Here is a 52,379-nt window from a genome sequence, read left to right on the forward strand (position 1 = left end):
CGAACTTGTCCTTCGCGCTGCCGAGGATGATGGGATTCAGGACAAGGATGTAGGCCATCGTGAAGAACGTGGCGAAGCCGCCGCGTATCTCACGGCCGAAGGTGGATCCCCGCGCGGAGATCTTGAAGAACCGGTCGACGCTGTTCGCCGCTGGTGGCGGGGCACTTGACCGGTCGGCCACCTTCTGCGATTCGGACATGACTGCTGCTCCTTGGTGCCTGAATGATCGGTGTGCGGATGCTGGCTGGATTGTTCCCTCGTTGAACCTGTTTCAGGTTTTCTCCGTGTTACGGAATCGGCGTCGGACCTCCAGACTGTGAGCGTCGGACCTCCAGACAGTGTTCGAAGACCCGTACGAACCAAGCAGTCCATCACTGCTACGCTTCCGGATCTCGTCCGGGCCACCCCCGGATGATCACATGTCAGACACATGACACACACAGGCGCCGGGGGCGCCCGAGTCGCCGTGAGGAGAGGTCGCCCGTGGGCACAGTCGTCGACGACGCCGCCTCCGTGGAGTTCCATGCCTTCTTCGAGCGCCACTACGCCGAACTGTCCCGCCTCGCCCATCTGCTGACGGGTGAGGCGGACGCCGCCGACGACCTGGCGGCGGACGCGTTACTGGCGCTGTGGCACCGCTGGGACCGGGTGCGCGCGGCCGACCATCCGGCGGCGTACGCGCGGGGGGTCGTGGCCAATCTGGCCCGTACCCGGATCCGCAGCGCGGTACGCGAACGGCGGCGCGTCGCGCTGTTCTGGTCGCAGCGCGAGGAGAAGGCCGAGAACCCGGACGTGGCAGGGGTGGTCGACGTCCAGGAGGCGTTGCGTAGACTTCCGTTCCGCAAACGCGCCTGCGTGGTGCTGCGGCACGCATTCGACCTCTCCGAGAAGGACACAGCGCTCGCCCTGGGTGTCTCGGTCGGTACGGTGAAGAGCCAGACCTCGAAGGGAATGGCCGAACTGCAGCGGTTGCTCGGAACACAGGCAGCTCCGCAGAGAGTGCACGCGGCGATGGCGCGCACCGGCGACGCCGGAAGGGACCGATGACCATGCGGCGGGACGTGCACGACGAGTTGCGCGCCCGGCTGCACGAGGCGGCCGGGGCGCACGAGCCCGACCGCGCGCGCATCCTGGCGCGGATCGAGCGCGGTATGACCGAACAGGCCCGCCCCGACCATCGGGCGACCCGTCCGCCGGTGTTCGGCTGGGTGCGGGTGGTGAGCGCCACCGCGGCGGTCGCGGGCGTGCTGGGGGTCGGCGGCTACGCGGTCGCCTCCGCGGTGAAGGACGAGGTTCCCCCGCAGAAGATCGCGGTCACGGCGACGCCCACGCCGTCGCCGGACGCGACGAGCCGCGCGCCCGAGCCGCCGGTGAACCCGAAGCCGAGCACCCAGGAGCCCGAGCCGAGCAAGTCGCCCGCGCGGACGCCGAGTACGTCGGTCACCGCGGCGCCGCCGGCCTCCGGCACCGAGGACGGTCCGCTGTGGTCGGACGGCTCGGTGGACCCGCACAGCAACGACTTCTGGGCGCAGAGCAACATCACCCTCAAGACCTCCGAGCAACTTGCCTCCCTCACGGTCGAGTTGAAGGTCGCGCAGACCGGCGGTGTCACCAACGCCGGTGCCTGGCGCTCGCTCCCCGAGGACGACTTCACACTGACGGTCGGCGAGCGGGACGGCTTCCTCGTCTACACCTGGGTGCTCAAGGAGGGCCGTACGGTCCCCAAGGGCGAGTGGGTGTTCGCCGGGCAGTACAACCACCAGCGCGGCGGCCGGGACGCGAAGGACGACGCCTACACGGCGACGGCGACCGCGGGGTCCGAACAGGCGGATGTGGAGGGCGACTTCGCGGCGCAGGACGACAACGACTCGTCCGACGGCGGAGATTCGTAAAGAAAGTCTGCAGACGCGGCAACCCGTTCCACACCAGTGGCGACCAGGAAACGCAAAGTTCCTCTCCCACGCAAGGAAATGGGCATGACTGCACGAGCTGAACAGCCCGTCCGCCACCGCCGCCGGGTCACCAAACGGCGCGCGGTGATCGCCGGAGCCTCCGCTCTCGGCATCACGGGGGCGGCGATCGTCACCACGACGATGCTGTCCTCCGCGGGCGCGGCCTCGTCGTGGCCGGCCGCCAAGGGCAGCAAGGCCGTCTCGTCGACGATCAAGGTGTCCGGCACGTACGACGGCAAGCTCAAGAAGTTCTACGGCGCCGGCGAGCTGGGCGGCAGTGGCCAGGAGGAGGGCCAGGATCCGGTCTTCGAGCTGGCCGACGGAGCGTTACTCAAGAACGTGATCATCGGCACCCCGGGCGCGGACGGCGTCCACTGCAAGGGCAGTTGCACGCTGCAGAACGTATGGTGGCTGGACGTCGGCGAGGACGCCGCCAGCTTCAAGGGCAAGTCGTCGTCGGCCGTGTACAAGGTCATCGGCGGCGGCGCGAAGAACGGCGCCGACAAGGTGCTCCAGTTCAACGGGGCCGGCAAGCTGACCGTGACCGGCTTCCAGGTCCACAACTCGGGCAAGCTGGTCCGCTCCTGCGGCAACTGCAAGACGCAGCACAAGCGGACGATCGTGCTGAGCGACATCGACGTGACGGCGCCGCTGAAGGCGATCGTCGGCGTCAACGCCAACTACGGGGACACCGCCACGCTGTCCAGGATCCGTATCCACGGCGACGCCAAGAAGAAGACCAAGACCTGCGTCCGTTTCAAGGGCAACAACTCCGGCAAGGAGCCCACAGAGCTGGGCACGGGCCCCGACGGCAAGACGTGCAAGTTCAAGAGCTCCGACATCAGCTACCGCTGATCCCCACAACTCCGGCCGGGCAAAGCCCCCCTTGGGCCCGCCGGACGCACCGGTCGAGCCCCCCCCTCGACCGGTCACGAGAACGCCCCCGCCGCTGACGACCGACGGGGGCGTTCGCGCCCTTCAGGGGCGCGGGGCTGTATCGATGTGCCGCGCGTTGTCCCAAGCCGCGTTGTTCTCCACCTTGTGCGCCACCGAAGCCCCTCCCCCGCCCAACTCGAACCCACTGCCGTCGCCCTCGAACGCCGCGTCCCCCCACCGGTTCCTGCCGTTGCCGAAGGCCCGCGAGTCCTTGATGGTGACGGGCGACGAGAACTGCCACAGATCGAGCCCGTCATCCGAGTTGTTGTACAGGCGCGCACCCTCCACGACGTTGCCGACACCCGAGCCGAACTTGATGGCGATCCCGTCGGCGTTCTGACCGTGCTCGGCCGGGTCGTAGTTGCCGTGACTGTCCAGGTTCCGCACGAGGTTGTCCGTCGTACCGTCACCGCGCAGGGTGAACCCGGAGTCGCCGTTGTTCGCCGTGACAAGGTTCTTGAAGACTCCGCCCACCGACGACGTGGCGACGAACCCCTGCGCCGGCGAGTTCTGGAAGGTGAGGTTCTGCACGGTCCAGTAGTCGCCGTGGATCTCGGCCAGCCAGGAGCCGTCGGGCAGCCTGGAGCCGTCGATCCTCACCTTCTCGCCGCCGTACGCCCGCAGCGTGACCCGCGCCGAACCGGTGCCGTTGGCCGTGGACTTCAGGGTCGCCGTCGGGTGGTACGTCCCGCCGCGGACCTGGATCGTGGTGCCGGCGGCCGCGTTCCTGACGGCCGACTCCAGCTGCGCGGTGGTGGACACGGTGACCGTCGTCGAGGCGGCCCGGGCGCCACCCTCGGTGAGGCCGAGGTAGACGCCGCTCGCCCCCGAGGCGACGGCCACCGCCGCGGCGATCGACAGGGTCCGCGTCCTGCGGTGGCGTCCGGTGCCTAGACGCACGGAACGTTCCTTTCGTCGACATCGGGAGGACGAAACGGGCCGGAGGGGCCGCCCCGGCCCGTTTCTGAGATCAGGTCGCCGCCGGTGGCCGAAAAGGTTGCCGCCCCGCGAAAACGATCGAAACTTTCGCTCCCCCTCGCCCCACGCACACCGATTGACCAGCTGACCTCCTGCGATGACACTCCCAAGGCGAACCCAACAGAAACCCCCACACTCCCACAGGATGTGTCATGCGAAGCCGTACCGCCCGCACGCTCCTGGCCCCCTTCCTGGCCCTCCTTCTCTCCCTGCTCGCCATACCCCCCAGCACCGCCCAATCAGCAGCACCACCCGTGAAGCAGCAGCCCAAGTACGCCGGTTATCTCTTCGCCTACTTCACCGGTGAGGGCACCGCCGACGGCGAGCAGATCCGGTACGCCCTCAGCCGGGGCAACGACCCGCTGCACTGGCGCGAGCTCAACGGGGGCAAGCCGGTCCTCACCTCCACCATCGGCGAGAAGGGGCTGCGTGATCCGTTCGTCATCCGCTCCCCGAAGGGCGACAAGTTCTACGCCATCGCCACCGACCTGCGGATGTACAAGAACTCCAGCGGCAGCTGGGACCAAGTCCAGCGGCACGGCAGCAAGTCGATCATGGTCTGGGAGTCCACCGACCTGGTCCACTGGACCGACCAGCGCCTGGTGAAGGTCTCCCCCGACAACGCGGGCAACACCTGGGCGCCGGAGGCCTATTGGGACGACTCGCTCGGTGAGTACGTCGTCTTCTGGGCGTCGAAGCTGTACGCCGACGACGACCCCGACCACACGGGATCGACGTACAACAAGATGATGTACGCCACCACGAAGGACTTCCGTACCTTCAGCGAGCCGAAGGTCTGGAACGACCCGGGCTACTCGGTCATCGACTCGACGGTGGTGAAGCACAAGGACACCTACTACCGCTACACCAAGGACGAGCGGGACCCGACCTCCAGCTCGCCCTGCGCCAAGTTCATCACCGGAGAGAAGTCGACGAGCCTGACGTCGGCCAAGTACGACTTCGTCGCGGACTGCATCGGCAGCGGTGCGATGGACCGCGGTGAGGGCCCGACGGTCTTCAAGTCCAACACCGAGAACAAGTGGTACCTGTTCATCGACGAGTACGGCGGCCGCGGCTACATCCCCTTCGAGACCACCGACCTCGACTCGGGCAAGTGGACCCCGTCCACGAACTACCAGCTGCCGGCCAGCCCCCGGCACGGCACCGTGCTCCCGGTGACGCAGGAGGAGTACGACCGCCTGCTCGCCGCCTACCCGTCGACTCCCGCCTCCGTCATGGACGCGACAGCGAAGGGCCAGAAGGGGTACGCGATCGTCACCGAGGCCGCGTCGAAGGTCGTGCTGCCGATGGAGCCGAACGCGGAACTGCGCGGCCTCGCCCCGAAGCTGTGGGTCGGTGAGGGGGCGACGCTGAGCCCGAGGTCCGGCACGCACCGCGACTTCCGCAAGCCGCAGACATACACCGTGAGAGCCGCCGACGGCACGACCCGCACCTGGACGGTCGAGGCGGTCTCGACCCGCAGTCCCGTCCTGCCCGGCCTCAACGCCGACCCGGACGTGCACTATCTGAACGGCGAATACTGGATCTACCCGACGACGGACGGCTTCCAGGGCTGGAGCGGGACGAAGTTCAAGGCGTACTCGTCGAAGGACCTGGTCCACTGGAAGGACCACGGGGTCATCCTGGACCTCGGGCCCGACGTGACCTGGGCGGACAAGAACGCGTGGGCGCCGGCGATCGCCGAACGGAACGGCAAGTACTACTTCTACTTCTGCGCCGAGCAGCAGATCGGCGTCGCGGTGGCCCACTCCCCGGCCGGCCCGTTCAAGGACGCGCTCGGCAAGCCCCTGGTGGCGAAGGGCGGTTCGCTGAAGGGCCAGATGATCGACCCCGCGGTCTACACGGACGACGACGGCACGTCGTATCTCTACTGGGGCAACGGCCGCGGATATGTCGTACCGCTGAACGACGACATGGTGTCCTTCGACGCCTCGCAGGTGAAGGACATCACCCCGGACAACTTCCGCGAGGGCTCCTTCGTGATCAAGCGGAAGGGCACCTACTACTTCATGTGGTCGGAGGACGACACCCGTAGCGAGAACTACCACGTGGCCTACGCGACCGGACCGTCCCCGCTCGGCCCGTGGACCAAGCGGGGCACGATCCTGTCCAAGCGCCCCGACTACGGCATCCTCGGCACCGGCCACCACTCGGTGGTGAACGCGCCCGGCACCGACGACTGGTACATCGTCTACCACCGGTTCGCCCTGAACGGCCCCGGGAAGCCGGGCGGCGACGGCATGCACCGCGAGACGACGATCGACCGCATGAAGTTCGCGGCCGACGGCACGATTGCGCCGGTGGTGCCGACGCTGGAGTCGATCAGGCCGGTACGGCACTGACGCGGTGGATCACAGGACGGCGTCGAGCCACGCGAAGACCTCGTCCTGCATATGGCGTGTGAAGACGTGGCCCAGGTCGGGCCACGTCTTCAGCCACAACCGCTCCTCGGCGCGGCACGAGCGCCAGACCGCACGCAGCTTGTCGTACGCGACCCGTACGCCGTCGGCGGGGAACAGCGGGTCGAGCCCGCCGTTGAAGAACAGCATCGGCCTGGGTGCGGCGATGGCCGCCACGTCGGGGAAGTCGAGGAACCGGGGCAGGCCCGGGTGGAGCATGTAGTACGACGACTGCCCGCGCAGCGTGTTGTTGCCGGGCACCATCATTTCCTTCAGCCCGGTCATCCAGCACACGCTCGCCGCGGCGGCGATGTGGTCGCTAAGTGCGGCGGTCTGCCAGGCGCGGTAGGCGCCCATGGAGAAGCCGACGGCCGCGACCCGGTGGGCGTCCACGCGGTCGAGGCCGGCCAGGAATCCGGCGGCGCGGGCGTCCTCGCGGGCCATGAGTCCGGCGAGCGAGGAGCCGAGGTGGTAGAGGTTGGAGGCCAGGGCCTGTTGTTGGTCGTAGGTGATGGGGCCGCGGTCGCCCCAGCCGAGCGCGTCCAGGCAGAGGACCACGTATCCGCGCCGGGCCAGCTCGTCGCCCAGGAACCGCCCGCTGAAGTGCTGGTCCGCCCAGTCCTGGGCGGAGGCGAGCCGGGTGTCGTCGTACCAGGGCCGGACCAGCTTCTCCTTCCCGATGTCGAACCTGGACCCGTGATCGTGGAGGAGGAGTACGGCGGGGAAGGGTCCGGTGCCGTGGGGGGTGAGCAGGGCACCGCGGACGCGTTCGTGACGGGTGAGGGAGAGGGTCACCAACTCCCTTGCGTATGCGCCTCCTTGGGAGCCGGGGGTGAATTCGGGTGCGTACGGTGTCCCGTCCTGCCGGTCGACGAGGAGGTGCTCCTCGACCTTGGAACGGGCGGCGCGGCGCCAGGCCTTGAAGTCGCGGACCGGTGAAGTACCCCAGGCGAGCGGGAAGTTCAGCTCGCCTTTCAGGGAACCCAACGGCTCACGCATCCGGCCTCCCGGCACCGGCATGACGCAGGACGTGGTGCTCGACCGCCGACCGGGAGGTGAGGGGCCGGTAGTCGTAGACGTCGGCGGGGTCCCAGCCGACGTCGTCGGTCAGGCCGAGGCCGCTCGCCACCGCGTTCAGGCGGGCGGGCCGGCCGTTGAACCAGGAGCCGGTGTCCCGGAAGTGCTCGCCGCCGTAGTCCGCGACAGCGAGCGACGACGCGCCCCGCCGGTAGCTGAAGACGTTCCGCTCGGAGAAGACCGACGACTCCACGCCGACGCCGAGCGCGTACAGGGTGCCGTCCGCCCGGCCCCGGTAGACATTGTTGACGACGTGCACCTGGCCGAAGCGGACGCGGGGGCCGCGCTGCACGATGTCGGTGAAGAGGTTCCGGACGAAGGTCACCTTGAGATGCCCGCGGTCCCGATCGCCGCGCCCGTCCCCCGACCCGATGAGGATCGCCTTGTCGTGGTCGGCGAATCGGCTGTCGGAGACCGTGATGAAGTCGGAGCCGTCCTCGATGTCGAGCAGCCCGTCGTGCCGTTGGACGCGCTCGCCGTGGAAGCCGAGGGGCGCCTCGCGGTCCGGGAAGCGGCCGTCGGTGAAGGTGCAGTGGTCGACCCAGATGTTCTCGCCCGTGATCACGGTCATCGCGTCGAAACGGGCGTTCCAGCTGCCGCGCGTACCGTCACCCGGCGACCAGGTGGTGAAGTGGTCGACGGGAGCTTCGAGGTGCAGATTGCGCACGATGATGTTCGTGCCGGTGTTGACGGTCAGGAAGACCCCGAGGAGCCGGGCGTCGCGGCCCACGCCGACCAAGGTGGTGTTGCTCGGCACGGTCAGCTGGATCTGCGCCTTCTCCTTGTTCGAACCGGTCTGGCGGAGCTGACGCTGCTGTTTGCAGTAGTCGTGACGGGTGTCGGACCAGACGGCCCCGTCCTCGCCGAAGCAGGACATGTACTTGCCCAGGTCGTACCCGGGCGCGTAGTCCTGCTCGCCGAGCAGTGAACCGTCGTCCGCCTCATGGCCGTCGATGTCGCCGACGACCCGGATCACCTTGGACGCGGTGGGGTCGCCGTGGTTGGCCAGGGCCTCCTTGAGCTCGGCACGGGTGTCCACGGTCCAGGTGGTCCCGTCGGCACCGCCGGTGGTACCGGGACCGGTCGAGGCCCAACCGACGGGGCCGCGCTCGGCGGCGGAGGCCTGGGTCGGCCAGAACAGGCACAGGCACACGCACGCCAGGAGGGCAGCGGCTCTACGCATACGGCCTCCAGTCGCCGAGGTAGGCCCGCTTGGTGTGGGACGCGGCTTCGCTGGCGGCGAGTTGGGGCCGGTTCTCCGGAACCGTGATCACGGCACCCGGCCCCGTGTTGCGGTACTCGGCGAACCGCATGGTCTGCCAGGGATGGGCCTCCCGCATGTTGGTGTAGGGCGCGACCGCGTCGATGCCGGGGCCCATGTGGGTCTCCCGGACGGTAAGCATCGGGCGGGCGGTGGTGTCGGAGCTGGGCACCCAGGGACGGGCCAGCTTGTAGTGGGCGTCGGGTGCCTCGCTGCTGATCCGGCCGCGGACGACCAGGTAGCCGCGTGGATTGGCGCCCGCCGTCGAGGGCGCGAAGACGAAGCCGTACGGGGCGCCGCCCAGGTCGGTGCGGTTCAGGGTGCGGAAGTGGCAGTTCTCGTAGACCGCGGTCGCCCGCCCGAAGACGAAGTCGACGTCACCCTCGACGTAGCAGTGGGAGTAGTACTGGCGGGCGAAGGCGGTCAGGGCCGTCGAGTCGGCGTACAGGGTGTCCTGGTGGCCGAGGAAGCGGCAGTGGTGGAAGGCCGAGCGGTCGCCCTGGACCTTGATGGCGACGGCCTGGGTGCCGGTGATCTCGGGGTGGTCGGCGCGCAGCCAGTCGTTGGCGAAGGTGATCCAGCGGGCGGTGAAACCGGCGGCCTGCACGGTGGTGGTGGCGGATCCCGTGGTGCCGTAGGTGCCGCCGCCGGGCTTGGGGGTGCCGGCCGCGTTGTCGTGGACGATGACGACGTCGCGGGGGTTCTCGCTCGCGCCGATCCAGGTCATGTCCGTACGGGTGGCGTCGACGGCGACCGTCTGCCGGTATGTGCCCGGGGCGATGACCAGCGTGTATCCGCTGCCGGTCGCGGCGGCCACGGCGTCCCGGACGGTGGTGAAGTCACCGGCGCCGCCCGGGTGGACGTACAGAGTCTGCGGGGTGAGGCGCGTGGCCGGTGATCCGTACCGACCGAACGGACGCCTTGCGCCGTCGGCCCGCGCGGGGGTCGGCGCCAGGCCGAGCGCGGCGCCCGCTCCGGCGCTCGCCATCATGAATCCCCTTCTGGAAAGGGGGAGTTGGAGGTGGGGCGAGGGCATGCGGGTGCTCCTTCGCAGTGCGGGGCTGTGCTGGGGTGTCGGCCGGAAGGCCGGGGATCCGAGGGCCGGGGATCCGAGGGCCGGGGATTCGAGGGCCGGGGATCCGAGGACCGGGGATCCGAGGGCCGGAGGCCGGGACGGCGGCGCGTCCCGGCCTGCCGGTCGGGTACGTCAGCGCAGGCGTCCGGCGCCCGCACGGTTGCCGACGATCCACGGGACCGCCTTGGGCGAGTCGACCTTGGTGCGCAGGGTCGGCTTCCAGCCGGCGCCCGACTGGAGCGTCTCGCCGGGGATCTCGGCGTTGTGCACGGCGATCAGGTCCGTCAGCTTCCCGTTGACGTAGTTGTTCTCGGCGGTCAGCGGGGACTCGTTCCACTTCTTCAGCGCCTTGCCGACGCTGGTGCCGGGCGGCAGCGAGATGGCGTTGTCGGTGGCGTGGAGCTGCGAGGAGATGCCGACACCGAAGATGTAGTAGTCGGACTTCTGTTCCTCGTTCACCACGTAGTGGTTGTTGTAGACGTCGACCTGTCCGAACCGCACCCGCGGGGAGCGCTGGAGGATCCCGTCGAAGCGGTTGTGGTGCATGGTGACCTTGAGCTTGCCGGCGTCGATGGCGGCGAGGCCGTCGCCGTTGCCGATCAGCATGTTCTTGTCGTGGTTCTCGTAGCGGTTCCAGGACACGGTCACGTAGTTGGAGCCGCGCACGATGTCCGTCAGGCCGTCGTGTTGCTGGAAGACCTTGCCGAAGTAGACCGGCCGCTCGCTGTCGGGGTAGCGCCCGTCGGTGAACGTGTTGTGGTCGAGCCACACGTGGTCGCTGCCGTAGACGACCACGGTGTCGTACTCGGAGTTCCAGTTGCCGGTCTTGTTGTCGTCGGTCGGGTCCCACTTGGGGAAGCAGTCGAGCGGGGCCTCGATGGTGAGGTTGCGCAGGATGACGTTCGAGACGCCGAAGATCTGGAGGCTGCCGCCGAGGATGCCGGAGTTCCTGCCGACGCCGACGATGGTGGTGTTGCTGGGGATGAAGGCCTTGATCTCCGAGTTCTGGTTGGCGGCGGACGCCACCCGCGCGTCCTCCTGCGGCCCCATGGCGACCTTGTCGTTGCCGTAGACGGCCGGGTCGTAGTCCTTGAGGTACTGCTGGAGGTCGTAGCCGCCGGCGACGAAGGCCTCGCAGCCCTCGGAGACGGCGTCGATCATGCCCTTGACCTTGATGATTTTGGGTGCAGAGCCGCCGGCGGCGAGCGCGGCCTTGAACTCCGCCCAGGTGGTGACGGTGTAGACGTGCTCGGCTTCGGCGGCCGAGCCACCGGTCGTGCCCGCGCCCTGCGAGCCCCAGCCGTCGTTCGCGCCGAGGACCTGACGACCGAGGTCGCGGGAGCCGGAGTCGGCGCCGGCCTGGGCGGCGGTGCCGGTCAGGGACAGCACGAGGGCGGTGCAGCCGGCCAGAACGGCCACCTTCTTTGTAATGACATGCTCATGCCATGTCTGTGCGCGCATTGTGCGGCTCTCCTTTTTGGGAACAGGGGTGCGGGGGTGTTACGCGGCGGCCTGCGGCCAGGTGATCCAGGACGCGGGAATCTCCTCGTCCAGCCGGCGCACATCGCGGGGCGCGAGCACCCGCGTACGCAGCAGTTCCTGGGCCACGAGCCGCGCCACGGCGATCGCGCCGGGCGGGTTGAAGTGCGTGTTGTCCTGCTCGGTCGCGGTCCAGTTGAAGTACGTCTTCGTCTCCTCGACGCCGAGCCGCTGCCACAGCGCGAGGGACAGGGCCTGGAGGTCGAGCAGGGCGACGCGCTCCTCCTTGGCGAGCGCACGCATCGCCGCCGGATAGTCGCCGTGACTCGACACGGCGTTGCCGCCCGCGTCGAACCTCCTGCGCTCGACGGGTGTGGCGAGCACGGGCCGGGCACCACGGGCCCGGGCATCGTCGACGTACTGGCGCAGATAGTCCTGGTACGTCGTCCAGGGCTCGGTGTGACGAGTAGGGTCGTCCGCCTTCTCGTCGTTGTGAGCGAACTGGATGATCAGAAAGTCGCCGGGCCGGATCGCCCCGAGGACGACATCGAGCCGCCCTTCGTCGACGAAGCTCTTCGAACTACGCCCGTTCACGGCGTGATTGGCGACGCCCAGATCCTTGTGCAGAAAGAACGGAAGCGCCATGCCCCACCCGGTCTCGGGGGCGGCGGGGGCGTACTTCTGGGCCGCGGTGGAATCACCGGCGACGAAGAGAGTCCGGGACCTTTCGTGCGAAACAGCGGTTCCATGGGCCGAAAAGCCAAGAGGAACAGCGGCAAAGGCCGCACTGGTGACCTGTCTGCGGGTAAGTGACACAGAGGTGCCTTTCTCAACAGGCGTACGAGAATTGTGCTAGGCAGTGCCTTTCAAGTGGGGGGTAACCCCCGCGCCCCTGCTTTCAGGGGCGCGGGGCCGTGCTCATATGCGGCTACCGCCGCGTGGGCGCGACCAGCCACAAACAACCCGCAGCCGGCCACGGACAAACAGGACCGAGCTCTTAGCCGTTCTGTTCTTTCCACTCAGCCTGAGCCGTGTTCAGCTGATCAGCCAACGTGTCCAGAAACTCCTTCGCGCTCATGTCCCCAAGCAACACCTTCTGGAAGTTCGGCTCATTGTCCGACTTGGAGACCGTGTTCCAGTCCGGCAGGTAGTACGGCAGCTGAACAATGGTCGTGGACCCGTCACTCAACGCCCCCGCGGCCAACTTCGTGGGCTCGGCCTCAGAGATCCACGCGTCCTTCGCCGCGTCGCTGTTCGCCGGAACCTGCCCGGCCGACTTGTTGAACTTCGAGTTCTCCTCGTGCGAGGTGGCGAACTCGATGAACTTCCAGGCGGCTTCCTTGTTCTTGGAGCTCTTGAAGAGCCCCAGCCCGTCAACGGGGTTGGACACCTGAACCCGCTTGCCCCCGGCCCCGATCGGCTGAGGAATGCCACGGAACTTCTCCACCCCGAGCGCCTTCACATGGTCCTGGTAGGACCCCAGGTTGTGGTTCAGCATCCCGATCGTGCCGGAATCCCACTGCGCGACCATCTTGGTGAAGTCGTTGTTCAGGTCGGCGGCCGGCGTGACCTTCTTGTACAGGGCCGCGTACTTCTCCAGGGCCTCGACGTTCTTCGGGTCGTTGACCGTGGTCTTCTCACCGCTCGCGTCCCAGAAGGACGTGATGCCGGACTGCCCGTACATCGCGTCCAGCGCCTGGGCGATGGAACCGGCGCCACCCCGGATGGTGTACCCGAACTCGTTCTTGCCCGTGTTCGTGAGCTTGTCCGCGGCCTCGTAGAACTTGTCCCAGGTCGTCGGCTCGTCCAGACCCGCCTTCTTGAACAGGTCGGTGCGGTAGTAGAGGACACCGTTGTTGGCGGAGGTCGGGATCGAGTACAGGGCGTCGCCGCCGCCGGCGGACTTCAGCGACTCGACCATGGACTCGTTGAGCTTGCCGTTGAGGGAGGACTTGGAGAGCCGGTCGTCCAGCGGCTCCAGCGCGTTCTGGGCGGCGAACCCCGCGGCCATCGCCGCGCCGACACCGCCGACGTCCGGCAGACCGCCGCCCTGGATGGCGGTGTCGACCTTGGACTGGTACTCGGTGGAGGCGATCCCGACGTACTCGACCTCGATGTCCGGGTTCGCCTTCTCGAAGTCGGCGATGACCTCCTTCCAAATGTCGGTGCGGACACCGCCGTTGTTGTCCCAGAAGACGATCTTGCCCTTGCCGCTGCCCTCTTCGCCCTTGTCACCGCCCGCGCCACTGCCGTCGTCACCGCAGGCGGTGGCGGTCAGGGCGAGTACGGAGCCCAGGGCGACGGCTACGGCAGCGCGCCTGCTTCTACGGATGCTGATCTTCATTGGTCGGCTCTCTCTTCTGGATCCAGCGAGATATGAAGTTGTGGGGGGTTCGGTTCGGGTCACCCACGGAACCTCAGCGGCGGACGTACGGCGCCCAGCCGTCCGTGCCCTTGAGGTAGTTCGCGACGGTGTGCGTCTTGGCGTCGGCGTCACTCATCTGCGGCCGGTCCGCGGAGAAGCCCGCCCCCGGCCCGAAGTTGCGGTACTCGGCGAAACGCGCGTCCTTCCACGAGAACCCACTCATGTCGGTCCACGGCGAGGACTTGATCGCGGCGGGCAGTTCGGTGTTCCGGATCAGCACCTGGGCGACCGCGGCGGGTTCACCACCCGGGTGCCAGGGCCGCCCCAGGTGGAAGGTCCCGGCGGGCGCGTCACTGACGATCCTCGATCCCGTGATCAGGAACCCGTAGGGATTGCCCGTCCACGTCGAAGCGGCCGTGATGTACCCGTTGTTGGTGGCCGAGCCACGGCTCAGCGCGCGGATCACGGACCGCTCGACGACGGTGGTCGCGCGTCCGTAGACGAAGTCGACATCGCCCTCGATGTACGAGTCGCGGATGTAGACCCGGCTGATCACGTCCAGCTTGGGGCTGTCGGTCATCAGGGTGTCCTGGTTGCCCAGGAAGGCGGTGTCCTCGAAGACGATCCGGTCGCCGGTCGTCTTCATGGCGAGGGCCTGCTCGCCGCTGAGCTCGTGCGCGGCCTCGTCGAAGTCGTTGCTGAAGGTGAGGTTGCGGGCCGTGACGTCGTTCGCGGCGATCCGTACGGTCGCGCTCCCGGTGGAGCCGCCGTTCGCGGCGGGCGTGTCGTAGACGATGACGGTGTCGGAGCGATCGTGTCCAGTCCCCTGCAGCAGGATGTTCGGCTTGCTCGCGGGGATGAGGACCTTGGCCCGGTACGTGCCCGGCGCGACCGCGATCGTCACCGGGAGGTCATTGCCCTCAGGCACGGCGTCCACGGCGGCCTGCACGGTCGGGTAGTCGGCGGGGACATGCAGCGTCACCGGGTCGCCGATCCGCTTCTGCGGCCCGGAGAAGCGCTCGACCAGTGCCGGGACGGCTGCCGCCGGGTCCAGCCGGTAGTCGTAGAACTCCCGCGGGTCGAAGGCGGCACCCCACTCGTCGTGCCGGCCCGTCGTGTTCTTCAGGATCGACCCGCGCTCCACCAGCTCGGCGGTGGTGTCGGCCTGGTAGGGGTGCTGGACGTTCCGGTAGTAGCTGTTCTCGATGACCATCTTGGTCTTGCCGCGCGACCAGTTCCCGTAGGTCCACACGGGGTCGCCGTCGGCCAGTTGGTCCGACAGGTAGTTGTTGTAGAGGTGCGCGTAGGCGCAGTTGTCGGCGGACGGGTTGCGCTGCTTGGTACCCGTGAACCAGTTGTGGTCGATGGTGATCTGCGTGGTGACGTTCGGGGTCCAGCCGATGCCGAACGTCTTGTTGTTGTTGGTGAACTGGTTGTAGGAGACGGTGACGTACTCGCTGTCCTTGCGGATGTCGAGCTGGCCGTCGCAGATCCGTGAGAAGCGGATGTGGTCGATCCACACGTGGTGGACGGTGTCCATCCGGATGCCGTCGAAGTCGGTGTCCTTGCAGTCCCAGTTGCCCTCGATCGCTGTGTCACGGATGGTGAGGTTGCGGATGATGACGTTGTGGGTGCCGGGGTCGAGGTTGAGTCCGCCGTGGACGATCTCGGCGCTGTCGCTCACGCCGATGATGGTCTTGTCGGAGGCGACGGCGATCTCCGTGCCGAAGGGATCCATCTCGAGGGCGCCCTTGACCCGGATGACGTACGGCTCCTCGGCCGCCGCGTACTTCGCCAGCGAGGCCTGGTCGGTGACGGTCACGACCTTGCCGCCCGCGCCGCCGGTGGTGCCGCCGGCGAGGGAGGCGAAACCGTGCGGACGGTCGGTCCAGCGGTCCGCCGCCGCCGATGGGCTCGGAGCGGCTGCCTTCGCCTCCCCGATGGTCCCGAGGCCCAGAGCGGCCGCTAAGCCCACGACGGCGGCCAGGGCTCTACCGGCTCCCGGCAAGCGCTTGCTACGGAAGTGCGTCATTGCGGCTCCCAACAGGCGTACAGGTGCGGTCACTTACAAGGCGGTGATCCGGAACTGCGTGAAACTCGCGGCGCCGGCGTGTCCCGGTCCGACGGGCGCGAGGGCGAACAGGCCGAGCAGGGCGCCGACCCAGCGCCAAGGGGTGGCGGCGAAGACCTGGCCCGAAGGGCACAGGCCGTCTCCGATGTCGTAGAAGAAGCGGCAGCGTGCTCCGGTGCCGATCTCGATCCGCAGCCTGGCCCGTCCCTCGGGCGCGAGCCGGGGATGGTCGGCGTCCCGCTCCTTCTCGGCGACGGCTTCGGCGAACCGGTGCACGAGGTGGACCGTCCCGTCGGCTCCCCGTTGCAGCCCGATCCAGCTGAAGGCGTCTCCGAGGACCGCGAGCCCGGCCCGCGCCCCCGGCTCCTCGCCGTGCAGCCTCAGCTCGACCTCGACGGCGGACGGGGTGCCCGGCAGCCGCTGGGTGAGGACATTCGGCAGTTTGCGCAGGTCGTGCGCGTCGGCCGAGCGGACGCAGGCGAGCCTCAGGCCGTCCCCGGAGTGCTGGGTGGCCCAGCCGTCCTGCGGGTTGGCCGTCCACTGCCACTGGCGGCCGAAGCGTCCGCCGGGGAAGTCGTCGTCGGTGGCGGGCGCGGCGGCCGGCTGCGGCGGCAGGTCGGGCAGCGGATGTACGGCGACGGGGGCGCCGTCGTCACCGAGCACCGGCCAGCCGTCCGCGCCCCAGCGCATCGGCTGGAGGTGGACGACCCTGCCGTACGCACCGCGCTGCTGGAAGTGCAGGAACCAGTCCTCCCCGGACGGGGTGCGCACCCAGCCGCCCTGGTGCGGCCCGTTGACGTCGGTGTCCTTCTGCTCCAGGACGACCTTCTCCTCGTACGGCCCGAAGAAGCCGCGTGAGCGGAAGGCGCCCTGCCAGCCGGTCTCCACGCTCCCGGCGGGGGCGAGGATCCAGAACCAGCCGTCGTGCTTGTACAGCTTGGGGCCTTCGAGGGTGAACCAGCCGGGGATGCGGTCTCCGTCGACGATCACCTTCCCCTCGTCGAGAAGTGACGTCCCGTCCGGGTGCATACGGTGGCCGGTGAGGCGGTTCTTGATGCCGGAGCGGGATTTGGCCCAGGCATGGACGAGATAGGCCTCGCCGGTCTCGTCGTCCCACAGGGGGCACGGGTCGATGAGTCCCTTGCCCTCCTTCACCAGATGAGGGCGGGTCCAAGGGCCGCGTACGCCGGGAGCGTTGACCTGGAAGATGCCCTGGTCGGGGTCGCCCCAGAAGATCCAGAAGCGGTCGTCGTGGTGGCGCAAGGACGGTGCCCAGACTCCGCAGTCGTGGCGCGGGGCCTTGAACTCGCTTCCTGGTTCCAGGCGTTCGACGGCGTGGCCGACCAGGGTCCAGTTGACCAGGTCACGGGAGTGCAGCAGCGGCAGGCCGGGGGCGCGGCCGAAGCTGGAGGCGGTGAGGTAGAAGTCGTCGCCGACGCGGACGACGTCGGGGTCGGACCAGTCGGCGTTCAGGACGGGGTTCGTGTACGTCCGCGCGGTCACGGGCTCACCGCCTTCCGTATGAGGGCCGCGGCTCCGTCCCGGTCGAGCCGGCCGTCGGCGACCACGGTGACGATCCGCCGTACGACGGTGTCACCGGGCGCGATCGGCAGCCGCTCCTCGAACGCCAGGGACGAGCCGACGCCCGGGTACTCGGCGGTGCGCACGAACCACGGGTCGCGCCGGGTCTGCTCGGTGGCCCCGGCGAAGACCAGGGTCCAGGTGGAGCCGGCCAGGGCGAGCCAGTCGGCGGGGGCGCCGTGGACCTCGGCCTCGCCCTCGGTGGCGGCGGTGAAGGCATGCGGGGCCTCGTGCTCCTTGCGGGCCCGCCAGAAGAAGCCGCCGTAGGCCGCGCCGGGCCGCCCGTTGGTGGCGGGGCTGCCGATCGACAGCGGGTCCGGGGTGACGTTGGTGAGCGAGAAGGTGAAGTCCAGCGCCCAGGCGGCGTCGGTGAGTTCGGTGGCCGCGACCGTACGGCGCTCGCGCAGCAGCTCGGCTCCGGCGGCCACCCAGCGCAGCTCCTCGACGAAGCCGTCGGGGTCGCGCAGCTGGAAGGTGGAGTGCCGCTGGGCGCCGTGGTTGTCCAGTTCGGTCGGGCCCTGGTCACGGACGTAGGTGCGTCCGCCCCAGAAGTTGGCCCCCTCGACGTCGGGTACGGCGACACCGACGCCGAGGTGGTGTGTGTGGTCGGCGGGGCTGAGCTCCGTGACGGCCGTGCCGGCCAGGGTGGTGACGGGGTGCAGGTACGGGCGCGGGGAGAGCCGGGCCGGCAGCTCGGGCCGGGTGACGTACCGGCCGACCGGGCGGCCCGCGACGCGCAGCACCGGCGTGTCGTTGGTCGTCATCAGGTGCTCACCTCCTTTCGGAGTCCGTTGGGGACGGCCCAGGGGGCGCCCAGTTCGGAGAACAGGGAGAGGGTGTCGGCGGCGGCCGCGACGAGGCCGTCGACGCCGGGCACGACCCGGCGCCGCTCGTCGGCGAGCAGGTGCCAGGTCCCCTCCGGCAGCGGGGCCGGGTCGGGGGCCTGGCGGATCGCCTCGACGACCTTCATGAAGGAGCCCGTGGCGTCCGGCGGGACCAGCAGGTCGGCGCCGTCGGTGAGGTGCTCGACGAGGTTCTCCAGCAGGTCGGTGCGGCCGTACTCGTACTCCTCGGGGCCGTGGTCGGCCCGCTGGAGCAGGACGCGGTCCTGCTTGTACCAGAAGGTGATCCGGCCCCGGCTGCCGTGCGCGACGACATACGGCTCGTCGGGGTCCTCGGCGCACAGGGTCGCCGCGACGGTCACCGGGAGATCCCGGGTGGTGGTGACGCGGACGCAGGAGGTGTCGTCGGACTCGATGTCGTTGGCGCGCAGCAGCTCGGTCTCGATCCCGGTGACGTCCTCGGCGTACGGGGCCCCGGCCAGCGCGAGGGCGGTGGCGACGGCGTGCGCGAGCGGGTTGGTCAGCGCCCCGTCGATCACGTCGACCCCGTGCAGCCTGCGCTTGCCCGCCCAGGGCGCCCGCCGGTAGTACGCCTCGGGACGCGCCCAGGCACCGGCCCCGCCGACGCCCTCGAGTTCTCCGATCGCGCCCTCGGCGATCAGCTCGCGGATCGCGGGCACGGCGTGCGAGCCCAGCGACTGGAAGCCGATCTGGCAGGCGACGCCGGCCTCGGCGACCCCGTCGGCCATCCGGCGGTACTCGGCGTAGGAGGGGGCGGGCGGCTTCTCCAGCAGGAGGTGCACGCCCTTGCCGGCGGCCGTCAGCGCCAGGTCCGTGTGTGTCGGGATCGGCGTGCAGATCACGGCGATCCGGGCGCCGGTGGAGTCGAGGAGGGCGCCGAAGTCGGCGGACTGCTCGGGTGTGCCCAGGCCCTCGGGGATCTCGTCCCCGGTCAGCGGGGTCAGCTCGCAGATCCCCGCCAGCCGGACGATGCCCTTGTCCTGGAGCCGGCGGATGTTGTCCAGGTGCCAGCGGCCGTGGCCGCGAGCGCCCGCGAGAACGATCGGAACGGTCATCTGAACAGTCATGGGATCCTCCCTGCGCCCGCGCCGCGTGCCACCTCTCGGTCGGCCGTGGCGGCGTTGTCGATCTTTGTGTGCAGGGTAGGTCTCCAGCCGACGTCCGCCGTGAGATCACGCTCGCTGCCACTGTTGTAGGCGTTGTGGATGGCGAGCAGGTCCACCGGATAGCCGTTGAAGAGGGTGCCGCTCTGGTGCAGGGCGGTGCCGTTCCAGCTCTTGACCAGGTCGGCGGCCTCGATGTGGCCGGGGGTGGTGAAGGCGTTGTTCTCTGCGTAGATCGCCGACTCGGTGGAGACACCGACGGAGTAGCGGTAGTCGTGGGCGTCGTCCGGGACGACGTACCGGTTGTTGTAGAGGTGCACCTGGCCGAAGCGGACCCTCGGGGCTCGCTGGACGACCGAGTCGAACTCGTTGTGGTGCAGGGTGACCCGCAGCTTGCCGCGGTCGCCGGTGGCCGTGTCGCCGTTGCCGATGAGCATCGCCTTGTCGTGGCCGGCGAACCGGCTCCAGGAGACGGTGACCAGGTCGGAGCCGTTGGTGATGTCGAGCAGGCCGTCGTGGCGCAGGTAGTTGCGGCCGTAGTGGGTGGGTTCCTTGGCGTCGGGGTGGCCCTTGTCGCTCAGGGTCACGTGGTCGACCCACACGTGGGTGGCACCGCGCAGCCACAGGTTGTCGTACGCCGTCTTCCAGTCGCCGAGGCCGCCGGTGTTGGGCTGCCAGACGGGGAAGCAGTCGTAGGCGTCCCGGAGGTCGAGGTTGCGGATGATCACGTTCTCCGCGTCCTTGACCTGGAGGCTGGCGCCCTTGAGGACGGCCTTGTCGCCCAGGCCGACGATGGTGGTGTTGGAGCCGACCGGCAGCACGACCCGCTCGGCCTGCTTCGCCGCCGACGCCTGGCGGGCCTCCTCCTGCGGGCCGCTGGGCTTGGCGGAGCCCCAGGTGCGGGGGTCGTAGGCGGCCAGGTACTTCGTCGTGCTGTAGCCGTCGGTGGCGTAGTCGGCGCAGTCCAGGCGGTCGCCGTCGTCGTCGGTGTTGGCGTCGACGGTTCCGGCGATCTTGATGATCTTCGGTGTGTCGCTGCCGCCGTCCAGCGCGCGGACCAGTCCGGCGCGGTCGGTGACGGTGTGGACGTGCGCGTCGTCGGCCGCGGCACCTCCGGTGGTGCCGCCGGCGGCGGAGGCCCAGCCGTCGTTCGGGGGCAGGGTGTCGCGGCTGATGTCGCGGGCCTCGGCGTGCGCGGGGACGCACAGGAGACCCAACGCGGCGCCGACGACCGCGATCTGACGGATTCTCATCCCTTCACCGCCCCCGCGCTGAAGCCCGTGATCAGCCACTTCTGGATGAAGGCGAACACGATCACGACGGGGACGGCCGCGATGATGCCGCCCGCGGCGAGCGCGCCGAGGTCGACGCTGTCCGCGCTCATCAGGGTGTTGAGGCCGACCGGGATGGTCTGCTTCTCCTGGTTGTTCAGGAACATCAGGGCGAACAGGAAGTGGTTCCAGGAGTGCACGAAGGCGAAGGAGCCGACGGCGATCAGCCCGGGCCGCAGCAGCGGCAGGACGACGATCCGGAAGGCGGTGAACCGGTTGCAGCCGTCGACCCAGGCCGCCTCTTCCAGCGAGTACGGCACGTTCTTGATGAAGTTGCTGATCAGGATCATCGACAGCGGCAGCTGGAAGACGGTCTCCGCGATGATCACACTGCCCAGCGAGTTGATCATCTGGAGCTCGGCGAAGATCTCGAACAGCGGGACCAGGAGCAGCGCGCCCGGCACGAACTGGGAGCACAGCAGGGCCAGCATGAAGGCCTGCTTGATCTTGAAGTCGAACCGGGCGAGGGCATAGCCGCCGGCCAGTGCGACGAGGGTCGTCATCACCAGGGTGGCGACGCCGACGAGCAGGCTGTTCTCGAAGTAGGTGCCGAAGCTTCGCTCCGTCCACACCTTCTCGAAGTGGTCGAAGGTCATCGGCCAGGGTACGAGCGAGGTCGAGCCGGCCGGGCGGAGGGCGAAGAGCAGGATCCAGTAGAACGGGATGAGGGTGAAGACGAGGTAGATCGACAGCGGCAGGTAGATCTGCCAGCGGGGAGCCTCGTCCCAGGCACGGCGCTTGCCCGTGGGGCGCGGCGGTTCGACCACCGCGGGCTCGGGAGCCGGTGCCACCGCGGTGGCCTCCTTGGTGCTCACTTGTCCCCACCTCCGAACTTGCTCAGGCGCAGATAGACCATCGAGCAGAAGAGCAGGATCACGAACGCCACCGTGGTCAGGGCGGACGCGTAGCCGAAGTTGTGCGCGTCGACGCTGGTGTTGGCGATGTAGAGCGGGAGGGTCGTGGTCTCTCCCGCGGGTCCGCCGCCGGTCAGGGTGTAGAGCAGGTCGACGTTGTTGAACTCCCACACCGCGCGCAGCAGCGTGGACAGGATGATCGCGTCCTTCAGGTGCGGCAGCGTGATGTGCCAGAACTGCTTGATGCGGCTGGCCCCGTCGACCTCGGCGGCCTCGTACAGGTCCTTCGAGACGGACTGGAGGTCGGCGAGGATGAGGATCGCGAAGAAGGGGACACCGCGCCACAGGTCGGCGACGATCGCCGCCGGGAACACGGTGGAGGTGTCCGACAGCCAGCTGGTGCCGTAGGAGCCGATGCCCATGTCCGCGAGGTAACGGGTGATGCCCGTCTGGGAGTTGTAGAGCAGGACCCAGATCGCGGAGGTCAGCACGCCGGAGACGGCCCACGGGGAGAAGACCATGGCCCGCCCGAGCCCGCGGCCCACGAAGGTCTGGTTGACGATGAGGGCGAGCGCGAGGCCGAACAGCAGCTGCAGTCCGACCTCGACGACGACCCACTTGGCGCTGAAGACCAGCGTGTCCCAGAACACCGGGTCTTCGGTGAAGGCGTGGACGAAGTTGTCGAAGCCCGCGTAGCCGTTCCGCCATGGCTTGGTGGGGTTGTAGTTCTGCAGGCTGTAGTAGAAGACGCTGATCACCGGGTAGGCGATGAAGCCGAGCATGAGCAGGGCCGCCGGGGCGATCAGCAGGTACGGCAGCCTGCGCGGCGTGGCGGAGGCACGGCGCCGCCGGGGTGGCGCGGGCGGTTTCGCCACGGCTGCGGCTTGGGCCATGACTGTTCTCCGTTCTGGTACGTCGTGCGTGCTTCGTGCGGGGGTGGTGCGTAGGTCGTGCTTTCTCGTGGAGGAAGCGCTTTCTCCCTGTGCAGGGGTGTGCCAGGTCGTGCTGCGGTGGTTCAGCCCGCGTACGGGTCCTGCACCTTGCCCGGGCGGGCCAGGAACTCGAAGTCGCAGCCGGTGTCGGCCTGCGTGATCTGCTCGTTGTAGAGCGCGCCGTAGCCGCGCTCGTAACGGACGGGCGGCGGAGTCCACTCCGCCCGGCGGCGCTCCAACTCCTCGTCGTCCACGGAGAGATGGAGGGTGCGCGCCTCGACGTCGAGGGTGATCGTGTCCCCGGTGCGGACCAGGGCCAGCGGGCCGCCGACGTACGACTCGGGGGCCACGTGCAGCACGCACGCGCCGTAACTCGTGCCGCTCATCCGGGCGTCGGAGATCCGCACCATGTCCCGCACGCCCTGCTTGAGCAGGTGGTCGGGGATGGGCAGCATCCCGTACTCGGGCATGCCCGGTCCGCCCTTGGGCCCGGCGTTGCGCAGCACCAGCACGCTGTCGGCGGTGATGTTCAGCGACGGGTCGTTGATGGTCCGCTGCATCGTCCGGTAGTCGTCGAAGACGACCGCGGGGCCGGTGTGCTTGAGCAGGTGGGGCTCGGCGGCGATGTGCTTGATGACCGCGCCGTCCGGGCAGAGGTTGCCGCGCAGGACGGCGACCCCGCCCTCGTTCGCGACCGGGTTGTCCCGGGGGCGGATGACGTCGTCGTGGTGGACCTGCGCGCCGGTGATCTGCTCGCGCATGGTGTCGTACGAGACGGTGGGCCGCTCCAGGTGGAGCAGGTCCGGGATCCGGGAGAGGAACCCGGGCAGTCCGCCGGCGAAGTGGAAGTCCTCCATGAGGTACGTCTGTCCGCCGGGCCGTACGTTGGCGAGCACCGGGACCGTGCGGGCGATGCGGTCGAAGTCGTCGAGGGTGAGCTTGACGCCCGCGCGGCCCGCCATGGCGATCAGGTGGATCACGGCGTTGGTGGAGCCGCCGAGGCCCAGGACGGTGGTGACCGCGTCCTCGAAGGCGTCGCGGGTGAGGATGCTGGAGAGCTTCCGGTCCTTGTGGACCAGTTCGACGATGGTCATGCCTGCTTTGGCCGCCATCCGGTCGTGCCCGGAGTCCACGGCCGGGATGCTGGACGCACCCGGCACCGTGACGCCGAGCGCTTCCGCGGCGGCGGTCAGCGTGGACGCCGTACCCATCGTCATGCAGTGGCCGGGCGAGCGGGCGAGACCGCTCTCCAGCTCGGTCATCTCGCAGTCGCCGATGAGGCCGGCCCGCTTGTCGTCCCAGTACTTCCACATGTCGGTGCCCGAGCCGAGGACCTCGCCCCGCCAGTGGCCCGGCAGCATGGGCCCGGCGGGCACGAAGACGGCGGGCAGGTCGACGCTGGCGGCGCCCATGAGGAGCGCGGGCGTGGACTTGTCGCAGCCGCCCATGAGCACGGCCCCGTCGACCGGATAGGACCGCAGCAGCTCCTCGGTCTCCATCGCGAGCATGTTGCGGTAGAGCATGGGAGTCGGCTTCTGGAAGGTCTCGGAGAGGGTGGAGACCGGGAACTCCAGCGGGAAGCCGCCCGCCTGCCACACCCCTCGCTTCACGGCCTGCGCGCGGTCCCGCAGGTGGACGTGGCAGGGGTTGATGTCCGACCAGGTGTTGAGGATCGCGATGACCGGCTTGCCCAGGTGCTCCTCGGGCAGGTAGCCGAGCTGGCGGGTGCGGGCGCGGTGGCTGAAGGAGCGCAGGCCGTCGGTGCCGTACCACTGGTGGCTTCTGAGCTCTTCGGGGCGCTTTCTGATCGGCTGGTTCATATCGACCACCCGGCGGCGATGGCGGCGACCTCGGCGCGTTCTTCCTCGGGCAGCTGCTTGCTCGGCGGGCGGACGTCGCGGCGGCACAGGCCGAGGGAGGCGAGGGCCTCCTTGACGACGGTGACGTTGTTGGCGGAGCCGCCCGCGGCACGCAGCTCCTCGAAGCGGCGGATCTGCTCCCAGACCTTCATGGCGGCCGGGTAGTCGCCGGATCGAAGCGCTTCGATCATGTTCAGCGAAACGGACGGGGCGACGTTCACGAGCCCCGAGGTGAAGCCGGTGGCGCCCGCGGAGAAGTACGAGGGGGCGTACGGCTCGGCGAGCCCGGCGACCCACACGAAGCGCTCCAGCCCGGCGTCGCGGGCGAACGCGGCGAACTTGGCCGCGTCCGGGACGGCGTACTTCACACCGATGACGTTCGGGCAGGTGTCGGCGAGTTCGGCGAGGCGGACGCCGTGCAGCTGCGCGTTGCGGATGTAGGGCACGACGCCCAGCTCCGGTACGGCCTCGGCGATAGCGCGGTGGTAGTCGACCCAGCCGGCCTGGGAGACGTACGGGTGGACGGGCTGATGGACCATGACCATCTGGGCGCCGTGCTCGCGGGCGTGCCGCGCGGAGGCGATGGCGGTCGGCACGTCGTGGCCGACCCCGACGAGGACCACGGCGCGGTCGCCGGCCTCGTCGAGGGTCAGCTCGGTGACGAGCTGCCGCTCCTGGGGGGTGAGGGCGTAGAACTCCCCGGTGTTGCCGTTGGGGGTGAGGGTCGTGATCCCTCCGTCGAGCAGACGACGCAGCAGGGCCCGGTGGGCGTCCTGCTCGACGGAGCCGTCCTCGGCGAACGGGGTCACCGGGATCGCCACCACGTCGGCCAGGGCCGTCCGTTGGGTCTCGAACGTCGTTGTCATGCCTGACCGTCCTCTCCCTGGGCCTCGGACTCCGCTTGGGGGAAGGCCCGCTCGACGAAGGACCCGATGTGCGAGTGCAGGGCTCTCGCCGCGCCGTCGGCGTCACCGGCCAGGGCGAGCCGCAGGATCTCCCGGTGCTCGCCGGCCTCCCGCTCCCAGGAGGGCGAGGCGGCCCAGGCGACGGCGGAGACGAGGGCGGCCTGGTCGCGGACCTCGTCGAGCATCCGGCCGAGCAGCGGGTTGCCGCAGGGCAGGTACAGGGCGCGGTGGAACTCCCGGTTGGCGAGCGACCGTTCGGCGGTGTCGGTGGCCGCGTCGGCGCGGGTCAGTGCGTCCTTCGCGGCATCGAGGGAGGCGCCCCGCTTGACGGCACGCTTCAGCGCCTCGGGCTCCAGCAGGAGCCGCACGTCGTAGACCTCGCGCGCCATGTCCGCGTCCACCATGCGCACCGTGACGCCCTTGTACTGGCTCATCACGACGAGCCCGGTACCGGCCAGGGTCTTGAGCGCCTCACGCACGGGGGTCTTCGACACCCCGAACTGCGCGGCGAGCTCGGTCTCGACCAGAGCCTGACCTGGCGTCAACTGCCCGGTGAGGATGCGGTGTTTGATCCCTTCCAGCACGTATTGCGTGCGGGAGGGGATCGGCGTGGGCACAGAGGTCATGCGCGCCTCTCGGATCTCGCGTCTCGGCGAATCGCGTATCGGATCTCACGTATCGCGTCTCATATATGACGTACGAAGTACGACGCGTTGAAGGTAGGAGGGCCCTCGTGTTTCGTCAATGCTTCTGGCAAAGGAAGTTGAAGTTTCGGTGAAGAGCCGTCAGACGTCCCTGGTCTCGCCCACGCGGGCGGCGGAGGTCGGCCCACCGAAGGCCGAGGCGGCCCGGACGGTCGCCGCCTCGGGGAGGAGCGTGGGCCCGACGTGCGTGACGAGCAACCGTCGTACGCCGGCCAGGCGGGCGGCGGCACCGGCGTCCTCCGGCGCCAGATGCACCTGTTCACCTTCGCGATGCCGGTCGATGTCGGCCTCACAGAGGAACAGGTCGGCGCCCCCGGCGAGACGGAGCAGCCCGTCGCACGGCCCGCAGTCCCCGGAGTACGCGAGCACCCGCCCGCCGCTTTCGGCGCGCAGCCCGTAGGCGTCGACATCGTGCTCGACGGCGTGGGCGGTGAGGGTCAGATCGCCGTGCCGGACGGTGTGGCCGTCGTACAGGGGCTGGAAGTCGAGGACTCCGTCGAGGAACCCGGCGTCCGGCCGCCCGAAGAACCCCGAGACGCGCTGTGCGCAGCCGGCCGGGGCGTAGACCGGAATGGGAGCGTCCGGCGTGAGCCCGCCATACGCCAGCCCGTACACGGCGGCCACCAGATCGGCGCTGTGGTCCGCGTGCAGATGCGAGATCCAGATGGCGTCGAGCCGAGCCGGATCGGTGTGCCGCTGCAACTCCGCGAACGTCCCGAACCCGGCGTCCACCCACACCTCGGCACCCCCGCCCCGCAGCAGATAGCCGGAGCACGGCAGGTCCGGCCGCGGATGGGGGGAGGCGGTGCCGAGGACGGTGAGGGTGAGGGGCATGCGGGGAGCGTACGGTCGCCGTACGCTCCACGCCTGTCGATTAGGGGGCTTCCCCTACTAGGGCTTCCAGCCCGGGTCCCGCCCGCTCAGCCCCACCGCACGGTCCAGGAGCGGGGCCTCGTCCGGGACGGGGACGACCGGGCCGAAGATGCCGTCTCCGCGGTCGGAGTCCTCCGCCGCGGCGAAAAGCATGTCGTACGACGCCTGCAGCGCGGCGGGGTCCGGCTCGTACCGTTGGCCGGTGGCCCGGGCCAGGTCCCAGCCGTGGATGACCAGTTCGTCGGCGACGACGGCGGCGGCGACCTCGCCGGGCAGGTCGACGCCGCCCGCTCGGGTCATGCCGGTCCAGGCGGCCGGGTCGCGCCAGGCGTCGGCGAGTTCGTCGAGGACCTTGGGCAGTTCCTCGCGCCAGCCGGGGCCGATGTCGGGTACGGCGGCTTCCGGGCTGGTGTCCGTCGTGACGCCCAGGTCCTTGCGGGCGGCGTCGCGGAAGGCGACGGCCAGGCCGGTCAGATGCCCCAGCAGGTTGCGCACCGCGAGGTCCGGGCACGGCGTCGCGGCGGAGAGCTGTGCGTCGGTGACGCCGTCGGCGAGGCGTGCCACGATGCGGGTCTGTGCACCGAGGTCGAAGGTCGGGGCGGTCATGCGGCGGCTCCTCATGGTCGGGTTCCTACGAGGTGGACCGGCCGCGCCCGCGAAACTCATCGCTTCAGATGATGCCGTCCTGGATCGGGGCCGTCCCGCCGTGGACCGGCACCGTGGCGTCCCGTCTCTTGGCACCGACAGGTTCCAACGGAATCCCGCCCGAACCCCGCCCGAACGACGGGCCCAGCTGCCGACGTCGGCTCAGAGCCCGCTGAGCCCCTTGCGCACCGCCTCCAGGTCGGCGTCCGACGCCAACCCGGCGTGATACAGCCGCACCTCCGTCGCTCCGAGCTCCCGGGCCCGCGCGGCGTCCGCCGCGACCGTGCCCGGGCTGCCGCCCATGCCCGAGACCACACCGAGGTTGGCGGCGATGACGGCGCCTTCCCGCCGCTGCCGCGCGAAGGGCGTCAGCAGGCCGGGGCCGCCCGCGCACGGCACGACCACGCCGTCCGCGACGGACAGGATGTGCGCGGGGTCGACGCCCGGATTCGCGCCGACGTGGTACGTCACGGGGTCGGCGTGCAGCAGCACCTGGAAGCCCTCGGGCGCGGCCGCGCGGACCGCCGCGACCGCCGCCTCCTGGAGTGTGCGGGCGGTTTCGTCGCGCCACGCGCGCGTGGCGGCCGCGTTCGCCTCGCCGAGCAGCTTCTCGACGCCGGTCCAACCGTCTTCCTCGGGCGCGCCCCGCCACAGCGGCTCCAGCGCCCCGCGTACGGCGGCGGCCAGCTCATCGGCGTCCAGGCCCTGGCTGCCGTACCCCTCCCGGCAGGTCGGGCAGAAGCAGAGGGCCATCAGGTACATGCCGGCGTCCCCGAGGGCGACCCCGCCGGTCTTGTCGTGGGCGTGCAGGTGCTGGAGTCCGTACCAGCCGAGGGACTCCAGCTCGGTGCCGTGCGCTCCGGGCCGTACGGCCGCCTCGGCGGCGAGGTCGACGAGGTACGCGCGCGTGGCGGGCTGCGCGATGCAGGGGGCCCACGGGTAGCGGTCGCCGTAGGCGTTGACGACCGAGGTGCCGGGGTGTTCGGCGCCCAGCCGGGAGTTGTGCGCGAGGACGACCCAGGTGTGCACCTCCAGACCGGCGTCCGCGAGCGCCGCCGCCGCCTCGCCGAAGGCGTCCCCGGGCGCCCAGTCACCGGCCGCGTACGGGCGCAGCTCCCGCCCCTCCCACCGGTCGTCCGTGGGATACAGCACGGCCGCGTGTTCGGCGGTGACGATGCGGTGGCGCGGGTGGCGGGGGGTCAGGGCGCGCGTGGAGTGATAGGCGGCGGCGAGCGTCACCTGCCGCACGCCGAGCGCGGCTATGCGCCCCGCGGCCTCCGGGTCCCCGTTGACGTCCCAGGGGTAGACGAAAGTCGACGCCTTCACTTGTTCTCCGCCTTCACTGGTGCTGCACCCTCACGGGTACTCCGCCGTCACTTGTTCTCGTCCAGCAGCGCGTACCCGCGCTCGATGATCTGAGCGAGCTGCTTGACATGATCCTCGCTCGGCTCGTGCAGCGGGGGCCGGACCTCCCCCACGTCGAGTCCACGCAGCCGCACACCGGCTTTGACGAGGGCGACGGCGTAGCCGCGGCCCTGGGCGCGCAGTTCGACGAAGGGGCGGTAGAAGCCGTCGAGCAGGCGGTGCGCGGTGGCGTCGTCGCCGGTCTTGTGGGCCTCGTAGAAGGAGAGGGCGATCTCCGGGGCGAAGCAGAAGACGGCGGAGGAGTAGAGCGTGATGCCGATGCCGCGGTAGGCGAGCTGGGTCTGCTCGGCGGTCGGCAGCCCGTTGAAGTAGAGGAAGTCGCCGGGGACCTCGGTGCGGACGGCGCTCACGATCCGCTGCATCAGATCCAGGTCGCCGAGTCCGTCCTTGAAGCCGATGATCCCGTCCGTGCGGGCCAGCTCGACGACGGTCTCGGGGGTGAAGACGGCGTTGTCGCGCTGGTAGACGATCACCGGCAGCGAGGTCGCCGCGGCCACCTCCCGGTAGTGCCGCAGCAGCCCGTCCTGTCCGGCGACCACGAGATACGGCGGCATGGCGAGCAGCCCGTCCGCCCCGGCCGCCTCGGCGAGCCGCGCGTACCGCACGGCGAGCGCGGTGCCGTATCCGGCGCCCGCGACGACCGGCACCCGGCCCGCCGTCTCCTCCACGGCCGCCCGCACGCAACGCTCGAACTCCTCCGGAGCCAGCGCGTGGAACTCGCCGGTGCCGCAGCACGCGAAGACGGCGGCGGCCCCGGACTCGACCCCGCGGCGCACGTGCGCGCGGTAGGCGTCGAGGTCGACCTCGCCGTCGGGGCCGTAGGCGGTGACGGGGAAGAACAGCGGCCCGCTGGGGATGCCGAGTCGAGCGGCGAGGGGGGCTGACGTCACGGGCTCTCCCTAGAACAGGCGCTCACGTTTATGACTTGCATCTACATGTATGAACGCCTCCACCCTAGGGAGCCCCCTCAGGGCCGGTCAAGCGGACAAACGCGCATCACAGAAGCGGATTTTCCGGCTCCGGGCCACACTTGACGGGATACGGCCACCATCCCTAGCGTGTCCACGCATGTGAATGTGATCCATGCATGCGGCCGTTGACTCAAGGAGACCGAGGATGCCCGCTCCCCGCACCGTTCTGCTCACCGGCGCCGCCGGCGGGCTCGGCACCCTGATGCGGGACCTGCTCCCCGACCACGGCTACGAGCTGCGCCTCCTCGACCTGCGCCCCATCGAGGGTGAGCCGGACGCGCTCGTCGCGGACCTCGCCGACAAGGACGCCGTGCGCGAGGCCGTGCGGGGCGTCGACGCGATCATCCACCTCGCGGGCATCTCCCTGGAAGCCCCTTTCGAGAAGATCCTCAAGGCGAACATCGAGGGCACCTACAACCTGTACGAGGCCGCGCGCGAGGAGGGCATCCGGCGGATCGTCTTCGCCTCCTCCAACCACGCCGTCGGCTTCACCCCGCGCCCCCAGGGCGAGGCGCCTTTCGACGCGAGCGCCCTCATCCCCATCGACACCCCGCGCCGCCCGGACACCTTCTACGGCCTGTCCAAGTCCTTCGGCGAGGACCTCGCGCAGTTCTACTGGGACAAGCACGGCCTGGAGACCGTGTCCGTCCGCATCGGCTCCTGTTTCCCCGAGCCGACCAGCGTGCGGATGCTCTCGGTGTGGATGAGCCCCGCCGACGGCGCCCGCCTCTTCCACGCCGCCCTCACCGCCGAGAGCGTCGGCCACACCGTCGTCTACGGCTCCTCCGCCAACACCCGCCTGTGGTGGGACCTGACCACCGCGCGGGCCCTCGGCTACGAACCGCGGGACGACTCCGAGCCGTACGCCGAGAAGCTGATCGCCGAGCAGGGCGAGCTGGACCCGGAGAACGTGGCGCACGCCTATCTCGGCGGCCACTTCGTCAGCGACCCGCCGATCTGGCCGTACTGATCCGGCCGTACTGATCTGGCCGTACTGTCTGGCCGTACTGATCCGGCCGACCGCCGTCCCACCACGGCGGAAAACAGACGTTCGCCGCGGCGGGCGGGCACCGAACGGGCCCGCCCGCCGCCGCATTCGGGCACCCGCACTGCCCGATCTCACGGTCGAACACGCAGCCGCGCAGGTCCGAGGCGGGCACAGCCCGCCGCAATCGGGCACACACGGGCAGTATCGGACCCGCAACAGGCCTGGTCAGTCCCGCACACCCGCTGTAGAACTTTCCCCCAGGGCCCCACCGGGCCCGAACGGGCATCGTGAGCCCCTGAGGCGAACGAGCCATGAGAAAGCGCAGCACGGAAGCGGGTGACGGCCATGACCCCCAGAACGGCGGAAGAACGACAGCGGGAGATCGTGCGGGCCGCGCGCGCCACCGGCTCGGTCGACGTCACCGCGCTCGCCGCCGAGCTGGGCGTGGCCAAGGAGACCGTACGACGGGATCTGCGCGCCCTGGAGGACCACGGCCTGGTCCGCCGCACCCACGGCGGCGCCTATCCCGTGGAGAGCGCCGGCTTCGAGACGACGCTCGCCTTCCGGGCCACCAGCCACGTCCCCGAGAAGCGCCGGATCGCGGCCGCGGCCGCCGAGCTGCTCGGCGACGCCGAGACCGTCTTCGTCGACGAGGGCTTCACCCCGCAGCTCATCGCCGAGGCGCTGCCCAGGGACCGGCCGCTGACCGTGGTCACCGCGTCCCTGCCGGTCGCGGGTACGCTGGCCGAGGCCGACGGCATCTCGGTCCTGCTGCTCGGTGGCCGGGTCCGCTCCGGCACCCTGGCGACGGTCGATCACTGGACGACGAAGATGCTGGCCGGCTTCGTCGTCGACCTGGCCTACATCGGCGCCAACGGCATCTCCCGCGAACACGGCCTGACCACCCCCGACCCCGCGGTCAGCGAGGTCAAGGCGCAGGCCATCCGGGCCGCGCGCCGCACGGTCTTCGCGGGCGTGCACACCAAGTTCGGAGCGGTCAGCTTCTGCCGGTTCGCCGAGGTCGGCGCGCTCGAAACGATCGTCACGAGCACGCTGCTTCCGACGGCCGAGGCCCATCGCTACTCCCTGCTGGGACCGCAGGTCATCCGGGTCTGAAAACCGCTCACCCACTTCATACGGCGCCCTTTGCCGAACGGCGCCCCATATCTCCCCATACGGCTGCCTCCACGTCCATCTCCACCTCTATCTCCCCTACGTCCAGGAGCGATCCATGCGAACCCAGAGCCGACGACGGCCCTCGCGAGCCACGCTCGCCATGGCCGCCGTAGGGACGCTGCTCGCCCCGCTGCTCTCCGGCTGCTGGGTCGGAGCCGGCGGGGCCGGATCGGGCGGCAATTCGATCAACGTCCTGATGGTCAACAACCCCCAGATGACAGAGCTGCAAAAGCTCGCCCCCCGCTTCACCGAAGAGACCGGCATCAAGGTCAACTTCACCGTGCTGCCCGAGAACGACGTCCGCGACAAGATCAGCCAGGACTTCGCCAACCAGGCCGGCCAGTACGACGTGGCCACCCTGTCCAACTACGAGATACCGATCTACGCCCGCAACGGCTGGCTGGAGGAGATGAACTCCTACGTCGCCAAGGACCCGGCGTACGACGAACAGGACGTCCTCACGCCGATGCGCCAGTCCCTCACCGGCGACGACGGCAAGCTCTACGGCCAGCCCTTCTACGGCGAGTCGTCCTTCCTGATGTACCGCAAGGACGTGTTCGCGAAGCAGGGCCTGACGATGCCCGCCCACCCCACCTGGACCCAGGTGGCCGACCTCGCCGCGAAGGTCGACGGCGCCGAGCCGGGCATGAAGGGCATCTGTCTGCGCGGTCTGCCGGGCTGGGGCGAGGTGATGGCACCGCTCACCACGGTCGTGAACACCTTCGGCGGCACCTGGTTCGACAAGAACTGGAAGGCACAGCTCGACTCCCCCGGCTTCGAGAAGGCGACGAAGTTCTATGTCGACCTGGTCCGCAAGCACGGCGAGTCCGGCGCCGCCCAGTCCGGCTTCGCCGAGTGCCTGAACAACATGACCCAGGGCAAGGTCGCCATGTGGTACGACGCCACCTCCGCGGCCGGTTCCCTGGAGGCGGCGAGCTCCCCCGTCAAGGGCAAGCTGGGCTACGCCCCCGCACCCGTCGAGCAGACCAAGTCCTCCGGCTGGCTCTACACCTGGGCCTGGGGCATCCAGAAGGCGTCCCGCAACCACGACAAGGCCTGGAAGTTCGTCTCCTGGGCGTCCAGCAAGCAGTACGAGCAGCTGGTCGGCGACGAGATCGGCTGGTCCAACGTCCCGGCGGGCAAGCGCGCCTCGACGTACACGAATCCCGCCTACGTCAAAGAGGCCGCCGCCTTCCAGGAGATGACCAAGGAGGCCATCGAGGGGGCCCGGCCCAACGACCCCGGCGTACAGCCGCGCCCCGCGCCCGGCATCCAGTTCGTCGGCATCCCCGAGTTCACCGATCTCGGCACCAAGGTCTCCCAGGAGATCAGCGCGGCCATCGCCGGACGCCAGTCCGTCGAGTCGGCCCTGAAGAAGTCCCAGCAGCTCGCCGAGCGGATCTCCGAGGAGTACGAGGGACGATGACCGCGACGACAACGGCCCCTGTGGCCACCACTGCCGTACACACCGTGAAGCAGCCCCCCGCCCGGCTGCGCGCCTGGGCCACCCGGGCCCCCCTGCTTCCCGCCCTGATCTTCATGGTCGTGGTCACCCAGCTCCCGTTCGTGGCCACGCTGGTGATCTCCTTCTTCGACTGGAACGCCCTCTACCCCGACGCCCGCCACTTCACCGGCTTCGAGAACTACCGCCAGGTGCTGACCGACGCGGACCTGCGCCAGTCCGCGTGGACCACGGTCCTGCTGACGGTCGCGGTGGTGATGGTCAGCCTGATCCTGGGCCTGGCCCTGGCGCTGCTGCTCGACCGGAAGTTCCGCGGCCGGGGCGTGGTCCGCACCCTTCTCATCGCGCCCTTCCTGGTGGTCCCCGTCGCGGCGGCCCTGCTCTGGAAGCATGTGCTCTACAACCCCGAATACGGCCTGCTCAATGGGCTGTTGCACTATGTGGGCGGCCCACAGCCGGACTGGATCTCCAACACCCCGCTGCTCGCGGTCGAAGCATCGCTGGTCTGGCAGTGGACCCCGTTCATGATGCTGATCCTGCTGGCCGGCCTGCAGAGCCGCGACCAGCAGCAGATGGAGGCCGCGCGGGTGGACGGCGCGAGCGACTGGCAGATCTTCCTCTACCTGACGCTCCCTCATCTGCGCCGCTACCTGGAACTGGGCGCCCTGCTGGGCTCGATCTACATCGTCCAGAACTTCGACGCCGTCTTCACGATCACATCCGGCGGCCTGGGCACGGCGAACCTGCCCTACACCGTCTACCAGAGCTTCTACCAGGCCCATGAGAACGGCCTCGCCTCGGCCGCCGGCGTCCTGGTGGTCATCGGCTCGATCATCATCGCGACCTTCGCGCTGCGCGTGGTGTCGTCCCTGTTCCGCGAGGAGGTGTCCCGGGCATGAGCGCCATCGCCGTACAAAACCGCGTGCGCGGCCGTCGTAAGGGAGCGGGCCTGGGCCTGGTGGCCTGGCTGGCGGGAATCGTCTTCTTCCTGCCCATCGCCTGGATGGCCCTGACGTCCTTCCACTCGGAGGAGGACGCGGCCACCAACCCGCCGTCCTTCACCGCCGCCCTGACCCTGGACGGCTACCGCGAGTTCTTCGGCACGGGCGGCGGCGCGAGTCCCTGGCCCGCGCTGATCAACTCGACGGTGGCCTCGGTGGCGTCGACGCTCTTCGTGCTGCTGCTGGCCCTCCCGGCGGCATACGCACTCTCGATCCGCCCGGTGAAGAAATGGACGGACGTCCTGTTCTTCTTCCTGTCGACGAAGATGCTGCCGGCGGTGGCGGGCCTGCTGCCGATCTACCTCTTCGCCAAGAACACCGACATGCTGGACAACATCTGGCTGCTGGTCATCCTCTACACCTCCATGAACCTGCCGATCGCGGTGTGGATGATGCAGTCCTTCCTGGCCGAGGTCCCGGTGGCGATCATCGAGGCGGCCCGCGTGGACGGCGCACGCCTGCCGACGATCCTCGCGCGCGTGGTGGCCCCCATCGCGCTGCCCGGCATCGCCGCCACGGCCCTGATCTGCTTCATCTTCAGCTGGAACGAACTGCTCTTCGCCCGGGTGCTGACCGGCGTGGTAGCGGAAACAGCCCCCGTCTTCCTGACCGGCTTCATCACCAGCCAGGGCCTCTTCCTGGCGAAGGTGTGCGCCGCGTCGCTCGTCATCTCCCTGCCGGTGCTCGCCGCGGGGTTCGCCGCCCAGGACAAGCTGGTCCAGGGCCTGTCGTTGGGAGCCGTGAAATGAAGGCCGCCGTCATCGAGTCCGTGGGCCGTGCCGTCGTCGCAGAGGTCCCGGACCCGACGCCGGGCCCGCGCGAGGTCGTCGTGGAAGTCGCCGCATGCGGCCTCTGCGGCACGGATCTCCACATCCTCCAGGGCGAGTTCGCGCCCAAGCTGCCGATCGTGCCGGGGCACGAGTTCGCGGGCGAGGTGGTCGGGGTGGGGACCCAGGTCACGGAGCTGTCGGTGGGCGACAGGGTGGCGGTGGACCCGTCCTTGTACTGCTACGAGTGCCGGTACTGCCGTACGGGCCACAACAACCTCTGCGAACGCTGGGCGGCGATCGGCGTGACGACGGCGGGCGGCGCGGCACGCTACGCGGTGGCCCCGGTCGCGAACTGCGTACGGCTGCCCGAGCACGTCCGCACCGAGGACGCGGCGCTGGTGGAACCCCTGTCCTGCGCGGTACGCGGCTACGACGTCCTGCAGTCACGCCTCGGCGCCCACGTCCTGATCTACGGCTCGGGGACGATGGGCCTGATGATGCTGGAACTCGCCAAGCGGACCGGAGCGGCGAGCGTGGACATGGTGGACATCAACCCGTCCCGCCTGGAGACAGCCCGCCGCCTGGGCGTCTCGGCGTCGGCCGCGAACCCCGACGAACTGGACCGCCCGCAAGGCTGGGACCTGGTGATCGACGCGACCGGCAACGCGGCGGCGATCCAGGACGGCCTGGACCGGGTGGCGAAGGCGGGGACGTTCCTGCAGTTCGGGGTCGCCGACTACGCAACCCGGGTCACGATCGACCCGTACCGCATCTACAACCAAGAAATCACCATCACGGGCTCCATGGCGGTCCTCCACAGCTTCGAGCGAGCGGCGGAACTGTTCGCGAACGGTGTCCTCGACCCCGAGATCTTCATCAGCGACCGCATCCCACTGGAGCGGTACCCGGAGGCGCTGGAGCAGTTCGCGGCGGGGGTGGGCCGGAAGATCGTGGTGGTGCCGTAGGAGTCGGCGCCGGGCCATTGCCCACCCGCCCGACTCGGTCAGCTGCCAGGTGACGTCCGCCCCGGTGGTCCACCTCTCGAGGTGCCGAGACGGGTGGTTGGGTGGGCAAGGTCCGGGGGTCCAGGGAGCGGAGCCCCCTGGCGGGGTCGAAGGGGCAGCGCCCCTGGGGATGGGACGGGTAGGGGCGGCGGGGGCGAAAAACCCCAGGGCCCACCCCCCACCAGACCTCTACCATCCCCGGCATGCCCCGCCCCCAGGGATTCTCATACGCCGAGCACTCCGACGGCACCGTGCGGATAACGCACCACGCCCACCCCGCCACAACCCTCCGCGGCCCCCGAGCCGCACAGTTCCTCACCGAGGTGGCATCCGGCGACCCTCAACTCGTCATGGCCCGCTGGACCGGAAACTACAAACGCGGCAACGAACGCACCGCCCGCGCCCACCCCCGCAACAGCCGCTGACCGCCCCGCCCCGATTGGCCGTCGGTAAGGGAACGGTAAAACGCCCTCGCTCGTTCAACCGGGCATGACAGCTATGACCCCCGGCTCGAACATCCCTCTCTCCGCCGCCCGCGTCACGGTGGACGTCGCCGCCCCCGTGCGGCTCGACGTATCGGGCCTGCTGCTCACCGCCGACGGCAAGGTGCGCTCCGACGACGACTTCATCTTCTACAACCAGCCCGCCGGCCCCGGCGTGACCTACCGCTCCGGCGGCGGCTCGTCCCCCGACGCGATCACGGTCGACACCGCCGCCGTCCCCCCGGGCATCGAGAAGATCGTGGTCACCGCCAGCCCGGACGCCGCGGGCCAGACCTTCCAGGGCGTCGAACCCACGGCCACCATCCGCAACGCGGACGACAACAGCGTCCTGGCCACCTTCACGCCCCCGCAGCTCGGCACCGAGACGGCACTCGTCATCGTGGAGATCTACCTCCGCAACGGCGCCTGGAAGGCCCGCGCGGTCGGCCAGGGTTACGCAAACGGCCTCGCGGGCATCGCCACCGACTTCGGCGTCTCCGTGGAGGAACCGGCCCCCGCCGCCCCGGCCCAGCCGGTCGCCGCGCCCCCGCCGCCCGCGCCCACCCTGCAGACCCCGGTGGCCCCGCCGGCCCCGTCGATGGACCCGCGCATCGCCGCACCCCCGGCGCCCGCCGCTCCCCCGGCCCCGCCCGCTCCCGGCGCCGGAAAGATCAACCTCGACAAGGGCCGGGTCAGCCTCCAGAAGAACCAGACCGTCTCCCTGGTCAAGGGCGGTCGCCCCCTGCTCTCCCAGGTCAAGATGGGCCTTGGCTGGGAGCCCGCGTACCGCGGCAAGGACATCGACCTGGACGCCTCGGTCATCGCCTACGGCCCGCAGCGCAACCACATCGACAGCTGCTACTTCGGCAAGCTGTCCATCGTGAACGGCGCGATCAAGCACTCCGGCGACAACCTCACCGGCGAGGGCGGTGGCGACGACGAGGTGATCGTTGTCGACCTCGGCCGCCTCCCGCAGGACGTCACCGGCCTGGTCTTCACCGTCAACTCCTTCTCCGGCCAGAAGTTCACCGAGGTCGCCAAGGCCTACTGCCGCCTCCTGGACGCCGCGACCGGCGAGGAGCTCGTCCGCTTCGACCTCACCAACGCCGAGGCGCAGACGGGCGTGATGATGGCGAAGTTGATCAAGCAGTTCACCGGCGAGTGGGAGATGACGGCGATGGGCGACTTCGTGAAGTCCCGCACCGTGCGGGGGATGGTGAAGCCGGCCGCCCAGGCGCTGTAGCCGGAGCCCCGGATCCCAAGGAACCACTACAGGGCCGGCTGCTGGGCATGCACCCTGCCGAGGAAGTCCCGCACCAGGGCGACAACCTCCTCCAGGTGGGTCTCCAGCAGCCAGTGCCCGCCATCGAGCAGGTGCAGTTCGGCGTCCGGAAGGTCGCGCAGGTAGGCGCGTGCGGCGCCCTCGGGCATATAGCCGTCCTGAGGTCCCCAGGCGATCAGGGTCGGAGGACGATGCTCCCGCAGGTACCTCTGGTACTTCGGGAACCAGTCGAGGTTCCCCCGTAGGCCCTCCATCAGCCCGACCATGATCTCGCGGCGCCGCGAGGAGGCCAGCAGTGGCCAGGACAGCTTCCACAGATCGGGGCTGATCCGATCGACGAGCCGCTCGTCGATCTCGCCGACGAACTCCTCGCGCATCCCCTCCTCGGTCACGGCCTCCAGCAGCCGTGCCCGCCCGTCGGGCGTCGGGTGGTCCCAGTACTCCTTGAGGGTCTTGTACTTCGGGCCGAGCTCGTCCTCGTAGATGTCCCCGTTCTGGATCACGAGGGCCGCGACCCGCTCCGGTGCGCGCATCGCCAGCCGCAGCCCGATCTGTGAGCCGTAGTCGTGCAGGTAGAGGGCATACCGCCGGAGCGTCAACGCGGCGGTGAACCGCTCCAGGAAGTCGGCGTACCCGTCGAAGGTGTACGAGAAGCCGGCCGGGTCGGGGGTGTCGCTGTAGCCGAAGCCGGGGAAGTCGGGCGCGACGAGCCGCCACCGGTCGGCGAGAGCCGGCATGAGGGCGCGGAACTGGAACGAGGAGGACGGATAGCCGTGCGGGAGCAGTACGGCCGGGGCGTCCGGGGGGCCGGCCTCACGGTAGAAGACGCGGATTCCGTCGACGTCCGTGTACCGGTGTGCCGTCCTGCGGGCCGGGGTGTCGATCGTTCTCGCCTCCTGTGCTGGTCGGACACCACAGGCGGGTCGGAGTACCCGCGAAAGCCCTGACAAAACGGGAGGGGCCGGCGCCGGGCCCGCGAGGGAGATCCTCGCCGATGCCGGCTACCCCGGCCTGGGCGCGCAGACAACAGGGCCGCCGGGCGACGAACCTTCAGGGCCGCAATCCCTCCGTAAGCAACTCCAGGTACCGGCGGATGTGCGTCCCCTCCCCGTCCGCCAGCTCCGACGCCGTCGCGACCCCGTGGGCCAGGCGCAGGACGTCGATCGGGTCGACGTCCCGCCGTAGCGTCCCCTCCTCCTGCGCCGCCCCGACCAGCCGCGCCGCCGCGCTCTTGAGGGAGTCGCCGCAGGCGGTGACCATGGCCGGGCTGCCGTCCGTGACGGCGGACCCGAGCAGGGCCTTCAGCCCGCGGACCTGGATCATGCCGGCGCTGAGTTCGTTCAGCCACTCCACGAGCGCCTCACCCGGCGACAGCTGCGCCGCGATGTCGTCGGCTCGCGCCGCGAGCGCCTCGATCCGGTCCAGGTACGCCGCCTCCAGCAGTGCCTGCCGCGTCGGGAAGTGCCGGTACAGCGTGCCGGAGCCGACGCCAGCCCGCTTGGCGATGTCGTCGAGGGACGCGTTCTCCCCGTGCTCGGCGAACGCCTCGGCCGCCACCGCCAGCAACCGCTCGTGGTTGCGCCGGGCGTCCGCCCGCATGGGCCTGACCTGCGCCATCCAGATACTCCTCGCGGACCGGGGACCCTCTCCGAATCCTACAGCGCAACAAAAGGGTCCATACCGGCCCGCACCGGCCTGCATGATCAGGTGAGCCGGTCGGGGTTGACCATGACGACCAGCGGCCAGATGTAGTCGTTCCAGATGCTGATGAAGGTGAAGATGCCGAGGAAGGCGAGCGCGGGCCGGAAGAGCGGCACGGCGACCTGCCAGTAGAGCCGGAAGAAGCCCGCGCCGTCGATCCGTCCGGCGTCGAGCAGTTCGTCGGGCAGGGAGTTCTGCGCGTACTGGCGCATCCAGAAGATGCCGAAGGCGTTGGCCGCACCGGGAATGATCAGTGCCTTCAGCGTGCCGGCCCAGCCGAACTCGGCCATGGTGACGAACTGCGGCACCAGCGACAGCTGCGCGGGGATCATGTACGTGGCCATCAGGGTGCCGAAGAGGTTGGGGGGAGATAGGACAACGATGTCGGCAGGGATCCCGGGCTCGGCCAACAGCGTCTTCGGGGGGTCCGTGAGCGTTCACGCGAACGTTGCCGTCGAGTATCGGGGCGGCCGAAAACCAGTGTCAAGGGACGTACATCGGCAATGTACTGACGCTCTTTCAGCGGTGTCGACGGGATCAGGCGGGTGCTGACGTGGTCGTCACGCGGAAGCCCGCACCACCAGCTCCGGGATCACCCACGCGTCCGCGCCGCTCAGCGGCTCCTCGCCCGCGCGCAGTCGGGCCACCTGCTCGACGGCCAGCCGTCCCAGCTGTCGTTTGTCGAGGTGCAGGGTGGTCAGGGCGGGCTCCACCAGCTCGCCCAGGGAGAGTCCGTCGAAGCCCATGACCGCCAGGTCGTCGGGGAGCCGTCGGCCACGGCGCCGGGCGGCGCGCATCGCGCCGACGGCGATCAGGTCGTTGAAGCCGAACACCGCCGTCATCTCGGGCCGGGCGTCCAGGAGTCGCTCCATGCCCGCCTCGCCGCCCGCGACGCTGTGCTCGGGGCACAGCACGATCCAGCCGTCGTCGACGGGCAGACCGTGCCGCCGGACCTCGGCGAGGAACGCCTCCCGCCGCGGACCGATGGATTCGAGCCGGTCGCCGTCCAGCATGCCGATCCTGCAGTGCCCGGCGCGGACCAGATGGGCGATGCCCTGCTCCAATCCGGCGGCGGCGTCGATGCCGACGGCCGCGAACCGGGTCTGCTGCGGGCCGCGTTCCAGCAGCACCAGCGGTACGCCGCCGAGGTGCCGGGCGAGGACGTCGTCCTCGTTCTTGAAGTAGCCCACGACCGCGTCCGCCTGATGGGACAGCACATCGAGCGCCTCCCGCTCCCGGACGTCGTCGGTACGGGAGTCCCACACCACCACCTGCCACCCGCGCTGCTCGGCGGCCTCCAGCACTCCGGCGGCCACCTCGGGGAAGAACGGGTTCATCAGATCCGGGATCACCAGGCCGGCCGTCACCGGCCCCCTTGCGGACGAGGCCCCGCGCGAACCGGCTCGGCCGGTAGTCCAGCAGGCGGGCCGCCTCCAGCACCCGCTCCTTCGTCGCCGGGTCGATCTCGCCCTTGTCGTTGACCGCCCGGGAGACCGTCTGGCGCGACACTCCCGCCAACTGGGCGACATCGTGGATGGTGGCCCGGCGGCGCGGGCCGTCAGGCAGGTCGATACGCGGCTCCCGCCGCTGGTCGTCGGCCCACACGCTCAGCACTGTATCCGGCCACCGCGGCGCGTACCCCCGGGGCTAGTGCCCCGGCAGGCAACGTTCGCCCCGTCGCGACGCCCGGCACGCTCCCCCACTGCCTTAAGGGCGTGGGAGGTACCCCCACTTGCCGCACCGGCCGAAAGCCCAAGTACGTCCGGTCCATCGACGGAGCCTTCCGGCCGGCACGCCGAGAGCACGCACCGGCTGCGGTCTTTGGCCGCTGCGCGGCGGGCGCTCCTTAACGGGCAAACGTTGCCTGCCGGGGCACTAGGTCAGAACAGCGCGCTGTACGCGTTGAGCGCGGGCTGCCCGCCGAGGTGGGCGTAGAGCACGGTGGAGTCCCGGCCGATCTCCCCGCGCGCCACCAGGTCGATCATTCCGGCCATCGACTTTCCCTCGTACACGGGATCGGTGACCATCCCCTCGGTACGGGCCGCGAGCCGCATCGCCTCCAGGGTCGTCTCGTCCGGGATCCCGTACGTCCCCGCGTGATACCGCTCGTCGAGCTCGACGTCTGCCCCCGTCAACTCCTTCTCTACGCCAATGAGTTGTCCGGTGTTGTGCGCGATCCGCGCGATCTGCGCCCGGGTGCGGGCGGGCTCCGCCGACGCGTCGATGCCGATCACGCGCCGCGTCCGCCCGCCCGCCTCCTCCAGCGCGCGGAACCCGGCGACCATGCCGGCCTGGGTGGACCCGGTCACCGAGCACACGACCACGGTATCGAAGAAGACCCCCAACTCCCGCTCCTGCTCGGCCACTTCGAAGGCCCACCCGGCGAACCCGAGACCGCCGAGCGGATGGTCGGAGGCTCCGGCGGGAATGGCGTACGGCTTCCCGCCTCCCTCCTCGACCTCCCTGAGCGCCTGCTCCCAGCTCTCCTTGAACCCGATTCCGAAGCCGGCCCTCACCAGCCGTACGTCGGCGCCGGCGAGCCGACTGATCAGGATGTTGCCGACCTTGTCGTACACGGCGTCGGGCCACTCCACCCAACTCTCCTGTACCAGCACGCACTTGAGCCCGGCGCGGGCGGCGCAGGCGGCGACCTGCCGGGTGTGGTTCGACTGCACTCCGCCGATCGACACGAGCGTGTCGCAGCCCTTCGCGAGCGCGTCGGCGATCAGGTACTCCAGCTTGCGCGTCTTGTTGCCGCCGTACGCGACACCGGAGTTGCAGTCCTCGCGCTTGGCCCAGAGGGCGGCGCCGCCGAGGTGTTCGGTGAGCCGCTCCAGGGGATGCACGGGCGACGGCCCGAAGAGGAGGGGGTAACGGTCGTACGAAGAGAGAGGCGAGGAAAGGGACATGGGTCCTCCCGGGTCAGTCGGGCTCGGCGAGCCCTTCCAGGCCTCGCCAGATCTCCGCGGTGACACGGACCGCCTCGTCCACGTCACCCGCCGCGCAGGCCTCGATGAGCTGATCGTGCAGGCCGGCCGAACGGCAGTTGCCGCCCTCGCCGAAGCGCCGTCGCTCCAGCCGGCGGATGAGCGGGGTGTAGCGCGTGATGGTCGCGGCGGCGGCGTGGTTGCCGCTCACCCGGACCAGCACGTCGTGGAGGTCGTCGTCGGCGTGCAGGGCCGCGTCCACGTCGCCCGCGTCGACGGCCGTCGCGAAGCACTCGTTGGCCTCGCGCATCGCCTCGATGTCGGCGGCGAACAACCGGGGTACGGCGACCCGCGTCACCAGCTCGTGCATGGCCCCGACCACGGCCGCCGCGTCCCGTACGTCGGCGGCCACGACCCGGGTGACCCGCGTGTAGCTCTGCGGCTTGCTCTCCAGCAGCCCCTCGTCCACCAGCCGCGCGAAGGCCTCACGCACCGGCGCCCGGGACAGCCCGAGCTGCTCGGCCAGGTCGGCGTCCCGGACGACCGCGCCGGGCTCGATCTCCCCGGAGACGATGGCGTCCCGGATCGAGGCGTAGGCGCGGTCCCTGAGCAGGGTGCGGGGGACGGGTCGGATGGCCTCCATGAACTGAAATGTTAGATGCCGGTACTCAGGAGGTCCAGGGCCAGTCGGCGTCCCGAGCGCCCTCGAGCAGCGGCACCATCCGGAAAGCGGCGTCCGACAGCCCTCCGAAGGTGTGCCTGTTCCCCTTCCCCGACGGGCCGTGGCCCGCCCGGTACCCGGCCAGGTTCCAGGTGTAGACCGGCACGTCGGCCGGGACCTGCTCGGTCGGGTCGCCGTGGCGGTTGAACGCGTACTGCTCGTCGGTGACGATCAGCACCCGGTCGTGCTTCTTGTAGTGCCGACGCACCGCCTCGGTCGTGTCGGTGCCGCCCAGGTCGCCGAAGCGGCCGAGGACCTTCAGCACGGACTCGCCCGTGCGGAACCTCACGCGATTGCTCGATGTCCCGAATTCTACGAGATCCGCGTCCGCCGCCCGCAGCGCGAGCGCCGTACCGAAGATCGCCGCCGCGTCGGCCCGGTCGAGCTCCGAGCGGTCCGACAGCCGCGAGTGGAACATCGAGCCCGAGCGGTCGACGAGCACCAGCGTCCGGCCGGGCAGCGCGGGCACGTTGCCCAGCGAGTGACCGAGCGCCTGCTCCAGCGGGTACGCCCAGCGCAGCGACGGCGCGTGCTGGTACGCGGCGAGGTACCGGAAGGGGAACTGCCGCGAGCGCGCGACCTGTGCCGGGTCGCTGATCTTCGCCGCGACCTGGGCGGCCACCTCGTCCGAGACACCGGCCTCGTCGAAGTTCCGCAGGTTGCGGGTCGATGCCATCGCACTCATCGATGGAATCACCGCCTCCCAGGCCGCCTTGTCCATCGGCCCCTGCAGCCAGCCCGCCAGCGCCTCCCAGGTCATCCCGGCCGCCGCGAGCCGCTCGGCACCGCCCTCGGACGTGACCACCGCGCGCCGCTCCTCGACCGGCAGCGCCATCAGCTCACGATGGGCGACCAGCGTCCGGTTCGACGCGGGCGGCACGGCCGTGTCCGGGTTGTGCCGGCGGTCGAGGGCGTACTGGAAGAGGTCGCCCTGCCACGGCTTGTCCGGGTCCGGGGCCGCGTGCACGAGATTGAGGATGTCGCCGAAGCGGTAGCCCTTCGACGCGGTGTCGTACTTCAGCAGCGACTTGCCGCTGTACAGGCGCCGTACGGCGTCGGCGATGCCGCGCTTCACGGGCTTCGGGACGTTGCGGCCGTACATCGCGGTCCAGTACGCGAGCAGCTCGCCGGGCTCGTCGGGACGCTGGAGTACGGAGGCGACGACCTGCCGGTTCGCCGGACCTTCGGTCGCCCCGGCCTCCAGTCGCGCCTTCACGTACTCGGCGGCGCCCACGACCGCGGCCGTACGGAGGTTGCCCTCGCCGCGCAGCCAGCCGAGCAGGCCGGCCGTCCACTCCGGGTCGCTGACGGCGAGCTCGCGCACGAGCGTGGCGAACCGGTCGTCGCGGGCGGCGCCGGTCTCGTAGAAGGTCTGCTGCGAGACGAAGTGGGAAATCGACAACAGGAAAAGCTCGGAGCGCGCGTCTCGCTCGCGGCCGCGGCCGCCCTCGTAGGTACGGAGCACCCGGCCCGTCGACGTCACCCGCGAGGTCGGCCGGGCCTTGGCCGTCCGGGCGTTGAATCGCGCCATGCTGAATTCCCCCGAATTCATGAGAGGTTTCGGAGGGAAGCGCAGCGCAAAGAAGCAGGGTGCCCGAGATCAGGAGTCGGCGACGGACTTAGCCTGGTGCTCTGCCGAATTGAGCTACACCGACCCGAAGTCGATGACGGGACTCGAACCCGCAGCCGCCAGATCCAATGAAGTAACCGTTGCCTGCGCACCGGGCACCCACCATGAGCTGCGCCTCCCGAGATCAAGTCGGCGGCGGCTGTGGATTCTTTGAGAGAGAAGTAGCCGCTGCCATCGCACCGGGAGGTGCGTGATGTTGTGATCTCACTGTAGGAGGCGCAGCTTCGGCGGTGCGACCGAATTAATTACCGCTTTCGGCCTTACCGCCGCTGCCGCTTCCAGGGCCCGGTGATCGCCAGCAGAATGCCCGGGTCCTGAATGTTCGCGAACAGCGTCCGCCCGTCCGGCGAGAACGTGACACCGGCGAACTCGCTGTACTCCGGCTCCTCTTCGGTGCCGACGTTCAGGTCGTTGCGGGCGATGGGGTACGTGCGGCCGCTGTCGGTCGCGCCGAAGAGGTGCGAGACGCCCTCGCCGTCCTCGGCGAGGATCAGGCCGCCGTACGGGGAGACGGTGATGTTGTCGGGGCCGTCGAAGGCGCCGTCCTTGGACGGGTCGGGGTTGACGCCGAGCAGGACCTTCAGCGTCAGCGTGCGGCGCTTGGGGTCGTAGAACCAGACCTGGCCGTCGTGCGCGGCGCCGGGGCTCTCCTCACGGGCGTACGAGGAGACGATGTAGGCGCCGCCGTCGCCCCACCACATGCCCTCCAGCTTGCGGGCGCGGGTGATCTCGCCGGCGCCGAACTGCTTGCGCACGGCGACCGTCTTGGCGTCGCGGTCGGGTACGTCCACCCAGTCCACGCCGTACACGGTGCCGATCTTCGTGGCGCGGGAGAGGTCGTCGACGAACTTGCCGCCGGAGTCGTAGCACTTGGGCGCCTGGAGGACGCCGGCGTCGTCGGCGAGGGTGCGGAACTTGCCACGGCCGTACTCGAAGCCCTTGGGCGGGGTCCAGCGGAAGAAAAGCCCGTTGGGGTTGGAGGCGTCCTCGGTGAGGTAGGCGTGGCCGCGCTTGGGGTCGATGACGACGGCCTCGTGGTCGTAGCGGCCGAAGAACTTCAGCGGCTTGGGGGCGCGGTTGGCGCGCCGGTCGACGGGGTCGACCTCGAAGACGTAGCCGTGGTCCTTGGTCATGCCGTTGGTGCCGGCCCGGTCGGAGTTCTCCTCGCAGGTGAGCCAGGTACCCCAGGGAGTGCTGCCGCCCGCGCAGTTGGTGGAGGTACCGGCGATGCCGACCCATTCGGCGACCTGTCCGTCGGGGCGGACCTCGACGACCGTGCAGCCGCCGGAGGCGGCGGGGTCGTAGACGAGGCCCTCCGTGAGCGGGACCGGGTACTTCCAGTTGGCGCGCGGGCCCTTCAGCTCGTGGTTGTTGACGAGGAGGGTCGTGCCGCGCGGGCCGACGAAGGTGGCCGTGCCGTCGTGGTTGGAGGGGGTGAACTCGCCCGACTCCAGCTTGGTCTTTCCGCTGTAGGTGATGATGCGGTACTTGAACCCGGCGGGCAGCGCGAGGATGCCCTTCGGGTCGGGGATCAGGGGTCCATAGCCGACCCCGCCGTAGGCGTCCGCCGACTCCTCGTCCGCGCTGTCGGTGTCGTAGGACGCGAGGGCTCCGGGAGCGGTGGCGAGGGCGCCGACGCTGCCCGCCAGCGCGACGCCGGCACCGGTGATCGCGGATTTTCTGGCGAAGTCCCTGCGGGTGAGCGACATGGTGTCTCCTGTGACGGTGGGTATGCCAGTGGAGGGTGGCGGACCTCGGTCGGCGCCACGGTCCCGCCCATGTCTGAACGCGGGTTGAACGCCGGGAGTCTTCACCGGGTCCGCTTCCATGAACGCGCACGCGGCGTCCCGGGGGGCCGAAAGGAACCTCTCGGCCCCTCTCGCTCAACTCCCTTGCTGCGATCGCGCCTTGAAGGCCGCCTTGCGGGCTTCCTTCGCGATCTTCTTGTCCGGATGCAGCCGCCCCATCGCCTCCAGCACGTCCGCGGTGGCCGGGTGGTCGACCCGCCAGGCCGTCGTGAAGAACGCGCTGTGCTGCTGGGCCAGTCCCTCCACCAGCGCCCTGAGCTCCTCGGAGTTCCCCTCGGCCGCCAGCTGTGCGGCGATCGTGTCGACGGTCAGCCAGAACACCATGTCCCCGGACGGCGCCGGCACGTCCGTGGCGCCCCGCTCGGTCAGCCAGACCCGTGCCAGTCCGCCGAGCTCGGCGTCGTCGAGCACCTCGCGCAGGGCGGGCTCGGCCTGTGCGCCGACCAGGGACAGTGCCTGCTGGCAGTGCAGCCGCCTGAGCGGGGCGCCGGTGTCCGAGCCGCGCGCGGCCGCCAGCAACTCGCGTGCGGCGGCGAGGGGGTCGCGGCGTGCCAGCCACTGCTCGGTCTCGGCCTGCGCCGCCGCCGGCGGGAACGTCGCCGTCCCGTCGAACAGCGCGTCGGCGCCCTTGTCCGCGAGGTCGCCGACCGCGGGCGCCTCGAGACCGGCCTCCAGCAGCCGCGCCCGCAGCCCGTACAGGCCGAGCGGGGTCAGCCGCACCATGCCGTAGCGGGAGACGTCGGTTTCGTCGACGGGGGCCGACGGCTCCTCGGCGGCTTCTTCCACGTCTGCCATCAGCGACTCGTCGACGGGCTGGTACTCCACCAGCCCGACCGGCTCCAGCATCCGGAACTGGTCGTCGAGGCGCATCATCGCGTCGGACACCTGCTCCAGTATGTCGTTGGTGGGCTCCCCCATGTCGCTGGGCACGATCATGGACGCGGCCAGCGCGGGCAGCGGCACGGTGCCGTCCCCCGGCCCGTCCTCGTTGACGGTGAGGAGGTACAGGTTCCCGAGCACGCCGTCCAGGAACTCCGACTCGGCCTCCGGGTTCCAGTCCAGGGACGAGAGGTCGATCCCGTCGCCCGTGTCCACGGCCTCCACCAAGTCGTCCAGGTCCGGCACACTCGCGTCGGCGACCACCGTCTCCAGGGCGCCCAGCCAGACCGCGAGCACGTCCTGCGGCGAACCGCCGGTCAGCAGCGCCAGGTCCGCGCCCGCCGCGACGGTGCCCGCTTCCTCGTCGACGACCTCGACGAGCCCGGTGTCGACGGCGACCCGCCAGGCCTCGCTCGCGTCCGCCGCGGCGTCCTCCCCACTCAGCCCGAGTGCCTCGGCCGCCGCCGGCAGCTGCTCGTCGACGAGTCCGCCCCCGGCGTCGACCCGGGTGTCCGGGCCGGCCCAGCGGGCGAGCCGCGCGGCACTCGACAGCAGCGGCGTGGACAGCGCGTCCCGCGCCAACTCCGCTTCGGGGTGCAGCCGCGCCGGCGGCAGGGGCGAGCTGTCTGACATCGGCTGGTTCTCCTAGGGGACGCGACGTACCACTCAGCCGCTCAGCCTAGACCGCTTTCCACCCATGCCGCCCGGTTCATCTCCCGGACAGGACCCGTACATGGCTGAAACCTTGACAAGTGGCTTGCGCAGGAAGGAGATTACGCGCGTAGAAATCTGTCGGACACTTGTTCACCGTATTTTCTACGCGCGTCGCCACCGCCCCACAGGTCGCGGCTCCCACGGTTCCACGCTCCACCCTCGTCCCGGCGCCCATGTACGTCCCCGGAGGGATCCCGTTGCCGAGCAAGTCTTCCGCGCGTCTCGCCGCGCTCACCGTCGCCGCCGTCTGTTCCGCGGCGTCGACCGTCGTCCTCACCTCACCCGCGCACGCGGACTCCGTGCGCATCCATGACATCCAGGGCACGACCCGGATATCCCCCTACGCCGGCAAGCAGGTCACGGACGTGACCGGAATCGTCACCGGCGTACGGACCTACGGCTCGTCCCGAGGCTTCTGGATCCAGGACCCGAACCCGGACGCCGACCCGGCCACCAGTGAGGGTGTCTTCGTCTTCACCGGCTCGACCCCGAAGGTCGCGGTCGGCGACGCCGTGACCGTCTCCGGCACGATCTCGGAGTTCGTCCCCGGCGGCACCTCCTCCGGCAACCAGGCGCTCACCGAGATCGTCCGCCCGACGGTCACCGTCGTCTCCAGCGGCAACGCGGTTCCGGCGGCCACCGTCATCGACGCGAAGTCCGTGCCGAGCGCCTACGCACCGGTCGGCGACGCGGCCGCGAACGGTTCGGTCAACGGCCTGACCCTCCAGCCGTCGAAGTACGCCCTGGACCGGTACGAGTCCCTGGAGGGCATGAACGTCCAGGTCTCGGACACGCGTGTGGTCGGCGCCACCGACCCGTTCACCGAGCTGTGGGTCACGGTGAAGCCGTGGGAGAACCGCAACCGCCGCGGCGGCACGGTCTACGGCTCCTACGACTCCCAGAACACCGGCCGGCTCCAGATCCAGTCCCTCGGCGCGGTTGCCGACTTCCCGACCGCGAACGTCGGCGACACCCTCACCGGGACCACCGCGGGCCCGCTGGACTACAACCAGTTCGGCGGCTACACCCTCGTCGCCAACAAGATCGGCTCCCTGAAGGGCGGCGGCCTCGAGCGGGAGACCACCGAGAAGCAGAAGCGGGGCGAGCTGGCGGTCGCGACGTACAACGTCGAGAACCTCGACCCGACCGACGCCACCTTCGAGGAGCACGCCGCCGCGATCGTGCACAACCTCCAGTCGCCCGACATCGTGTCCCTGGAGGAGATCCAGGACAACAACGGCTCGAAGAACGACGGCACGGTCGCCGCCGACCAGACGCTGACCAAGCTGACCGACGCGATCGTCGCGGCCGGCGGCCCGAAGTACGACTGGCGCTCGGTCGACCCGGCCAACAACACCGACGGCGGCGAGCCGGGCGGCAACATCCGCCAGGTGTTCCTGTTCAACCCGGAGCGGGTGTCCTTCACCGACCGCGCGGGCGGCGACGCCACGACCGCCGTCGGCGTCACCAAGGAGCACGGCCGCGCGGCGCTGACGGTCTCCCCCGGGCGGATCGACCCGACGAACACCGCCTGGGCCAACAGCCGCAAGCCGCTGGCCGGCGAGTTCGTCTTCCGCGGCCGTACGGTCTTCGTGATCGCCAACCACTTCAACTCCAAGGGCGGCGACCAGGCCCTGACCTCGCAGTACCAGCCGCCGACGCGCAGCTCGGAGACCCAGCGCCACGCCCAGGCGACCGCGGTGAACACCTTCGTCAAGCAGATCCTGGCCACCCAGAAGAACGCGGACGTCGTCACCCTCGGCGACATCAACGACTTCGAGTTCTCCGGCACCACCAAGCTGCTGGAGGACGACGGCGCGCTCTGGTCGGCGATCAAGTCGCTGCCGAAGAGCGAGCGTTACTCGTACGTCTACCAGGGCAACGCCCAGGTCCTCGACCAGATCCTGGTCAGCCCGTCGATCCGGTGGTCCTGCGACTTCGAGTACGACAGCGTGCACGTCAACTCGGAGTTCAACGACCAGATCAGCGACCACGACCCGCAGGTGCTGCGGTTCACGCCGTAATCGATCATGGTGATCAGGGCTGGCTGAACACCCCGTCCAGCCAGCCCTTCCAGGCGTCCTCGTCCGCCTTGGCGTCGGCGCCGGGCGCGAAGTCGTGGACGCTCATGCCGACCGGGTAGCCCCAGTGGTCACGCCCGAAGACGCGGATCAGAGCGTCCTCGGTGCGCAGCCCGAGGAAATACGGGTTGCGGAAGTCCACTACGGCATCGAGGACCCGCCCCTCGGGACCGCGGGCCTGGACGCTGGCGCCCACGGCCGTGTCGTCCGCGAGGCCCAGCGCCCGGCCGACGGCGGCGAAGGAGCCGGACGCCTTGGACGCGTCGGGGCCGTCGAAGGTGGCGAAGGCGACCGGGCGGCGGTCGAAGTGCGTCAGGTACTGGCGCAGGGTGTGCAGGTAGAAGTCGGTGTGCCGGCCCGCGGCGTCGTACTGGTTGTCCCAGTCGTCGACAAGAATCCCGCTGTGCACGTACCGCACCCAGGCACGGCGGCCCCCCTCGCGCGGCTCGATGGTGTAATCGAGCTGGTTGAGGGTCTGCTCGGAGATGCCCTCGACGTCCTCCGTGCGGTTGGTGTAGTGGTGCGGCGGGTCCCAGGCGGTGACCGTGGAGCCCATCGCCCCCTTGCCGCCCACGCGCGGCTCGGGCGGCTCCGACGGCCACAGCCAGCCGCCGGTGTTGTTGGTGATCGCGTCCCACACCTGTTCCGGCGTGGCGTCGACCTCGAACTCGCGGGCGATCTCGAATTCCTTGGACATGGTGGGTTCCTGACTCCTACTGATCCAATTCCGGGGCGGGCTGGTTCTCGACCGTGGGTTTGACCGTGGGATGGACGGCCACGACGATCCGGTGGTCGCGGCCGCCCTCGGCGTCGGGCGCGTCGTACTTGCGGATCAGCGCGCCGACTCCGACCGTCAGCTCCTGGATGAACGCGGCCCGGTCGGCGGCCGAGGCGAAGCGCACCTCGCCGTCCAGCGCGTACGTCGCCAACCGCTTACGGGCCTTCGCGGCGCCGGTGATCAGCGAGCCGACGTCCCGCACCAGGCGGGCACCGAGCGCGAGCAGCCAGCGCGCGGAGAGCTGGTCCCGGAAGCGGTCCGGGTCCGGCTGCACGGAGGCGAGGGCGAGCGGCGAGATGACGTACGAAGCGGCGGTCGCGCGCATCAGCCGCTCGGTGACGTTGCCCTTGCGGCGTTCACCGGCCAGCTCGACCAGGCCGTGCCGCTCCAGTGCCTTCAGGTGGTAGTTCACCTTCTGTCTGGGCAGTCCGACCTTGCCGGCCAGCATGGCGGCCGACGCGGGTCCGGCCGCCAGCTCGGCGAGCAGCCGGGCCCTTATGGGGTCCAGGGAGACGGCTGCGGCCTCGGGGTCCTCGATCACGGTCACGTCCAGCATGGGTCCACCGTCTCACCGAAAACTTTTTTTGTCCAGACGGTTGGAGTGTTCGGTGAGGGGACGACCGCGCAGCTGGGGTCACTCGGGCATGAGTGGGCGCCGAAGTCACCCACCCAAGGGCAACCCCGGCGCCCACTCGTCACTCAGCGCCCACCATGCCTACGCCGCCACACCCCCGCCGCGACCACGACCCCCGCCGCCGCGCCGACAACCAGCACGGGCCGGGGATGACGCACTCCGACCTGCACGGCACTGCGTATCGGACCGGGCAGGCTGTGCTCAACGGCGTGACCCGCGTGGCTCGCCTTCCCCTGGACCGTGTGCCCCGCCTGCGCCGCGCTGCTCCGCAGCTGCACCGTGACCGCCCCCGCCTTGTCGCGAAGATCGGCCGCCCGAGCCCGCGCCCGTCCCTTCACATCCGCCTTCCCGGCCAATTCCTCGACCGTGTCGCCGAGTTCGCTCCGGGTCCGTTCGATCTCGCGGCGCAGTTCATCGGGTCCCTTCGCCCCCACCGCCTCGCGCCCCTGCGCCGCCTTGTCCCGCTCCTGCGTCATCGGTGCGCCCTTTCCTTGATCTCCTCGACGTCGGCCCTGACGCTGCCGAGGGCCTCCTCGGGCGTGGGCGGTGTTGCGCGGCGCAGCTGGGCGCGGCCGGTCGCCGCGAGCAGGCCCGCGAGTGCGAACAGCACGGCCGTCACGATGAGCGCCGAGGCCCACACGGGCAGCGCCAGCGAGAGCGCGGCGGCGGCCGTGGCGGCCA

At 69.9% G+C, this 52,379-nt stretch carries 45 protein-coding genes and 3 pseudogenes (1 of these 48 only partly in view); 13 read left to right on the forward strand and 35 right to left on the reverse strand.

Annotated elements, in window-relative coordinates; genetic code table 11:
• Nucleotides 1–199, reverse strand: the 5' end (the start) of a protein-coding gene (locus tag CLM62_RS22955; protein ID WP_095751791.1) for an NCS2 family permease. It extends 1,259 nt beyond the left edge of the window; the window shows 199 of its 1,458 coding nt (coding positions 1–199); it begins with the start codon at nucleotides 197–199; the stop codon falls past the left edge of the window.
• Nucleotides 200–483: 284 nt separating this feature from the next.
• Here CLM62_RS22955 and CLM62_RS22960 point away from each other — a divergent pair, with 284 nt between their 5' ends.
• The 3 genes from CLM62_RS22960 (at nucleotide 484) to CLM62_RS22970 (ending at nucleotide 2,807) form a co-directional block, all read left to right on the forward strand.
• Nucleotides 484–1,047 (forward strand): SigE family RNA polymerase sigma factor, encoded by a 564-nt coding sequence (locus tag CLM62_RS22960; RefSeq protein WP_095751792.1) that lies wholly within the window; start codon nucleotides 484–486, stop codon nucleotides 1,045–1,047.
• Nucleotides 1,044–1,892, forward strand: coding sequence for a hypothetical protein (locus CLM62_RS22965; protein ID WP_095751793.1), 849 nt, complete (start codon nucleotides 1,044–1,046; stop codon nucleotides 1,890–1,892). Before CLM62_RS22960 ends, CLM62_RS22965 begins: the two co-directional genes overlap by 4 nt.
• Nucleotides 1,893–1,976: 84 nt before the next feature.
• Nucleotides 1,977–2,807: a pectate lyase gene (locus CLM62_RS22970; protein WP_095751794.1), complete on the forward strand. Its 831-nt coding sequence runs from the start codon at nucleotides 1,977–1,979 to the stop codon at nucleotides 2,805–2,807.
• 153 nt (nucleotides 2,808–2,960) lie between these two features.
• On the opposite strand, the pseudogene CLM62_RS22975 reads toward CLM62_RS22970, so the two are convergent.
• Nucleotides 2,961–3,788: pseudogene (locus CLM62_RS22975) on the reverse strand (right-handed parallel beta-helix repeat-containing protein); the annotation flags it as partial.
• A gap of 230 nt (nucleotides 3,789–4,018) precedes the next feature.
• On the opposite strand from CLM62_RS22975, the gene CLM62_RS22980 reads away from it, so the two are divergent.
• Nucleotides 4,019–6,229 (forward strand): family 43 glycosylhydrolase, encoded by a 2,211-nt coding sequence (locus CLM62_RS22980; RefSeq protein ID WP_095751795.1) that lies wholly within the window; start codon nucleotides 4,019–4,021, stop codon nucleotides 6,227–6,229.
• A 9-nt stretch (nucleotides 6,230–6,238) separates the two neighbouring features.
• On the opposite strand, the gene CLM62_RS22985 is transcribed toward CLM62_RS22980, so the two are convergent.
• From CLM62_RS22985 to CLM62_RS23080, 20 genes are all read right to left on the reverse strand, one after another.
• A complete protein-coding gene (locus tag CLM62_RS22985; RefSeq protein ID WP_095751796.1) occupies nucleotides 6,239–7,306 on the reverse strand; it encodes a dienelactone hydrolase family protein in 1,068 nt (355 codons plus the stop codon).
• Complete coding sequence (locus tag CLM62_RS22990) at nucleotides 7,278–8,546, reverse strand: polysaccharide lyase family 1 protein (RefSeq protein WP_095751797.1); 1,269 nt, start codon at nucleotides 8,544–8,546, stop codon at nucleotides 7,278–7,280. Before CLM62_RS22990 ends, CLM62_RS22985 begins: the two co-directional genes overlap by 29 nt.
• Complete coding sequence (locus tag CLM62_RS22995; RefSeq protein ID WP_095751798.1) at nucleotides 8,539–9,660, reverse strand: pectinesterase family protein; 1,122 nt, start codon at nucleotides 9,658–9,660, stop codon at nucleotides 8,539–8,541. The genes CLM62_RS22990 and CLM62_RS22995 overlap by 8 nt, the downstream gene beginning before the upstream one ends.
• 171 nt (nucleotides 9,661–9,831) lie before the next feature.
• Nucleotides 9,832–11,160: a polysaccharide lyase family 1 protein gene (locus CLM62_RS23000; protein WP_095751799.1), complete on the reverse strand. Its 1,329-nt coding sequence runs from the start codon at nucleotides 11,158–11,160 to the stop codon at nucleotides 9,832–9,834.
• 39 nt (nucleotides 11,161–11,199) lie between these two features.
• Complete coding sequence (locus CLM62_RS23005; protein WP_095751800.1) at nucleotides 11,200–11,994, reverse strand: rhamnogalacturonan acetylesterase; 795 nt, start codon at nucleotides 11,992–11,994, stop codon at nucleotides 11,200–11,202.
• 181 nt (nucleotides 11,995–12,175) lie between these two features.
• Nucleotides 12,176–13,522, reverse strand: coding sequence for a sugar ABC transporter substrate-binding protein (locus CLM62_RS23010; protein ID WP_095751801.1), 1,347 nt, complete (start codon nucleotides 13,520–13,522; stop codon nucleotides 12,176–12,178).
• Between the two features lie 73 nt (nucleotides 13,523–13,595).
• Entirely contained in the window at nucleotides 13,596–15,575 is a 1,980-nt protein-coding gene (locus CLM62_RS23015; protein ID WP_095751802.1) for a pectinesterase family protein, read from the reverse strand.
• A 33-nt stretch (nucleotides 15,576–15,608) separates the two neighbouring features.
• A complete protein-coding gene (locus tag CLM62_RS23020) occupies nucleotides 15,609–17,117 on the reverse strand; it encodes a glycoside hydrolase 43 family protein (RefSeq protein ID WP_095751803.1) in 1,509 nt (502 codons plus the stop codon).
• Entirely contained in the window at nucleotides 17,114–17,959 is an 846-nt protein-coding gene (locus tag CLM62_RS23025; RefSeq protein WP_095751804.1) for a PmoA family protein, read from the reverse strand. Before CLM62_RS23025 ends, CLM62_RS23020 begins: the two co-directional genes overlap by 4 nt.
• Complete coding sequence (locus tag CLM62_RS23030) at nucleotides 17,959–19,125, reverse strand: Gfo/Idh/MocA family protein (protein ID WP_257004022.1); 1,167 nt, start codon at nucleotides 19,123–19,125, stop codon at nucleotides 17,959–17,961. The genes CLM62_RS23025 and CLM62_RS23030 overlap by 1 nt, the downstream gene beginning before the upstream one ends.
• Entirely contained in the window at nucleotides 19,122–20,414 is a 1,293-nt protein-coding gene (locus tag CLM62_RS23035; protein ID WP_095751806.1) for a polysaccharide lyase family 1 protein, read from the reverse strand. The genes CLM62_RS23030 and CLM62_RS23035 overlap by 4 nt, the downstream gene beginning before the upstream one ends.
• Nucleotides 20,411–21,307 (reverse strand): carbohydrate ABC transporter permease, encoded by an 897-nt coding sequence (locus tag CLM62_RS23040; protein WP_095751807.1) that lies wholly within the window; start codon nucleotides 21,305–21,307, stop codon nucleotides 20,411–20,413. The genes CLM62_RS23035 and CLM62_RS23040 overlap by 4 nt, the downstream gene beginning before the upstream one ends.
• Nucleotides 21,304–22,239 (reverse strand): carbohydrate ABC transporter permease, encoded by a 936-nt coding sequence (locus CLM62_RS23045; RefSeq protein WP_095751808.1) that lies wholly within the window; start codon nucleotides 22,237–22,239, stop codon nucleotides 21,304–21,306. The genes CLM62_RS23040 and CLM62_RS23045 overlap by 4 nt, the downstream gene beginning before the upstream one ends.
• A 122-nt stretch (nucleotides 22,240–22,361) precedes the next feature.
• Nucleotides 22,362–24,098 carry an L-arabinonate dehydratase gene (gene araD, locus CLM62_RS23050; RefSeq protein ID WP_095751809.1) on the reverse strand — a complete coding sequence of 579 codons (1,737 nt, stop codon included), beginning with the start codon at nucleotides 24,096–24,098 and terminating at the stop codon, nucleotides 22,362–22,364.
• A complete protein-coding gene (locus CLM62_RS23055; RefSeq protein ID WP_095751810.1) occupies nucleotides 24,095–25,003 on the reverse strand; it encodes a dihydrodipicolinate synthase family protein in 909 nt (302 codons plus the stop codon). The genes araD and CLM62_RS23055 overlap by 4 nt, the downstream gene beginning before the upstream one ends.
• Nucleotides 25,000–25,668, reverse strand: coding sequence for a GntR family transcriptional regulator (locus CLM62_RS23060; RefSeq protein WP_095751811.1), 669 nt, complete (start codon nucleotides 25,666–25,668; stop codon nucleotides 25,000–25,002). The genes CLM62_RS23055 and CLM62_RS23060 overlap by 4 nt, the downstream gene beginning before the upstream one ends.
• Nucleotides 25,669–25,827: 159 nt before the next feature.
• Complete coding sequence (locus CLM62_RS23065; RefSeq protein ID WP_095751812.1) at nucleotides 25,828–26,580, reverse strand: MBL fold metallo-hydrolase; 753 nt, start codon at nucleotides 26,578–26,580, stop codon at nucleotides 25,828–25,830.
• A gap of 57 nt (nucleotides 26,581–26,637) precedes the next feature.
• The gene (locus tag CLM62_RS23070; RefSeq protein ID WP_095751813.1) at nucleotides 26,638–27,225 is read right to left on the reverse strand and encodes a TIGR03086 family metal-binding protein; all 588 of its coding nucleotides are present in this window, start codon (nucleotides 27,223–27,225) and stop codon (nucleotides 26,638–26,640) included.
• 201 nt (nucleotides 27,226–27,426) lie between these two features.
• Entirely contained in the window at nucleotides 27,427–28,590 is a 1,164-nt protein-coding gene (locus tag CLM62_RS23075; RefSeq protein ID WP_095751814.1) for a hypothetical protein, read from the reverse strand.
• A 47-nt stretch (nucleotides 28,591–28,637) separates the two neighbouring features.
• A complete protein-coding gene (locus tag CLM62_RS23080; protein ID WP_095751815.1) occupies nucleotides 28,638–29,579 on the reverse strand; it encodes a 5-dehydro-4-deoxyglucarate dehydratase in 942 nt (313 codons plus the stop codon).
• Between the two features lie 226 nt (nucleotides 29,580–29,805).
• Between CLM62_RS23080 and CLM62_RS23085 the strand changes: the two genes are divergently transcribed.
• The 8 genes from CLM62_RS23085 to CLM62_RS23120 all read left to right on the forward strand — a co-directional run bounded on the left by CLM62_RS23085 (nucleotide 29,806) and on the right by CLM62_RS23120 (nucleotide 37,786).
• Nucleotides 29,806–30,630 carry an NAD(P)-dependent oxidoreductase gene (locus CLM62_RS23085; RefSeq protein WP_095751816.1) on the forward strand — a complete coding sequence of 275 codons (825 nt, stop codon included), beginning with the start codon at nucleotides 29,806–29,808 and terminating at the stop codon, nucleotides 30,628–30,630.
• Nucleotides 30,631–30,993: 363 nt separating this feature from the next.
• Complete coding sequence (locus CLM62_RS23090) at nucleotides 30,994–31,764, forward strand: DeoR/GlpR family DNA-binding transcription regulator (RefSeq protein WP_095751817.1); 771 nt, start codon at nucleotides 30,994–30,996, stop codon at nucleotides 31,762–31,764.
• Nucleotides 31,765–31,879: 115 nt separating this feature from the next.
• Nucleotides 31,880–33,250, forward strand: coding sequence for a sugar ABC transporter substrate-binding protein (locus tag CLM62_RS23095; protein ID WP_095751818.1), 1,371 nt, complete (start codon nucleotides 31,880–31,882; stop codon nucleotides 33,248–33,250).
• The gene (locus CLM62_RS23100; protein ID WP_095751819.1) at nucleotides 33,247–34,185 is read left to right on the forward strand and encodes a carbohydrate ABC transporter permease; all 939 of its coding nucleotides are present in this window, start codon (nucleotides 33,247–33,249) and stop codon (nucleotides 34,183–34,185) included. The genes CLM62_RS23095 and CLM62_RS23100 overlap by 4 nt, the downstream gene beginning before the upstream one ends.
• Nucleotides 34,182–35,036 carry a carbohydrate ABC transporter permease gene (locus CLM62_RS23105; protein ID WP_095751820.1) on the forward strand — a complete coding sequence of 285 codons (855 nt, stop codon included), beginning with the start codon at nucleotides 34,182–34,184 and terminating at the stop codon, nucleotides 35,034–35,036. The genes CLM62_RS23100 and CLM62_RS23105 overlap by 4 nt, the downstream gene beginning before the upstream one ends.
• Nucleotides 35,033–36,022 carry a zinc-dependent alcohol dehydrogenase family protein gene (locus CLM62_RS23110; protein WP_095751821.1) on the forward strand — a complete coding sequence of 330 codons (990 nt, stop codon included), beginning with the start codon at nucleotides 35,033–35,035 and terminating at the stop codon, nucleotides 36,020–36,022. The genes CLM62_RS23105 and CLM62_RS23110 overlap by 4 nt, the downstream gene beginning before the upstream one ends.
• Before the next feature lie 242 nt (nucleotides 36,023–36,264).
• Complete coding sequence (locus CLM62_RS23115) at nucleotides 36,265–36,486, forward strand: hypothetical protein (RefSeq protein WP_095751822.1); 222 nt, start codon at nucleotides 36,265–36,267, stop codon at nucleotides 36,484–36,486.
• 73 nt (nucleotides 36,487–36,559) lie between these two features.
• Nucleotides 36,560–37,786: a TerD family protein gene (locus CLM62_RS23120; protein WP_095751823.1), complete on the forward strand. Its 1,227-nt coding sequence runs from the start codon at nucleotides 36,560–36,562 to the stop codon at nucleotides 37,784–37,786.
• Nucleotides 37,787–37,812: 26 nt separating this feature from the next.
• Here the strand turns inward: CLM62_RS23120 and CLM62_RS23125 are convergent, their stop codons facing one another.
• The 9 genes and pseudogenes from CLM62_RS23125 to CLM62_RS23165 all read right to left on the reverse strand — a co-directional run bounded on the left by CLM62_RS23125 (nucleotide 37,813) and on the right by CLM62_RS23165 (nucleotide 48,124).
• Nucleotides 37,813–38,775 (reverse strand): alpha/beta hydrolase, encoded by a 963-nt coding sequence (locus tag CLM62_RS23125; protein WP_218835616.1) that lies wholly within the window; start codon nucleotides 38,773–38,775, stop codon nucleotides 37,813–37,815.
• Between the two features lie 100 nt (nucleotides 38,776–38,875).
• Nucleotides 38,876–39,442: a TetR/AcrR family transcriptional regulator gene (locus CLM62_RS23130; protein WP_095751824.1), complete on the reverse strand. Its 567-nt coding sequence runs from the start codon at nucleotides 39,440–39,442 to the stop codon at nucleotides 38,876–38,878.
• Nucleotides 39,443–39,531: 89 nt separating this feature from the next.
• Nucleotides 39,532–39,885: pseudogene (locus CLM62_RS23135) on the reverse strand (carbohydrate ABC transporter permease); the annotation flags it as partial.
• 201 nt (nucleotides 39,886–40,086) lie between these two features.
• Nucleotides 40,087–41,131 (reverse strand): annotated as a pseudogene (locus CLM62_RS23140) (LacI family DNA-binding transcriptional regulator).
• A gap of 275 nt (nucleotides 41,132–41,406) precedes the next feature.
• On the reverse strand, nucleotides 41,407–42,435 hold the full coding sequence (locus tag CLM62_RS23145; protein ID WP_095751825.1) for a 1-aminocyclopropane-1-carboxylate deaminase: 1,029 nt from the start codon (nucleotides 42,433–42,435) through the stop codon (nucleotides 41,407–41,409).
• 13 nt (nucleotides 42,436–42,448) lie between these two features.
• The gene (locus CLM62_RS23150) at nucleotides 42,449–43,096 is read right to left on the reverse strand and encodes a GntR family transcriptional regulator (protein ID WP_095751826.1); all 648 of its coding nucleotides are present in this window, start codon (nucleotides 43,094–43,096) and stop codon (nucleotides 42,449–42,451) included.
• A 25-nt stretch (nucleotides 43,097–43,121) separates the two neighbouring features.
• The gene (locus CLM62_RS23155) at nucleotides 43,122–44,705 is read right to left on the reverse strand and encodes a TROVE domain-containing protein (RefSeq protein ID WP_095751827.1); all 1,584 of its coding nucleotides are present in this window, start codon (nucleotides 44,703–44,705) and stop codon (nucleotides 43,122–43,124) included.
• Between the two features lie 359 nt (nucleotides 44,706–45,064).
• Nucleotides 45,065–46,513, reverse strand: coding sequence for an alkaline phosphatase PhoX (locus tag CLM62_RS23160; RefSeq protein WP_095751828.1), 1,449 nt, complete (start codon nucleotides 46,511–46,513; stop codon nucleotides 45,065–45,067).
• 174 nt (nucleotides 46,514–46,687) lie between these two features.
• Nucleotides 46,688–48,124 carry a hypothetical protein gene (locus CLM62_RS23165; protein WP_095751829.1) on the reverse strand — a complete coding sequence of 479 codons (1,437 nt, stop codon included), beginning with the start codon at nucleotides 48,122–48,124 and terminating at the stop codon, nucleotides 46,688–46,690.
• 278 nt (nucleotides 48,125–48,402) lie between these two features.
• Between CLM62_RS23165 and CLM62_RS23170 the strand changes: the two genes are divergently transcribed.
• Nucleotides 48,403–50,229 (forward strand): endonuclease/exonuclease/phosphatase family protein, encoded by a 1,827-nt coding sequence (locus CLM62_RS23170; protein WP_095751830.1) that lies wholly within the window; start codon nucleotides 48,403–48,405, stop codon nucleotides 50,227–50,229.
• A gap of 13 nt (nucleotides 50,230–50,242) precedes the next feature.
• On the opposite strand, the gene CLM62_RS23175 is transcribed toward CLM62_RS23170, so the two are convergent.
• From CLM62_RS23175 to CLM62_RS51775, 4 genes are all read right to left on the reverse strand, one after another.
• On the reverse strand, nucleotides 50,243–50,983 hold the full coding sequence (locus CLM62_RS23175; protein ID WP_095751831.1) for an SRPBCC domain-containing protein: 741 nt from the start codon (nucleotides 50,981–50,983) through the stop codon (nucleotides 50,243–50,245).
• 16 nt (nucleotides 50,984–50,999) lie between these two features.
• The gene (locus tag CLM62_RS23180; protein WP_095751832.1) at nucleotides 51,000–51,620 is read right to left on the reverse strand and encodes a helix-turn-helix domain-containing protein; all 621 of its coding nucleotides are present in this window, start codon (nucleotides 51,618–51,620) and stop codon (nucleotides 51,000–51,002) included.
• A gap of 143 nt (nucleotides 51,621–51,763) precedes the next feature.
• A complete protein-coding gene (locus tag CLM62_RS23185) occupies nucleotides 51,764–52,174 on the reverse strand; it encodes a DUF3618 domain-containing protein (RefSeq protein ID WP_095751833.1) in 411 nt (136 codons plus the stop codon).
• Nucleotides 52,171–52,379 (reverse strand): phage holin family protein (locus CLM62_RS51775; RefSeq protein WP_257004023.1); only part of this gene is annotated, 209 nt, incomplete at its 5' end. The genes CLM62_RS23185 and CLM62_RS51775, both read right to left, overlap by 4 nt.

Source organism: Streptomyces sp. SA15 (assembly GCF_002291145.1).
Lineage (GTDB): Bacteria > Actinomycetota > Actinomycetes > Streptomycetales > Streptomycetaceae > Streptomyces.

Coding starts and splice junctions, on each gene's coding strand:
- CLM62_RS22965 (WP_095751793.1), top strand. CDS start 1,044: ATGACCATGCGGCGGGACGTGCACGACGAGTTGCGCGCCCGGCTGCAC.
- CLM62_RS22970 (WP_095751794.1), top strand. CDS start 1,977: ATGACTGCACGAGCTGAACAGCCCGTCCGCCACCGCCGCCGGGTCACC.
- CLM62_RS22980 (WP_095751795.1), top strand. CDS start 4,019: ATGCGAAGCCGTACCGCCCGCACGCTCCTGGCCCCCTTCCTGGCCCTC.
- CLM62_RS22985 (WP_095751796.1), bottom strand. CDS start 7,306: ATGCCGGTGCCGGGAGGCCGGATGCGTGAGCCGTTGGGTTCCCTGAAA.
- CLM62_RS22990 (WP_095751797.1), bottom strand. CDS start 8,546: ATGCGTAGAGCCGCTGCCCTCCTGGCGTGCGTGTGCCTGTGCCTGTTC.
- CLM62_RS22995 (WP_095751798.1), bottom strand. CDS start 9,660: ATGCCCTCGCCCCACCTCCAACTCCCCCTTTCCAGAAGGGGATTCATG.
- CLM62_RS23000 (WP_095751799.1), bottom strand. CDS start 11,160: ATGCGCGCACAGACATGGCATGAGCATGTCATTACAAAGAAGGTGGCC.
- CLM62_RS23010 (WP_095751801.1), bottom strand. CDS start 13,522: ATGAAGATCAGCATCCGTAGAAGCAGGCGCGCTGCCGTAGCCGTCGCC.
- CLM62_RS23015 (WP_095751802.1), bottom strand. CDS start 15,575: ATGACGCACTTCCGTAGCAAGCGCTTGCCGGGAGCCGGTAGAGCCCTG.
- CLM62_RS23025 (WP_095751804.1), bottom strand. CDS start 17,959: ATGACGACCAACGACACGCCGGTGCTGCGCGTCGCGGGCCGCCCGGTC.
- CLM62_RS23030 (WP_257004022.1), bottom strand. CDS start 19,125: ATGACTGTTCAGATGACCGTTCCGATCGTTCTCGCGGGCGCTCGCGGC.
- CLM62_RS23035 (WP_095751806.1), bottom strand. CDS start 20,414: ATGAGAATCCGTCAGATCGCGGTCGTCGGCGCCGCGTTGGGTCTCCTG.
- CLM62_RS23045 (WP_095751808.1), bottom strand. CDS start 22,239: ATGGCCCAAGCCGCAGCCGTGGCGAAACCGCCCGCGCCACCCCGGCGG.
- araD (WP_095751809.1), bottom strand. CDS start 24,098: ATGAACCAGCCGATCAGAAAGCGCCCCGAAGAGCTCAGAAGCCACCAG.
- CLM62_RS23055 (WP_095751810.1), bottom strand. CDS start 25,003: ATGACAACGACGTTCGAGACCCAACGGACGGCCCTGGCCGACGTGGTG.
- CLM62_RS23060 (WP_095751811.1), bottom strand. CDS start 25,668: ATGACCTCTGTGCCCACGCCGATCCCCTCCCGCACGCAATACGTGCTG.
- CLM62_RS23065 (WP_095751812.1), bottom strand. CDS start 26,580: ATGCCCCTCACCCTCACCGTCCTCGGCACCGCCTCCCCCCATCCGCGG.
- CLM62_RS23070 (WP_095751813.1), bottom strand. CDS start 27,225: ATGACCGCCCCGACCTTCGACCTCGGTGCACAGACCCGCATCGTGGCA.
- CLM62_RS23085 (WP_095751816.1), top strand. CDS start 29,806: ATGCCCGCTCCCCGCACCGTTCTGCTCACCGGCGCCGCCGGCGGGCTC.
- CLM62_RS23090 (WP_095751817.1), top strand. CDS start 30,994: ATGACCCCCAGAACGGCGGAAGAACGACAGCGGGAGATCGTGCGGGCC.
- CLM62_RS23095 (WP_095751818.1), top strand. CDS start 31,880: ATGCGAACCCAGAGCCGACGACGGCCCTCGCGAGCCACGCTCGCCATG.
- CLM62_RS23100 (WP_095751819.1), top strand. CDS start 33,247: ATGACCGCGACGACAACGGCCCCTGTGGCCACCACTGCCGTACACACC.
- CLM62_RS23105 (WP_095751820.1), top strand. CDS start 34,182: ATGAGCGCCATCGCCGTACAAAACCGCGTGCGCGGCCGTCGTAAGGGA.
- CLM62_RS23110 (WP_095751821.1), top strand. CDS start 35,033: ATGAAGGCCGCCGTCATCGAGTCCGTGGGCCGTGCCGTCGTCGCAGAG.
- CLM62_RS23115 (WP_095751822.1), top strand. CDS start 36,265: ATGCCCCGCCCCCAGGGATTCTCATACGCCGAGCACTCCGACGGCACC.
- CLM62_RS23120 (WP_095751823.1), top strand. CDS start 36,560: ATGACCCCCGGCTCGAACATCCCTCTCTCCGCCGCCCGCGTCACGGTG.
- CLM62_RS23130 (WP_095751824.1), bottom strand. CDS start 39,442: ATGGCGCAGGTCAGGCCCATGCGGGCGGACGCCCGGCGCAACCACGAG.
- CLM62_RS23145 (WP_095751825.1), bottom strand. CDS start 42,435: ATGTCCCTTTCCTCGCCTCTCTCTTCGTACGACCGTTACCCCCTCCTC.
- CLM62_RS23150 (WP_095751826.1), bottom strand. CDS start 43,096: ATGGAGGCCATCCGACCCGTCCCCCGCACCCTGCTCAGGGACCGCGCC.
- CLM62_RS23155 (WP_095751827.1), bottom strand. CDS start 44,705: ATGGCGCGATTCAACGCCCGGACGGCCAAGGCCCGGCCGACCTCGCGG.
- CLM62_RS23160 (WP_095751828.1), bottom strand. CDS start 46,513: ATGTCGCTCACCCGCAGGGACTTCGCCAGAAAATCCGCGATCACCGGT.
- CLM62_RS23165 (WP_095751829.1), bottom strand. CDS start 48,124: ATGTCAGACAGCTCGCCCCTGCCGCCGGCGCGGCTGCACCCCGAAGCG.
- CLM62_RS23175 (WP_095751831.1), bottom strand. CDS start 50,983: ATGTCCAAGGAATTCGAGATCGCCCGCGAGTTCGAGGTCGACGCCACG.
- CLM62_RS23180 (WP_095751832.1), bottom strand. CDS start 51,620: ATGCTGGACGTGACCGTGATCGAGGACCCCGAGGCCGCAGCCGTCTCC.
- CLM62_RS23185 (WP_095751833.1), bottom strand. CDS start 52,174: ATGACGCAGGAGCGGGACAAGGCGGCGCAGGGGCGCGAGGCGGTGGGG.